Source organism: Streptomyces sp. NPDC018000 (assembly GCF_044328025.1).
Classification (GTDB): Bacteria; Actinomycetota; Actinomycetes; order Streptomycetales; family Streptomycetaceae; genus Streptomyces.
The window spans coordinates 456,067-511,787 of sequence record NZ_JBIRGM010000002.1 but is presented as its reverse complement, the minus strand read 5'-3'; the positions used below and the strand labels follow the sequence as shown (position 1 = coordinate 511,787).

The 55,721-nt window shown below is 69.2% G+C and carries 57 protein-coding genes and 2 pseudogenes (2 of these 59 only partly in view); 38 read left to right on the top strand and 21 right to left on the bottom strand.

Going from position 1 to position 55,721, the window contains the following annotated elements; all coding sequences use genetic code 11:
• On the bottom strand, positions 1-498 hold the start of the coding sequence (locus tag ACH4EW_RS06900; protein WP_398252455.1) for a helix-turn-helix domain-containing protein. 765 nt of this gene lie to the left of the window's left edge; the window shows 498 of its 1,263 coding nt (coding positions 1-498); it begins with the start codon at positions 496-498; its stop codon lies off the left edge, out of view.
• Positions 499-677: 179 nt separating this feature from the next.
• Here ACH4EW_RS06900 and ACH4EW_RS06895 point away from each other — a divergent pair, with 179 nt between their 5' ends.
• The 7 genes from ACH4EW_RS06895 (at position 678) to ACH4EW_RS06865 (ending at position 6,942) form a co-directional block, all read left to right on the top strand.
• The gene (locus ACH4EW_RS06895; RefSeq protein WP_398252452.1) at positions 678-1,118 is read left to right on the top strand and encodes an ATP-binding protein; all 441 of its coding nucleotides are present in this window, start codon (positions 678-680) and stop codon (positions 1,116-1,118) included.
• Positions 1,119-1,120: 2 nt separating this feature from the next.
• Positions 1,121-2,446 (top strand): UDP-N-acetylglucosamine 1-carboxyvinyltransferase, encoded by a 1,326-nt coding sequence (locus ACH4EW_RS06890; protein ID WP_398252449.1) that lies wholly within the window; start codon positions 1,121-1,123, stop codon positions 2,444-2,446.
• Positions 2,443-3,648: a metallophosphoesterase gene (locus ACH4EW_RS06885; protein WP_398252446.1), complete on the top strand. Its 1,206-nt coding sequence runs from the start codon at positions 2,443-2,445 to the stop codon at positions 3,646-3,648. The genes ACH4EW_RS06890 and ACH4EW_RS06885 overlap by 4 nt, the downstream gene beginning before the upstream one ends.
• Positions 3,645-4,184, top strand: coding sequence for a dCTP deaminase (gene dcd, locus ACH4EW_RS06880; RefSeq protein WP_398252443.1), 540 nt, complete (start codon positions 3,645-3,647; stop codon positions 4,182-4,184). The genes ACH4EW_RS06885 and dcd overlap by 4 nt, the downstream gene beginning before the upstream one ends.
• Positions 4,181-4,717 carry a dCTP deaminase domain-containing protein gene (locus ACH4EW_RS06875; RefSeq protein WP_398252440.1) on the top strand — a complete coding sequence of 179 codons (537 nt, stop codon included), beginning with the start codon at positions 4,181-4,183 and terminating at the stop codon, positions 4,715-4,717. The genes dcd and ACH4EW_RS06875 overlap by 4 nt, the downstream gene beginning before the upstream one ends.
• Positions 4,714-5,814, top strand: a complete 1,101-nt coding sequence (locus tag ACH4EW_RS06870; protein ID WP_398252437.1) for a glycosyltransferase family 4 protein — start codon at positions 4,714-4,716, stop codon at positions 5,812-5,814. Before ACH4EW_RS06875 ends, ACH4EW_RS06870 begins: the two co-directional genes overlap by 4 nt.
• Before the next feature lie 78 nt (positions 5,815-5,892).
• Positions 5,893-6,942, top strand: coding sequence for a serine hydrolase domain-containing protein (locus tag ACH4EW_RS06865; RefSeq protein ID WP_398252434.1), 1,050 nt, complete (start codon positions 5,893-5,895; stop codon positions 6,940-6,942).
• Positions 6,943-7,067: 125 nt separating this feature from the next.
• Here ACH4EW_RS06865 and ACH4EW_RS06860 read toward each other — a convergent pair whose 3' ends face one another.
• From ACH4EW_RS06860 to ACH4EW_RS06850, 3 genes are all read right to left on the bottom strand, one after another.
• Positions 7,068-8,075, bottom strand: a complete 1,008-nt coding sequence (locus tag ACH4EW_RS06860) for a hypothetical protein (protein ID WP_398252431.1) — start codon at positions 8,073-8,075, stop codon at positions 7,068-7,070.
• A 1-nt stretch (position 8,076) separates the two neighbouring features.
• Positions 8,077-12,576, bottom strand: a complete 4,500-nt coding sequence (locus tag ACH4EW_RS06855; protein WP_398252428.1) for an AAA domain-containing protein — start codon at positions 12,574-12,576, stop codon at positions 8,077-8,079.
• A 320-nt stretch (positions 12,577-12,896) separates the two neighbouring features.
• Positions 12,897-13,466: a hypothetical protein gene (locus tag ACH4EW_RS06850; protein ID WP_398252425.1), complete on the bottom strand. Its 570-nt coding sequence runs from the start codon at positions 13,464-13,466 to the stop codon at positions 12,897-12,899.
• A 276-nt stretch (positions 13,467-13,742) separates the two neighbouring features.
• On the opposite strand from ACH4EW_RS06850, the gene ACH4EW_RS06845 reads away from it, so the two are divergent.
• Positions 13,743-14,147, top strand: coding sequence for a hypothetical protein (locus ACH4EW_RS06845; RefSeq protein ID WP_398252422.1), 405 nt, complete (start codon positions 13,743-13,745; stop codon positions 14,145-14,147).
• A 317-nt stretch (positions 14,148-14,464) separates the two neighbouring features.
• Here the strand turns inward: ACH4EW_RS06845 and ACH4EW_RS06840 are convergent, their stop codons facing one another.
• The gene (locus ACH4EW_RS06840) at positions 14,465-14,641 is read right to left on the bottom strand and encodes a hypothetical protein (RefSeq protein ID WP_398252420.1); all 177 of its coding nucleotides are present in this window, start codon (positions 14,639-14,641) and stop codon (positions 14,465-14,467) included.
• Between ACH4EW_RS06840 and ACH4EW_RS06835 the strand changes: the two are divergent.
• Positions 14,613-14,957: pseudogene (locus ACH4EW_RS06835) on the top strand (transposase family protein); the annotation flags it as partial. The gene ACH4EW_RS06840 and the pseudogene ACH4EW_RS06835 overlap by 29 nt on opposite strands.
• Before the next feature lie 54 nt (positions 14,958-15,011).
• Here ACH4EW_RS06835 and ACH4EW_RS06830 read toward each other — a convergent pair.
• On the bottom strand, positions 15,012-16,073 hold the full coding sequence (locus ACH4EW_RS06830) for a MarR family transcriptional regulator (protein ID WP_398252418.1): 1,062 nt from the start codon (positions 16,071-16,073) through the stop codon (positions 15,012-15,014).
• 633 nt (positions 16,074-16,706) lie between these two features.
• Between ACH4EW_RS06830 and ACH4EW_RS06825 the strand changes: the two genes are divergently transcribed.
• A complete protein-coding gene (locus ACH4EW_RS06825; protein ID WP_398252416.1) occupies positions 16,707-17,585 on the top strand; it encodes a helix-turn-helix domain-containing protein in 879 nt (292 codons plus the stop codon).
• The gene (locus ACH4EW_RS06820; protein ID WP_398252414.1) at positions 17,582-17,770 is read left to right on the top strand and encodes a DUF397 domain-containing protein; all 189 of its coding nucleotides are present in this window, start codon (positions 17,582-17,584) and stop codon (positions 17,768-17,770) included. Before ACH4EW_RS06825 ends, ACH4EW_RS06820 begins: the two co-directional genes overlap by 4 nt.
• Here ACH4EW_RS06820 and ACH4EW_RS06815 read toward each other — a convergent pair.
• From ACH4EW_RS06815 to ACH4EW_RS06790, 6 genes are all read right to left on the bottom strand, one after another.
• On the bottom strand, positions 17,752-18,171 hold the full coding sequence (locus tag ACH4EW_RS06815) for a hypothetical protein (protein WP_398252412.1): 420 nt from the start codon (positions 18,169-18,171) through the stop codon (positions 17,752-17,754). The genes ACH4EW_RS06820 and ACH4EW_RS06815 overlap by 19 nt on opposite strands.
• A 324-nt stretch (positions 18,172-18,495) precedes the next feature.
• The gene (locus ACH4EW_RS06810; RefSeq protein ID WP_398252410.1) at positions 18,496-19,278 is read right to left on the bottom strand and encodes a polysaccharide deacetylase family protein; all 783 of its coding nucleotides are present in this window, start codon (positions 19,276-19,278) and stop codon (positions 18,496-18,498) included.
• A gap of 272 nt (positions 19,279-19,550) precedes the next feature.
• Positions 19,551-20,150 carry a hypothetical protein gene (locus tag ACH4EW_RS06805; protein ID WP_398252409.1) on the bottom strand — a complete coding sequence of 200 codons (600 nt, stop codon included), beginning with the start codon at positions 20,148-20,150 and terminating at the stop codon, positions 19,551-19,553.
• Positions 20,151-20,473: 323 nt separating this feature from the next.
• On the bottom strand, positions 20,474-21,604 hold the full coding sequence (locus ACH4EW_RS06800; protein ID WP_398252406.1) for a site-2 protease family protein: 1,131 nt from the start codon (positions 21,602-21,604) through the stop codon (positions 20,474-20,476).
• Between the two features lie 281 nt (positions 21,605-21,885).
• Positions 21,886-22,413 carry a SixA phosphatase family protein gene (locus tag ACH4EW_RS06795; protein WP_398252403.1) on the bottom strand — a complete coding sequence of 176 codons (528 nt, stop codon included), beginning with the start codon at positions 22,411-22,413 and terminating at the stop codon, positions 21,886-21,888.
• Positions 22,410-22,556 carry a hypothetical protein gene (locus ACH4EW_RS06790; protein ID WP_398252400.1) on the bottom strand — a complete coding sequence of 49 codons (147 nt, stop codon included), beginning with the start codon at positions 22,554-22,556 and terminating at the stop codon, positions 22,410-22,412. The genes ACH4EW_RS06795 and ACH4EW_RS06790 overlap by 4 nt, the downstream gene beginning before the upstream one ends.
• Before the next feature lie 105 nt (positions 22,557-22,661).
• Here ACH4EW_RS06790 and ACH4EW_RS06785 point away from each other — a divergent pair, with 105 nt between their 5' ends.
• From ACH4EW_RS06785 to ACH4EW_RS06775, 3 genes are all read left to right on the top strand, one after another.
• A complete protein-coding gene (locus tag ACH4EW_RS06785) occupies positions 22,662-22,835 on the top strand; it encodes a hypothetical protein (RefSeq protein ID WP_398252397.1) in 174 nt (57 codons plus the stop codon).
• Between the two features lie 133 nt (positions 22,836-22,968).
• The gene (locus ACH4EW_RS06780) at positions 22,969-23,265 is read left to right on the top strand and encodes a hypothetical protein (protein ID WP_398252394.1); all 297 of its coding nucleotides are present in this window, start codon (positions 22,969-22,971) and stop codon (positions 23,263-23,265) included.
• 175 nt (positions 23,266-23,440) lie between these two features.
• Positions 23,441-23,872 (top strand): SRPBCC family protein, encoded by a 432-nt coding sequence (locus ACH4EW_RS06775; protein WP_398252391.1) that lies wholly within the window; start codon positions 23,441-23,443, stop codon positions 23,870-23,872.
• Positions 23,873-23,922: 50 nt separating this feature from the next.
• Here ACH4EW_RS06775 and ACH4EW_RS06770 read toward each other — a convergent pair whose 3' ends face one another.
• Together ACH4EW_RS06770 and ACH4EW_RS06765 are read right to left on the bottom strand one after the other, a co-directional pair.
• Positions 23,923-25,077, bottom strand: coding sequence for a sensor histidine kinase (locus tag ACH4EW_RS06770; protein ID WP_398252388.1), 1,155 nt, complete (start codon positions 25,075-25,077; stop codon positions 23,923-23,925).
• A complete protein-coding gene (locus tag ACH4EW_RS06765; protein ID WP_398252385.1) occupies positions 25,074-25,730 on the bottom strand; it encodes a response regulator transcription factor in 657 nt (218 codons plus the stop codon). Before ACH4EW_RS06765 ends, ACH4EW_RS06770 begins: the two co-directional genes overlap by 4 nt.
• Before the next feature lie 191 nt (positions 25,731-25,921).
• Here ACH4EW_RS06765 and ACH4EW_RS06760 point away from each other — a divergent pair, with 191 nt between their 5' ends.
• From ACH4EW_RS06760 to ACH4EW_RS06735, 6 genes are all read left to right on the top strand, one after another.
• Positions 25,922-26,449, top strand: coding sequence for a hypothetical protein (locus tag ACH4EW_RS06760; protein WP_398252382.1), 528 nt, complete (start codon positions 25,922-25,924; stop codon positions 26,447-26,449).
• Positions 26,450-26,451: 2 nt separating this feature from the next.
• Entirely contained in the window at positions 26,452-27,633 is a 1,182-nt protein-coding gene (locus ACH4EW_RS06755) for a peptidoglycan-binding protein (RefSeq protein WP_398252379.1), read from the top strand.
• On the top strand, positions 27,630-28,358 hold the full coding sequence (locus tag ACH4EW_RS06750) for an ABC transporter ATP-binding protein (protein WP_398252376.1): 729 nt from the start codon (positions 27,630-27,632) through the stop codon (positions 28,356-28,358). The genes ACH4EW_RS06755 and ACH4EW_RS06750 overlap by 4 nt, the downstream gene beginning before the upstream one ends.
• Positions 28,355-29,572, top strand: coding sequence for an ABC transporter permease (locus tag ACH4EW_RS06745; protein WP_398252373.1), 1,218 nt, complete (start codon positions 28,355-28,357; stop codon positions 29,570-29,572). The genes ACH4EW_RS06750 and ACH4EW_RS06745 overlap by 4 nt, the downstream gene beginning before the upstream one ends.
• A 289-nt stretch (positions 29,573-29,861) precedes the next feature.
• The gene (locus tag ACH4EW_RS06740) at positions 29,862-30,089 is read left to right on the top strand and encodes a response regulator transcription factor (RefSeq protein WP_398252370.1); all 228 of its coding nucleotides are present in this window, start codon (positions 29,862-29,864) and stop codon (positions 30,087-30,089) included.
• Positions 30,090-30,293: 204 nt separating this feature from the next.
• Positions 30,294-30,524, top strand: coding sequence for a hypothetical protein (locus tag ACH4EW_RS06735; protein ID WP_398252368.1), 231 nt, complete (start codon positions 30,294-30,296; stop codon positions 30,522-30,524).
• Between the two features lie 22 nt (positions 30,525-30,546).
• Here the strand turns inward: ACH4EW_RS06735 and ACH4EW_RS06730 are convergent, their stop codons facing one another.
• Both ACH4EW_RS06730 and ACH4EW_RS06725 read right to left on the bottom strand, forming a co-directional pair.
• Positions 30,547-30,978 carry a hypothetical protein gene (locus tag ACH4EW_RS06730; protein WP_398252365.1) on the bottom strand — a complete coding sequence of 144 codons (432 nt, stop codon included), beginning with the start codon at positions 30,976-30,978 and terminating at the stop codon, positions 30,547-30,549.
• Between the two features lie 371 nt (positions 30,979-31,349).
• A complete protein-coding gene (locus ACH4EW_RS06725; protein ID WP_398252362.1) occupies positions 31,350-32,954 on the bottom strand; it encodes a GH25 family lysozyme in 1,605 nt (534 codons plus the stop codon).
• A gap of 267 nt (positions 32,955-33,221) precedes the next feature.
• Between ACH4EW_RS06725 and ACH4EW_RS06720 the strand changes: the two genes are divergently transcribed.
• Positions 33,222-34,460 carry a peptidoglycan-binding protein gene (locus ACH4EW_RS06720; RefSeq protein WP_398252360.1) on the top strand — a complete coding sequence of 413 codons (1,239 nt, stop codon included), beginning with the start codon at positions 33,222-33,224 and terminating at the stop codon, positions 34,458-34,460.
• 129 nt (positions 34,461-34,589) lie between these two features.
• Here ACH4EW_RS06720 and ACH4EW_RS06715 read toward each other — a convergent pair whose 3' ends face one another.
• The 4 genes from ACH4EW_RS06715 to ACH4EW_RS06700 all read right to left on the bottom strand — a co-directional run bounded on the left by ACH4EW_RS06715 (position 34,590) and on the right by ACH4EW_RS06700 (position 37,928).
• Entirely contained in the window at positions 34,590-35,618 is a 1,029-nt protein-coding gene (locus ACH4EW_RS06715) for a LuxR C-terminal-related transcriptional regulator (RefSeq protein WP_398252357.1), read from the bottom strand.
• Between the two features lie 177 nt (positions 35,619-35,795).
• On the bottom strand, positions 35,796-36,674 hold the full coding sequence (locus ACH4EW_RS06710; protein ID WP_398252354.1) for a JmjC domain-containing protein: 879 nt from the start codon (positions 36,672-36,674) through the stop codon (positions 35,796-35,798).
• A 35-nt stretch (positions 36,675-36,709) separates the two neighbouring features.
• Positions 36,710-37,579 carry a JmjC domain-containing protein gene (locus ACH4EW_RS06705; RefSeq protein ID WP_398252352.1) on the bottom strand — a complete coding sequence of 290 codons (870 nt, stop codon included), beginning with the start codon at positions 37,577-37,579 and terminating at the stop codon, positions 36,710-36,712.
• A 142-nt stretch (positions 37,580-37,721) separates the two neighbouring features.
• Complete coding sequence (locus ACH4EW_RS06700) at positions 37,722-37,928, bottom strand: hypothetical protein (RefSeq protein ID WP_398252350.1); 207 nt, start codon at positions 37,926-37,928, stop codon at positions 37,722-37,724.
• 671 nt (positions 37,929-38,599) lie between these two features.
• On the opposite strand from ACH4EW_RS06700, the gene ACH4EW_RS06695 reads away from it, so the two are divergent.
• The 12 genes from ACH4EW_RS06695 (at position 38,600) to ACH4EW_RS06640 (ending at position 51,793) form a co-directional block, all read left to right on the top strand.
• The gene (locus tag ACH4EW_RS06695) at positions 38,600-39,841 is read left to right on the top strand and encodes an ATP-binding protein (RefSeq protein WP_398252348.1); all 1,242 of its coding nucleotides are present in this window, start codon (positions 38,600-38,602) and stop codon (positions 39,839-39,841) included.
• Positions 39,838-40,242: a roadblock/LC7 domain-containing protein gene (locus ACH4EW_RS06690; protein WP_398252345.1), complete on the top strand. Its 405-nt coding sequence runs from the start codon at positions 39,838-39,840 to the stop codon at positions 40,240-40,242. Before ACH4EW_RS06695 ends, ACH4EW_RS06690 begins: the two co-directional genes overlap by 4 nt.
• Positions 40,239-40,613: a DUF742 domain-containing protein gene (locus ACH4EW_RS06685; protein WP_398252342.1), complete on the top strand. Its 375-nt coding sequence runs from the start codon at positions 40,239-40,241 to the stop codon at positions 40,611-40,613. Before ACH4EW_RS06690 ends, ACH4EW_RS06685 begins: the two co-directional genes overlap by 4 nt.
• Positions 40,588-41,178 (top strand): GTP-binding protein, encoded by a 591-nt coding sequence (locus ACH4EW_RS06680; protein ID WP_398252339.1) that lies wholly within the window; start codon positions 40,588-40,590, stop codon positions 41,176-41,178. Before ACH4EW_RS06685 ends, ACH4EW_RS06680 begins: the two co-directional genes overlap by 26 nt.
• A gap of 100 nt (positions 41,179-41,278) precedes the next feature.
• Complete coding sequence (locus tag ACH4EW_RS06675; RefSeq protein ID WP_398252336.1) at positions 41,279-42,667, top strand: cytochrome P450; 1,389 nt, start codon at positions 41,279-41,281, stop codon at positions 42,665-42,667.
• Between the two features lie 331 nt (positions 42,668-42,998).
• On the top strand, positions 42,999-44,129 hold the full coding sequence (locus ACH4EW_RS06670) for a cytochrome P450 (RefSeq protein WP_398252333.1): 1,131 nt from the start codon (positions 42,999-43,001) through the stop codon (positions 44,127-44,129).
• Positions 44,126-44,941, top strand: coding sequence for an enoyl-CoA hydratase/isomerase family protein (locus ACH4EW_RS06665; RefSeq protein WP_398252330.1), 816 nt, complete (start codon positions 44,126-44,128; stop codon positions 44,939-44,941). The genes ACH4EW_RS06670 and ACH4EW_RS06665 overlap by 4 nt, the downstream gene beginning before the upstream one ends.
• Positions 44,942-45,097: 156 nt before the next feature.
• Positions 45,098-45,742 carry an RNA polymerase sigma factor gene (locus ACH4EW_RS06660; RefSeq protein WP_398252328.1) on the top strand — a complete coding sequence of 215 codons (645 nt, stop codon included), beginning with the start codon at positions 45,098-45,100 and terminating at the stop codon, positions 45,740-45,742.
• Positions 45,739-46,809 carry a CU044_5270 family protein gene (locus ACH4EW_RS06655; protein ID WP_398252325.1) on the top strand — a complete coding sequence of 357 codons (1,071 nt, stop codon included), beginning with the start codon at positions 45,739-45,741 and terminating at the stop codon, positions 46,807-46,809. Before ACH4EW_RS06660 ends, ACH4EW_RS06655 begins: the two co-directional genes overlap by 4 nt.
• A gap of 256 nt (positions 46,810-47,065) precedes the next feature.
• Positions 47,066-49,837: a hypothetical protein gene (locus tag ACH4EW_RS06650; protein ID WP_398252322.1), complete on the top strand. Its 2,772-nt coding sequence runs from the start codon at positions 47,066-47,068 to the stop codon at positions 49,835-49,837.
• Between the two features lie 407 nt (positions 49,838-50,244).
• Positions 50,245-50,793, top strand: coding sequence for a CAP domain-containing protein (locus ACH4EW_RS06645; protein ID WP_398252319.1), 549 nt, complete (start codon positions 50,245-50,247; stop codon positions 50,791-50,793).
• 202 nt (positions 50,794-50,995) lie between these two features.
• The gene (locus ACH4EW_RS06640; RefSeq protein WP_398252317.1) at positions 50,996-51,793 is read left to right on the top strand and encodes a VOC family protein; all 798 of its coding nucleotides are present in this window, start codon (positions 50,996-50,998) and stop codon (positions 51,791-51,793) included.
• A gap of 33 nt (positions 51,794-51,826) precedes the next feature.
• On the opposite strand, the gene ACH4EW_RS06635 is transcribed toward ACH4EW_RS06640, so the two are convergent.
• Complete coding sequence (locus tag ACH4EW_RS06635; RefSeq protein WP_398252314.1) at positions 51,827-52,609, bottom strand: HAD-IIA family hydrolase; 783 nt, start codon at positions 52,607-52,609, stop codon at positions 51,827-51,829.
• Positions 52,610-52,725: 116 nt separating this feature from the next.
• Here ACH4EW_RS06635 and ACH4EW_RS06630 point away from each other — a divergent pair.
• The 5 genes and pseudogenes from ACH4EW_RS06630 to ACH4EW_RS06610 form a co-directional block, all read left to right on the top strand.
• Positions 52,726-53,352, top strand: a pseudogene (locus ACH4EW_RS06630) (phosphoribosyltransferase); the annotation flags it as partial.
• 127 nt (positions 53,353-53,479) lie between these two features.
• Positions 53,480-53,890 (top strand): fluoride efflux transporter CrcB, encoded by a 411-nt coding sequence (crcB, locus tag ACH4EW_RS06625; RefSeq protein ID WP_398252311.1) that lies wholly within the window; start codon positions 53,480-53,482, stop codon positions 53,888-53,890.
• A complete protein-coding gene (locus ACH4EW_RS06620; protein ID WP_398252308.1) occupies positions 53,887-54,243 on the top strand; it encodes a DUF190 domain-containing protein in 357 nt (118 codons plus the stop codon). The genes crcB (ACH4EW_RS06625) and ACH4EW_RS06620 overlap by 4 nt, the downstream gene beginning before the upstream one ends.
• Complete coding sequence (gene crcB, locus ACH4EW_RS06615; RefSeq protein ID WP_398252305.1) at positions 54,240-54,614, top strand: fluoride efflux transporter CrcB; 375 nt, start codon at positions 54,240-54,242, stop codon at positions 54,612-54,614. The genes ACH4EW_RS06620 and crcB (ACH4EW_RS06615) overlap by 4 nt, the downstream gene beginning before the upstream one ends.
• A gap of 462 nt (positions 54,615-55,076) precedes the next feature.
• Positions 55,077-55,721, top strand: the start of a protein-coding gene (locus ACH4EW_RS06610; RefSeq protein ID WP_398252302.1) for a LamG-like jellyroll fold domain-containing protein. 1,254 nt of this gene lie beyond the right edge of the window; only the first 645 of its 1,899 coding nucleotides appear in the window; the start codon lies at positions 55,077-55,079; its stop codon lies off the right edge, out of view.

Genomic DNA, 55,721 nt, shown 5'->3' with positions numbered 1-55,721 from the left:
ACGAAGGTCAGTGATCAGAACGGGAAGTATGCGCTCCAGACCGGTGTAGTCGCACGCGTAGAGGAGCCGACGGGCCGCGGAGATGCGCTCACCAAGCTTGGAAAGGCCATGGTCCTCGTCTCCTGCCGGAGGCAGCGGGCCAGGAAGGAGAGCGTGCACGAGCGCACCGTAGCCGTGGTGAGGGGAAGGGGGCGTAGCGAGAGTGGCCAGGCTGGTGGCGAGGAAAGTGCGGCGACGCATGTCATCTGTCTCGGTGTGGGGGTCACTGGTGTCGGGGATGTCGGCCAGGCCGACAGAGGGTAAGGGGATACCCAGCTCCCGCGCGATGGCACGCAGCACCTGGGAGTCCTCGGTGCCCTTTCCCTGTTCGAGGCGGCTCACCTTCGACTGGTGGTAGCCGAGCGCGGCAGCGACGTCCGCCTGGGACCGTTTCGCGAGCACACGCGCTCGGCGGATCACCTCGCCGAGCCGTCTCGCCTCGTCGTACGCATCGGCCATCTGTGCCACGGCTCCTCTCGCCGTCGCCCGATTCTGCCTGCTCAACCGAGCCTAATTCACTCGGTACTTGATGGTCATGCAGCTTCTGCATAAGTCATGCCGAGCGCGCACCCGAGCTGGCCCATGCACTGCCCCGGACGGTTCTTTGGTGAGACCGAACTCGATCGGGAGGCATTCCTGTGGAACCGCTTCGCTTCAGCTTTTCGGTAGCCGGCACGGCGTGCGCCGTCACGGACTCCAGACACCGGGTCGTCGCGGGAGTACTCGGCTGGCGGCTCGACGACGCCGACGAGGTGCTGGAAACCGTGGCGCTGGTGACCAGCGAGCTGTTGACCAACGCCGTACGCCATGCCGGGCACGGCCCCATTTCGGTGGCCGCGGAGCTGACCGGCGGCCGGGTGCGGATCGAGGTCTGCGACTCCAGTCCCGTGCTCCCGAAGGCCGGCCTGCCCGGCGCGTACGACGAACACGGCCGCGGCCTGCCCATCGTGGCCGCGCTGGCCGACCGGCACGACGCCGAGGCAACCGCGTCCGGAAAGCGGTGCTGGGCCGAGATCCCTGTCCCTGCGCCACCCGCACCTCCGGACGCGGCCGTGCACGCACTGCTTCCTAGGAGATGACCATGCCCCTCGCCCAGACCCCTGCCACCACCGCAGAAGTGATCGCAATCCGGCCCGGCCCGCCACTCACCGGGGCAGTGACCGTCGACGGCTCCAAGAACGCCGCTCTGCCGCTTCTCGCAGCGGCTGCGGCTCTGCGCCGACCGGTGCAGCTCAGTAATGTCCCTGCCAGCGCTGATGTACACGCCATGCTCACGCTGTTGCAGCAGGCCGGGCACCGCCTGGCACGTGCGGTCGGTGACCCGACCACGGTTCTGGTCCTGGGTGGCAGCGTCGGGCACATCGCCCCGGAATTGTTCGAGACCGCCAGCCGCATCCGCGCCTCGTACTACCTGGTGCCCGCGCTGCTGGCCACCCATGGACGCGCCGTCATGCCGTGGCCCGGTGGGTGCCAGATCGGGGATCGCGGGATGGAGCAGCACTTCAGGATCTACGAGGCGTTCGGCGACCGATACGCCGTGGACGACCGCGGTTACAGCGTCGTGGCCGGGAGCACCCGTACGGATTCCGTATCGGTGAAGCTGCCCTTCCGCTCGCGCGGTGCGACCGTCGCCGCGATCCTGCGAGCTGTTGTCGCAAACCGCCCGCTGCGGCTGGGCCACCCGAACCTGTCCCCCGAAGTCACCAGTGTCCTGGGCGCACTGAAGTCAGCGGGTTGGGGAACGCGGGCCACCGAACGCATGATCGTCCTCACGCCGCCGTCTGCGGCGGCCGTGGAGCACTCGGTCGCCTGGGCCGTGCCCGGCGACAAGATCGAAGCGGGAGCGCTCGCCTGCGCGCTGGCAGCCACGGGAGGCAATGGCCGCATCGAGGGCGTACGAGGCAGAGACATCGCACCCTTCGTAGCCGCACTGCGCTGGCTCGGCATCTCTGTGGCCGTGCACGAGGATGCCCTCACGGTTCACGCCCGGAACACGCAACCGACCGGCCACTCACTGCGCGCCATCGCGTCGCTCTCCCCCGGCGGCCTGGACGCCGACTTCGAACCCGCGCTGATGGCCCTGACCTTGGGGCTACCCGGCACGCATCTCTTCGCGGACACGATCAACTCCGGCCGCCACGGGAACCTGCTCCCCCAGCTCGCGGTACTGGGCGCGGACATCGAGCAGATCTCTCCCACGATGTGCCGTCTCACCGGCCCGCAGCGTCTGACCGGCGCGGGTGTGGAATCCACCGACATCCGTACCGGCTCGGCCCTCATCATCGCCGGGCTCACCGCGCGCGGTGTCACCACTCTCGGAGGGCTCCAGCAGCTCCGCCGGGGCCATGCCGACCTCCCCGCCAAGCTCCGTGTTCTCGGCGCCGACATCTGCGAGGTCACGCCGTGATCCGAAACCTCCAGCGCATCCTGGCCACGACCGATGTCCATTCCGCCTTCGACGACGCCCTGCCTCTGCTGGCCCACCTCCATGCGGCTCGCTCCGAGGCGCTCATCGTCGACAGCGGCGACTTCTTCGAAGGCAGCGGGTACTACCGGCTCGGCGGAGGACGGGTCGAGCGCGAGATCCTCACCACCCTGTACGACGTGATCGCCCCCGGGAACCACGGCTGGCCGCACTACTTCGAACCGAGCGTCCACCAACTCACTGTGTGCGCCAACGTGGTGGACGACGCCAATGGGGATGCCTTGTTCCGGCGCATCCACCTGGCCACGGTCGACGGCCGACGCGTCGCGGTGACCGGCGTCATGGGCATCCAAGCGTTCAACGCCGTCCCGTTCGCCGACCGGGTCGGCCACCGAGTTACCGACCCGGTCCGGGCACTCCAGGAGCTGATGCTCGCCCACCGCCATGAGGTGGACGCGTGGATCCTGCTCAGTCACTCCGGGTTCTCCGAAGACCTCAAGATCGCCGGCGCCTGCCCGTTCCTCGACGTGATCTTCGCCGGACACTGCCACAGCGACCAGTACGGTCCCGTCCGCGTAGGCGACACCCAGGTCCTCAAGGGCCTTGAGCTCGCCGTCGGCTACGCGCTCGCCGAGCCCGTGGACGGCGACTGGAACGGCCGGTCCCATCTCCTTCCACCGCCGGCGACCGGCTCTTTGCCCGGCCTGGCACCGATTCTCGGCGAGATCGAGAACCTCCGCCGCCAGCTGACTGTGCCCCTCGGCTCAATCACCCATGCCTACCGGCACCGGCTTCCCAGCCGTGGACAGTTGCTCGCCGAGGTCGCCGGACGACTGCATACCGGCCTGGGAGCGGAAGCGGTCCTACTCAACGAGACTGCCCTGCGACCTGTCCCCCTCCACGACACGCTCACCGTGGGCAGCTTGCTGGCCACCGAGCCGTTCGACAACCAACTCGTCCATGTCGTGCTGCCTGACGATCAACCGCTGGTCGCGGCCCTGCTCGGGCGCCTGTACGAACAGGTCGGCCCTCTGGTCACCGCACCGGACCCGCTGCCGTCCGGCATCCGCAGCGTACTGACCACCGCCTACCTCGCCGATGCGTACTTCGGTAGGCACCCCCGACAGGCCGTCGTCCCCCTTCGCCAAGCCGTCCAGCACGTCCTGACCGGAGGAGGGTCGTGATCCTGACCGGCCCCGAGATCACCACAGCCGCGGTCGACGGGCGCTTACGCATCACCCCGTTCGACCAGAACCAGGTCAACCCCAACAGCTACAACGTCCGGCTCGGCCCAACCCTCCTGACCTACACGACACCGGTCATCGACAGTCACCACCCGAACCCCACGGCGGAGGTGCGGATCGACGACGGCGGATACGTCCTCCAGCCCGGCGAGCTCTACCTCGGCCACACCCTCGAAGAAGTCGGTTCCGATTCCTTTGTGCCGCTGCTGTTCGGCCGTTCCTCGGTGGGCCGCCTGGGACTGTTCGTCGAGATCACCGCGCCGATCGGCGACATCGGATTCCACGGACAGTGGACGTTGATGCTGTCCGCGATCCGTCCCCTGCGCGTGTACCCGGGCATGAAAATCGGGCAGATCATGTTCTTCGTCGCGGTCGGCCCCGTCGACCTCTACGTCGGCAAGTACCAAGCGGCCACGGGCCCACAGCCCTCCGCGTACTGGCGGGACCTTCCACCGCTCAGATCGGCGGCGTCGTGATTCTCACCGGCCCGGCCATCGCCGCAGCAAGGGCCGCCGGCGCCCTCATCATCGATCCCTACGACCCGGGGCACCTCTCGCCCAACGCCTATGACTGGCGGCTCGGCGACACCCTGCGCATCTGCGACGGCGACCTCGACGCGGCATGCCGAACCTTCAGCCGCGAGGTCAGCATCCCGCCGGAGGGCTACGACCTCGCTCCTGACGTTCTGTACCTCGGCGTCACGCACGAGAGGACCGGATCGGAGACGTACGCGCAGTTCCTCAACGGAAGCCGGAGCATCGGCGCCCTCGGTATCTGGGTCCACGTCTCTGCCCCACTCGGCCACCAGGGCCACGCCATCCGGTGGACCCTGGAGATACGGGCGGCCCGCCCCGTCCGCATCTATCCGCTCATGGTCTTCGGGAAGGTCACCTTCCACCAGACCTTCGGCACCCCGGCGAGCTACCAGCAGCACGGACTCAAGTACCGGGCCAGCACGGGGATCGAGACCTCACGCCTCTACGAGGAGATACAAGGAGGCCGACCGTGAATCCCAGTGTCGCCACGGCCCTGGACCTGCCTGCTGGTAGTCCCGGCGGAAGCGTCGAACTCTTCCTGGACCTCTACACCGGTAACCGCCCCGGCATCCCGGCCCAGGCATTCATGCTCGCCCCCGAGGGCGCCACTCCGCGCCTCAGGGCTGGCCTGGAGCTGCTGTCCGTACGAGGGAAGTGCCTGGACGGCCCCGCCTTCGGCAGATACGTGGCCGAACTCCGTACGGCCCTCCGGCAGGCGATCGACCCGTCCAGGATCGACATCCTGCACCTGCAACACCTCGCATTCGGAGCGACCCCGGCCCTGATGCGAGCCCTGCCGGCCCACGCCAGGATCGCCCTGGTCCACGGCACCGACCTCCTCTTCGCCGAAGGCCACCGCGACCAGCTCCACGTCCTGCGCGAGACAGCGCGGGCATCCGACGCGATCGTGGTCCCCACCAACGCGATGGCGGACCGCCTCCTCAATCTGGCCCCGAAGACCAACGGGCGGAAGATCGTCCACATCCCCTGGGGAATCCCCGACCACCTCATCACCAGCCCGCCCGCACGAACGACGAGCACCGCAACGAGCCACCTGCGCCTGCTGTACGCCGGTCGGCTCACGCCCGAAAAGGGCGGCAAAGCCCTCATCAAGAGCCTCGCCCCAGCGCAGGGGATCGAGCTGAGCGTCGCCGCGCCGCAGAGCGAATATCAGGCGCTGGCACCCCTGTTCCGGCGAGCCGGTATCCGGGCCCGCTACCTCGGCTGGCTCCACCGACCACAGCTGTGGAAAACCTTCGCGGACCACGACCTCCTCGTCATGCCGTCCACCACCCTGGAGGCCATGGGCCTGGTTGCTCTGGAAGCCCAGGCGTGCGGGCTCCCCGTCCTCTACCAACCGGTGCCGGGGCTGAACGAGGCTCTCGGTGCCTCTGCGGCATCCATCGACTTCGCGCGGCCCGGCGCCGTTGCCCGAGACCTCCAGCGGATGCGAACCTCAACCGGCATGTTGCCCGCGCTGCGGGCGGCAGGACTCGTCAACGCCCGCCGGTACCCCCTCTCCACTACCCAAGCCGCCCTCCACGCGCTCGGACGTCAAGTCCTCGGATAGGCCGCCGCGTCGAACCATCGGCTGCTGCGGCGGCGTCAATACTCTGGGCAATGGAGACCCACGGCGAAAAGGGAGACCATGATCGACCGCATTCAAGCTCTGCTGGACGAAGGAGTCCGGGCCAAGGTCTACCCGGGCGCGGTCTGGGCCGTGGGGGACTCCACCGGCATCCGAGCCAGCGGCAGCACGGGCGTCCTCAACCCGGACGAACCGGAACATCGGATGCGGCTGGACACCGTCTTCGACGCCGCCAGCCTCACCAAGATCCTTGCCGTCTGGTCCTCAATCGGGGCGCTCTGGGAGGACGGCCGCCTCGACCTCGACGACCGGCTTGGCACCTACTGGCCCGAGGTCACCGACCACGAGCTCGGCCGGGTCACAGCAAGGCAGTTGCTGACCCACACGGCTGGCGTCCCCCTCCGGGCCCAGCTGAAGAACCAGTACGGCACGGACCACGGCGACATCCGCAGGGGTGTACTGCGCGAGCCGCTGCATCGCCCCCCGGGCGAAGCCGTCGAGTACACCGACCGCGCGGCCCTGATCCTCGGCTTCCTCGCCGAACACCTCTCGGGTGTGCCTCTTGACCAACTCGCCACCGCGCGAACCTGGCACCCCCTCGGCATGAACACCACGCGCTTCGGCCCCCTGCCCACCGAAATCGCCGCCCGCTGTGCCCCCACCGAGCTGGACCAGAACACCGACACCCACCTCAAGGGCGTCGCTCACGACTTCTCCACACGCCTCCTGGGCGGGTTCTGCGGCATCGCTGGCGCCTTCACCGTTCTCGATGACTTGGCCATCTTCCTGCGCTACATCCTGGATCCCACGGCGGCCGACTCCCCCGCTGGCTTCGGCCCCGACTGGTCCGCCCAGTCGCTCACCGTCCAGACCGGCGGCCTCGAACCCGCACGCGGGCTGTTCTGGCACCCAGCGCCAGGGTCGAGCAACGAGTACGACGTGTGGGTCCACTACGGGTTCACCGGCACTGGCATGTGGATCTCGCCGACGGTCAACCGCTGGGCCGTCCTCCTCACCAACAAGCTGTACTACACGCGCGACCGGCAGCCCCTGGCGGATGTCCGCAACGCGTTCCGCGAACTGCTCTTCTCCTCGGCAGAGAAAAATTAGATGCCAACTCCCCGCCAGCATCGTGTCTCAGTTGGCTGATGGCGGCATCCGCGAAGTGACAACTCACACACAGCCAAGTCAATGCCAGCAGGCCCCGCGCCTCTTACGGCAAGTGCACCCCCGATTCAAGTGCCCACCACCGGTCCGCCGCCCGGACGACGACGAGCGACAGAGGCCGGCGTCGGGCGTTGTGCGGAGGCATTGAGGTTGCCGCCGCGGCCTCGCTCTGCGGGCGCGCGCACAGAAAGCGGGGCAGGGGGCGCCGTCGCCGTCGCCGTCGCCGTCGCCGTCGCCGTCGCCGTCGCCGTCGCCGTCGCCGTCGCCGCGAGATCATTCAGCGTGGCGTTCACCACCGGCCAGCACATGTCGAGCGTGTCGCGGTTGGGGCTGTGCCCGGTCCGCTTCTCCGCCAGGGGATGGACGAGATTCCTGTAGTGCCGGACAAGCTCAGAGGCCAGCTTGGCATCGTGCTCGATCCATTTGTTCTTGAATGCGAAGTCCACGAAGTCATTCAGCCCCATGCTCCGCAACGGCTTCGGCATGCGTACGCCCGCGGAGCGGACCTGTGCCGCATGCGCGAGCACCCCCTCCAGAAGACTGCCCAGCATGATGATCGCCGACGTGTAGGCGCCGTGCTCGTAGCACGTGCGTGCCTCGTCCAGCCGAAGTTGCACGGCTGTAGCGAGATCCGGGTCGCTCACCACATCCTTCACGGAGACCTTCAGCTCGACGCGCGGCAACTGCAGTACCTCGTCCTCGAAACCGGCTTCGCAGCGGACGAGGGCCGGCTGGCTTCCGTCCTCGCCGATCCGGCGTCCGTCGAGCACGAGTACCTCGTTGAGCCGCTTCAGCGTGGCGCGGTACTCCTGCTGCTGGTTGTAGTACTCAAGGCGGTTCGCCAGGCGCAGGATTGCGCGCTCGGCATCGTCCGTGCCGTCCTCCTGCCGCTCCTTGAGGAGTTCCCGGGCCCACTTGTGCCTCGGTGTGCCGTCGTACTCCGGAACGTCGTCCCAGCCCGCCCGCTGGAAGAACTCAGCAATCTCGTACCCCTTCCGGTAGAGCAGCGACGTCTCGTCCCCGCAGATCAGGTGGGCGATCTCCGTCAGCGTGCTGTCGTCGAAAATCTCGTTCACATCAGACTCCTTCGAGAGAGACGGACGCATCCTCATCGAGCATGGCGTCGAGTTCATCGGTGGTGAGGTCGGCATCGTCCATCTCGACCGGGGCCCAAGTGCTCGCCGATTCGCCCTGGGGCCGTTCGGTGACCCCGGGCCGGATACCCAGAGCGTCAAGGCGCTTCCACAGCGGCGCTAGCGAATCCTCCGGAGATAGGGCGAACTCGCTACTCCGTACGCGCCAAAACTGCCAGCCCGCCCGTCGCAGTTCCCGCTCTCGCTCGTAGTCGTCACGGATCTGGTCAGGGGTGGAGTGATACGGGCTGCCGTCGCACTCCACGGCGAGGCGGCCTGTCTCTCCGACGACGACGAGGTCGATACGTTTGCCGCTGGCCTTCCACTGGGGAACTACGTGGTAGCCGCTTTCCTTGATCCTGCGAAAGACCCGCTGCTCGAACAGTGAGTCGAACGGCTCGCATCGATCATCGGGTGAAACGGTGGAAAGGCCGGGAGAGGTGCCTTGGAGTTCTGGCGGCGCCTGCATATAGGTGAGCAGAGAGTGGCGCAGGTCCTTGCTGCGCAGCTGATCCGGCGTGACGGAAGTGAACAACCACATCTGGTCGCGGGCCCGGCTGGCGGCCACGTTGAACCGCCTTCCGTCGCCCTGTCCCGTAAGGGCCCGGGTGTTGTCGGCATCGACGACCAGCGAAAGCAGGATGACGTCCCGTTCGTCTCCCTGGAACTGTTCGGCCGTGCCCACACGCATGTTGTGCCGCTCCTGGATCGCGGAGTCGATCCGTGTGTCGATGAGATTCTCCAACAGCCTTGTCTGCTGTCCGGAACGGAGCACGATGACTCCGAAACTCCGTTTCGCGTACGCCTCGTTCTCCGCTAGTTCCTGCAACTTGGCGACGATGCGTTCAGCCTCGGGCCTGTTGACCAGCGTCTCTCGCCGTCCTTCGCAGTGGCCTTCATGGACGTGGACGACTTCGAGGGGCCGCAGCCGGTCCGCTCCGTACTGCCGGAGGGGTACAAGTTCGTTGTCAGGATAGAACTGAGCGGAGGACCACTTGATGATCTCTGGCATGCACCGGAAATGTTCGGTGAGCCGGATCGTCTCGCTGAAGCGCGCGGACAGCAGGTCGTAGAGGTTGGACTTGGGGCTGAGCCCGTCCCGCTGCCAGTCGGTGAGATGGGGCAGGAGTGAGTCGAGGAGTTCGTTGAACCGCTCGTGCTTGCCCCCCGTGTAGAACGGAACACACTGCTTGTCGTCACCCACGACGATGATCCTCGGAGCGAGCCACAGCAGCATCAGGCCGTCCAAACCGACCTGGCTCGCCTCGTCCACAATGACGACATCGAAGGCGTCCGGCTCGGGATCAATCATTTCGGCCACTTGCTTTATCGGCATGACCCAAGCCGGGACCGCGTCACGCGCGTCGCGCATCGCGGAACGGGCGGCCTTAAGGTGCCGCTTGCCGAGTGCCGTCATTCCCTTGCCAGCGTTCGCCGTGGCCGACGCGTAGGCACTCAGTGCCTGCTTCTGGCCGGCCGTCATCCGGTCCAGGCAGTGGTACAGCGCTCTGTCGGCCGCTAGTTGAGTCACCGTGGTCCTCAACTGCGCCTCAACCGCTTCCAGCTCCCCTTCCAGCTTGGCTTCCCTGCCAGGTGTCAGCATCCTGTCCTGGAAGGTACGCGCACGCCGCCAAGCCCAGGCAGCGCCCAAGTTCACGAGGCAGCTCTCCCAAGCCACGTCGGTCGGGGACTCAGCAAAACGCCGAGCCAGTTCAGAGTGGTCCTCGGACAGTCGGTCCAAGAGTTTGCGAGCCTCCCGGCGATCGGCCTCACGATGGAACGCCTCGGTCAGTGATTCGATCGCGGACATGTACGCCTTTGGATCACGGACGGTAACGGCTCGGTGGACCTCCGCCAGCTCAGCCACTCCTTGGGCATCGGGCCGTGGCAACTGCTCGGCGATCGACCTGAGCCTCTCCTCCGCCTCACGGGCACGCAGCAGCCGTACCGCACCGTTCGCCGATGTACGGATGTCGTCCCACTCCTGTGCCGTCCGCACCGTGGCCTTGATCCGGGCCTTGAGCAGAACGTCGTGCAGCGTACGCACGGACTGGGTGAACGCATCCACCGCACTGAGCGTCGGCACACGGTCCAGCAGCTCCGACAGAGCAACCTCCGTGGAACCCTTGGCCACAGGTGCGCCGACACTCTCCCAGCGCTCGTTCAGCTGCCGGACGCACTGACGTGCCGCAAGGTGAGCAACTAGTGCGGAGATCTCGTCCTGCGTACTGGGTAGTCGCCCGTCCACTTGGCAATCCTGAAGAAGGACTTGGGCTTCCTTCTGCACCGCCTTCGGAAGCAGTTTGCGCAGCTTGCCTCCGCCTCGCAGAAACTGTTCGAGGTCTCTTCCAGCGGCGATGAGACGTGATTCCTCAGCAAGATCCACATCAGGTACATCGAGCACGGCGAAGGGGATGTGCTGAAGCACACTCTGCACTTCCTGGGCGCGGGCTGCTGACCGGCGCACTGCGTCCCACAGCTGCTGTCGCTGGCCGGCCATTCCGTCCCGCAGGGCACGAGTAGTCCATTCTCCCGGCAACCACGCGGTCGGCTCACCTGGTAGCCCCTCGCTCTGAAGTGCGTGTTCCGCCGCGTCCAGAAGCTCTACCAACGTCGCGATCAGATCGGGTCCCTGATTCGCGAGTTCGAGGGAAAGCTTGTCGGTCGATGCCTCGGCGCACGAGCGTACCGCCGCGTCCAGGGCGTTGACCGCCTCTTCGAATATCACGGGTGCGACAAAGTCCGCAGGGTCTGGGCAGCGGGCGCCATACTCGTCCAGCACTCCGGGCCCGTGCCGGGTCACCAGACCCAGCAGGCGCTGGGCCTCGTCTTCGCTCAGTGAAGGTTCTTGCGGTGCCGATGCGGGCAGGGTGGGCATCCAGTCGTACTTCGACGCACCGGCAGCGACGGTCTCCACGATCTCCGCGAGTCGCCCCTCGTAACCGGGTGCCACATCGAGGTGTTCGTACCACTCCGCCTCACGAAGGGAGCGGAGTTCGTCACGGAGCCGCGCGCGGGTGTCCGACAGCTTCGAGCGCAGCGCCTCATGGCCCTTGATCCTTACGTCGAGGCGCTCCGTCGACTGGGTGGCACTGAGCTGGGAGAGAGCGCGCACGGACTGTTCCAGGTCACCGCTGCCGTCCTCGCGCCGGCCGCCCTGGAGGACACATAGGCTGCGCAGCTCCGCGGGCAGTTGCTGCCGCAGAACCTTCAGCGCCTGGCTCTTCTCACTCGTCACGAGCACCCGCTTGCCGTCCGCCAGCAACGCGCACACGAGATTGGCGATGGTGTGCGTCTTTCCCGTGCCGGGCGGTCCCTGAACGACGACGCCGGTATCAGTCTGAAGACGCCTCAGCACCTCCCGCTGGGCTTCGTTCGACAGCAGCGGGAACAGCGGGTCGGGGCCAAGGGCCGGGGGCACATCGCGGCCACCCGCCGTACCCCACACCCTGCGGTCCTCCGCTTCCAGCTGGTACAACAACTGAGCCAGTCCCAGGGGAGCCGTAGCACCAGGCTGGGCGAGCCGGTTCGCAATGCCGTCGTAGAAGTTCACGAGGGCGCCCTGGCCCCGCTGACGGAGAATGATGGCCGGCGCGAACCCGAGCGTGGGCACCGGCAGCGCCGGGTCGGCGGGCGGGCGGCCCCAGCCACGGTGGAATGCCACTGCGCGATCGGTACCGAACGCCCTCTCCGACCAGTCGCCAAGCACGTCCTGAGAGTCACGGGACAGCGGATGGAATCCTTCCGCGTCGACACGGTCCCGCAACGGGCTCAGCAGCCGTGTGCTGTATCCCTCGTCCGCGCCGAGGAACTCGCTGTCCTCCAGACGCGCGGGGTCGCCGGGCGCGAGAGCGACGGTGATGGTCATATCGGTGGGATTCATGGCGAGTATCAGCGGCGCCGTCAGAATGTGCCGGGCTATCCGGGCCGACGGACGCGCGGCTCCGATATTCAGGAATCCGGCACCCAGTACAGCCTCGTATTCCTCGCCGTCCTGCTGAATCCTGGTCACCATTCGGTACAGCTGCTGATGAAGTTCCCGGTACGGCCGGTCGACGCGCTCCTTTTCCGACCACTTACGCCATGCGTCGAGCCATCGCGAGTAGGCACGTAGCACATCGTGTGCTTCCTCCCGGAGAATCTCGGAGACCTCGAATAGGTCTCCGTTCTCGTCCTCCTGCCAGCCCTGCCCCGGACCCGACTCGGCCAGCGGTGGCACTTCGGGCGTCGCGGTGGCTGCGGCCTCGGGATCGACCCAACCTGCCAGCACCTCGGGCAGGACGGGGGCTGGCCTCGGCGGCCGGTGTGGCACCTTGAGCAGCAGCCGGTCGCCGTCCGGGTGCCGCCTCAGCCTGTCGTCCGGCAGACCGGAGAGCCAGAGGACTTCCGGATACTTCTGGCAATCCCGCACTGGCTTGTACGACCCGCGAACAATTTCGCGCATGTATTCGATAAGTTGGCGTGCGCGGTGGACCGCCTCTGGATTGTTGGCGCGAAGTGCAGAGTGAAGAGACACCTGTCCCCCAGGTCATGGTTCGACGGAAAGCCTTCCAGGATGTGGGAGAGAAGCGGCGTCATCAACAGGGACTGACGAGTAACGACGTGAACAAGCCGCATTCCGCGAAAGTTGGCTGTAACCCAGCCAACCGTTAGCCTCGATTGTTCAGCGGTGACTACAGCTGGGCGAGGTGATTGACTCGCCCCAGTTTGTTCCGATGGTGCCAGTTAGGGTCGCCTCGTGTCGCTGCGGCTGACGCCAGGGTTTCACGATTCCCCGGGCAGTCCGAAGGGTGTCCACGCCTTCACCGCCTCAGCCAGCGCCCTCGAAGCCGCGCCCCTCCTACGGGCCGCCGAACAGGTCAACGAATCCCGCCCCGCCGCCCTGAAGCCCATCGAGCAAACCCCCGTACGCCCCGGCGCACGCGTCACCACCCGGGGCACCTCCTTCAAGGCCGGCACCGACGACGACCGCGAATCCCCCGCCCTGGCAATCGCCGCCCTCATGCACCAGCGCGGCGTCACCAGGCAGAGACCTGAGCCGACGCCACCGGGAACGGCCAGTTCTTGCGGGCACATCGGGCCATAGGCGCCGAGATACACCATCAGACGCCAGCGAATCCCAACGGTGGCCGTCGCGCGTTCCTTGCCCTTCTCGCTGCCCGCGCCCTTGATCCGGCAGGGGTTGCGGCGGATCAGCTCGTCGCGCGCCGCCGTCTCCGTGATTGTCTTGCCCCTGCGAACCGACTTCCCCGAACCTGCGTTCCCGACCGCTCTGCAGGCCCTAGCCGCGTACCGAAACGGAGCCCTCCTCCTTCTCCTGTCACCGATGGTCACCCACCTTTGTGCGCGATGCGTGAGCGAACGGGACAGCACCAGGCGCCACTAGTCTCAGCTGTCCAACTGGATCGGAAGTGTGCCTACATGCGCAGCAGCAGTGCGGCATGATCAGGGCCCATGGACCCCGCCGTGGTAGCTGCGCTTATCTCCACACCTGTCGCCCTGGTCACCGCCGGGACTGCTTACGCCGCAGGTCGCGTGTAGTCCCGGGGGGCACACGGTGGACCTGTCGACTCTGTCCGACGCACGGCGCAGCGCGAGGCGTACGCCAAGGTGTTGCACGAGGCGCAGGACTTCATGACCCGTATCGGCCCAATCGCCTCTGCGGCAGACCAATATCACTTCGTCCGCCAGCTGGACATGAACGTGCCCGCATCGGACGAGACTTCGGCAGAGCAGGCCCGGGACGCGCTAATCAGCCTCGGCGTATCGAACTTGTCCAAGGCCGTTGCTGTGGTGCTGCTGGAAGGACCGGAGCACATCGCAGGACTCGCCAATCGACTGTTGTCTCAGGCATCCGCACTGTACGCGGCGTGTGATCGGCACCTCAGCCCCTATCGCCCCATTTCCAGCGGACCCGACATGCTTCCCAATAGCGAGCAGCGACTCGCAACCGTGGTGGAAGAGTTCATCGTGGCCGCCCGCAACCACCTCAACCGAACTGGCTTCGACCACTGAAGCCGTTTGCGCCAGCAACTCCAACCCGAACCGCCGACGGTAACCTCGGGTTCCGGGCCTCCCGCAGCGCCCAACGGCTCCCCTGCCAGCCTCGTGCCCCATCCGCGCCCATCGAGACGGTAAACAGCGGTCACTGACGGCTCTCAGTACCCATCGCGGCACGTCCTATCTCGGGGCATAGCACCAGGTCAAATGCCATGCGTCTAGCTTGAGTAGCGGTGATTCCCAAGCTCAGAGCGCGAGTTCGATTCTCGTCACCCGCTCTTCTGAGAGGGCCCAGGTCAGCGAACTGGGCCCTCTTCGTTGTCTAGACCTCTCTAGGCGTTGCGCACCACCTGTGCACCACCTATCCCTTCCTGCTGCTGCTCGCGTGCCCTCTCCCGGGCCGCCTGCACCATCCGGTCGAGGCCGCTGGCGGGGCGCTGGGGCCTCGGCGACGGCCCTGTCGCGCATCTGGTGAGGCGGATGGAATCGCACGGGATTGTGGTGGTCATGCCACCTGCCAGTGATCCCTCCGCTGCGAGCGTGGGCGCCTTTTCCACCCAGGCCGCGCGGCCGCTCGTCGTTCTGACCGCCAACTGGGCCGACGACATCTACCGGCACCGGTTCACGGCTGCCCATGAGCTGGGCCACCTTGTGCTTCACGGCGATGCCACCGGTGACAGCCAGTACGAACGGGTCTTCACCGACCGGCTCCTGGTGACACTGGTCCATCTGCGGACTGGGCTCACCCATGAGGCGTTGGGCGTGCTCTGCGAGGTGGGGTCCTCCACGATCGGCCGGGCGATCCGGGAAGTCCGCCCACTGCTGGCGGACCGTGGGTTCGCACTCCGCGGCCTCCCGCCGAGCTCTGCGCGGGGCCGTTCAGGGGCTGCGCATCAGGTCGCGGAGGCCGGCGACGAGGGCTGCGACATCGCGTTCGCCCTGCTCCGGGGCCGCCGTGTCGGGCGATTCCGGCTTGTGGTGCACGGTACGGCAGGGGGTGCAGAGGCCGTCCGGGAGTGCCTCGGCCGGGCCGGGACGGCCGCATTCGGCGCACTCGACCAGGAGGCCGCGCACGGGAGCGCCGGGCAGACCCGATGCCGGGGCCGGTGCCGCGGGCAGTTGGGGCGGCATCTTGTCGGTGAGGCGGCGGCGCATCAAGCCGATGGGGGATCCGATTTGCTCGGGAAGCCCGGCGGTGAGCGCGGAGGTCAGGTAGTCGGTGCTGACGCCTCGCGCGAACCAGGTGGTGGCAAGTGGTTCCAGGGCGGTGCAGTCGGCGGCGGAGAGTGCCAGGCGGGGTTCGCGGCGCCCGAGTTCGGCCAGGGTGAGGTAGGCGGGGGAAGGAGCCGCAGCAGCCGAAGGGGCGGCTGCGACCGGCACGTATTCCGGTGCCGGGGGCACCGGCGCGTTCGGCCCGGGGAGCGCCATGGTGCCTGCTTCCAGCGGCCGGTTCGGGGGCGGCTCCGCGGTGCGCTGCCGGGGTACGAACGGTTCGGGCCCCGTCTCGGCGGAGGGTGTGGATGCCTGCTCCGATGCGGCTGCTTCGCCTGCGAGTTGGGCGGTCCACCACTCGTTGTCGTGGGCGGCGCGTGACCAGTAGGTGAGCGTCACCCACCGGCACTGGCCGTCTCCCTCCACCCGGCAGCGCACGCGGCGCAGGTGCCCGGCCACGGCGAGTGCGCGCAGGGCGGTACCGATGGCCATCTGGCCGTACAGGGGCAGGTCTTTGGCCAGCGACTTGATGTCCATGGCGGCGCCGTCGGGCAGGCGGTCGACATACCCGGCGACATACCGCTCACGCTCCGGCAGGAAGGCGAAGTCGCCCACGCCGGGTTGGCCTTGGCCGGGAATGGACTGCTTGCCATAGCCGGTGCGGGCCTTGCGGTACGGGCGTGATGCTGCGGGGGCGGGCGGCGCAGAGTTAGGCTGCTGGATAGCCACGAGATCGCCTTTCTAGGGTGTCGATCTTGGGTGAGACCCCGGCCGGTGGTGCTAACACCGCGTCGGGGTCGATTCGTTGAGGCGACCGTAAGCAGCCGCGACTCTCCGCTGCAACTCGCCCACAATTAGTCATACTTGCTGGCCGTGACGGGGTGGGGAGGGAGGGGAGGTTTCCTCAAAACCCCTACCTACCTCCCGGATGAACAACACCGCTCGAATCCCGATCCTCGGACCCCGGCCCTCGAATCCCGAAGCTCAAGCGTCGGCCCGCACACCTCTCCCGAACCCCCGAACGAGTGACAGGACGGTGCGCGGCGCTCGAACCCCGAGACTCGGGACCCGAGTTCCGGGGCCGGCGCCACGGGCCCCGCAGAGCCAGGCACCCCTGTCAAGGTGAGCCACCGCGCGTTTCCGTCTGAACAGAAGTGCAGCTGACGCCTCCTCGACGGGCGGAGGTCAGGGGCAGGCGGTCGGGCATCCCGCGTCTGGGGCGAACGCCAGGACACACCGCCCTGACCGCGCGTACGCTGCGCAATATCACGCACACGCCTGGTGACGATTGCACTGGGTGTGTCGGTGCGGCAAGGTCAGAAGCGGTACGGCGGGGTGGGTGCGCGCGAAAGGTGGCCGACGGTGGCCTACGAGAACACGGACGACGGCGCTGCGGGTACGGCGGCGGGAGGAACGGGCGCGGGAGTCGGCGCCGAGCCCGGGGTGTCGGACAGTCTGCGCACCTTCGGCGCGTTCGTCCAGGCCTTACGGGAGCACGCGGGCCTGAGCCGTGAGGAGTTCGGCGACCAGGTGCGCTTCTCGAAGCACACGGTCGCCTCGGTCGAACAAGGCCGCCGGATGCCGGACCGCGACTTCGTGGAGCGCGCGGAGGCCGCGCTCGGCAACACGGGGGCGCTGCGGCGGGCCGCGCCGCATCTGTCGCGGCAAGCGGGACTGGCGAGTTGGTTCCGACAGTGGGCTCGGCTGGAGGCGCACGCGGTCACCTTGTGGACCTACGAGTGCCGAGTGATTCCCGGCTTGCTCCAGACCGAGCGGTACGCGCGAGCCGTGACCGAAAGCGTGCCGCCTGTGAAGGACGAGGAGCAGGTGGCCAAGCAGGTTGCGGCTCGGCTGGAACGCCAGCAACTGTTCGAGCGCAAGCCACCGATCGCGTTCAGCTTCATCATCGAGCAGGCACTTCTCGAACGCGGCACGGGAGGACCTGAAGTGATGCGGGAGTTGCTCGACAGCCTCCTGGAACGGTCGCTGCGGTTCAACGTCGAGTTGCAGATCATGCCGCGATACCAGCCGGATCACGCGGGGTTCGACGGCCCGTTGATGCTTCTCGAAGCACAGGACAACAAGTGGTTCGGCTACGCGGAGGGGCAGCGTGGCGGCATGCTGATCTCGGACCCGAAGGAGGTCAGCATCACGCTCCAGCGGTATGCGAGACTGCGCTCACAGGCTCTCAACTCCGAGGATTCCAGGAGTCTGCTGAAGCAACTGCGAGGAGCGCTATGAGCAGCATCGACGAACGGGCTTGGTTCAAGAGCAGCTACAGCGGTTCCGACGGTGACGCCTGCATGGAGGTGGCGAAGGGCACACAGGCAATCCATGTCCGGGACTCCAAGGACCAGTTGAGCCCCGAACTCGCCCTCTCCCCCGCCGCCTGGGACGACTTCGTCTCCTATGCCACCCAGGGCTGACCCTCACGCCCCGCGCCGGACCCGTCCGACGCGGGGCGTCGCTGTTCACCGGGATAGGGGTGGGAGGTCGACGCGGTGGTGAAGAAGGTGTCGATCGTCGTGAGCGGGTCCTGGCTCTCGGCAAGCTTGATCAGTACGAGCAGGAGGTCGTGCCCGGTCAGCCGGGAGGCCGGGATGACCCCGAGGATGCGCAGGGCGAGGAAGGCGTGGATCTCCTCCAGGCCACTGCCGTTCTCCCCGCGAAGGCCGTCCAGGGCCCGCGTGATGGCCGCACCGCGGCCGGGGCCGGTGTTCCAGGAGTACCGAACGTCGATGTGCCGACTGCTCTGGTGCAGTTCCAGGTGCTCGATGCGCGGGTGGGACCGTGGCGGCAGGGCGAGGCGGAGGGTGCGGGCGTACACGTCGGGCTGGTAGCGGGGGACGAGTCAGCCGCCCAGGGCCATCAGGTACCAGAGCAGGTTGGCGGCCTCGCCCGCGACGGTGTTGCGGCCGGCGAACTCGAAGTCGAGCCAGCACAGCGGGTCGGCGATGTTGGGTTCCGTGGGGTCGCCTTGCGTCAGACCGGCGAGCCGGCGGCTGTCGGGAGCCAGGGGCGTGGCGGAGCACCGGCCTTCGCCACTGCCCCGCGGGCCCGGACGACGTGATTCGTCCGGGCCCGTTCCATGCCCTTTCCGCCGGTGCCGGGGGTGCGGGCGGGTCCTGGCGTCAGTGCGGGCGAGCCTCGCTCACCGCACGGGGAAGCCGAAGGAGTACCCCTGCTGCCTCAGCCAGGGCAGCACCTCGCGCAGAGCGGCCACGGTCCGGGAGCGATCCCCTCCCGCGTCGTGGAAGAGAACGGTCGGCCCGTTGGAGATCTCGCTCTTGACGGTGGCGACCATGGTGTCCACGCCGGGACGCTCGAAGTCTTTGGAGTCGACGTTCCAGCCCAGCGGCCGCATCCCCCGGGACGCGGCGAGCTGCCGGCTGTACGGGGTGAAAGCACCGCCCGGAGCCCGGTAGTACTGCGGCCGGACGCCTCCGGACGCCTTGGTGATCATGCGTTCGGCATCCAGGATCTGCTGGGACTGGTAGGCCTCGGACCGGGTGTCCATGGTGGTGTCGTGCGAGACAGTGTGGTTGCACAGCCGGTGCCCGCCCGCCACGACCGCTTTGACCAGGTCCGGGTACGCCTGGGCCTGCGTGCCCACCATGCAGAACGTAGCCTTCACACCGTTGTCCTTCAGCAGTTGCAACACCTGCGGCGTCCAGACCGGGTCCGGTCCGTCGTCGATGGTGATGTTGACGCCCCGGGCGCCGCGGTCCGAGGCGTGCGCGATGTCCGCCGCCACCTTGGCCACTGCCCGGTCCTGGGACCGGGCGTCCGGCGCTGAGACACGCGCTTGTGCCTGCCGCCCTCCGTCGGGGTCGGCCTGCGCGGTCCACAGCGAGGTGGCAGCGGCCATCGCCGTCACCCCGAGCGCCGCCGCGAAAAGCCGGCTGTGCCATCTCCTTTCCTTGTGCCTTGCCATGTCCGCCCGCCCCTTCGCTGTCTCCGCCGATGCCGTGCACCCATGAAGACATACGAACGCCCCTGCGAGAAGCCTCTGTTACCGATCACGGACGAATCCGGAGGGGGCCGGCGACAACCGCAGGAGTTCCGCGACGGACAAGGGGGCACCACGGACTCGAGAAGGTACCGATGCCGACGGCCTGCGGTCGGCCACAGCCCCAACAAGTGAAGAAGAGCCCGTCAGCAAGCTGACGGGCTCTCGTGAAGGATCGCGGCTAACCTGCCATCAGGTCAGATCGTCGGTGTGTCATCGACGATCTCCTTGTGCGGTTCGACAATGAACCTCCAGCCATCGCTGGGCTCCAGGAATCGCACTCGGGTCGGGTAGATGTCCAAGGCGCGGCGGTCACGGTTCTGGCCGCTCGTGTTCTTCCGCCCCCGGGCCGGCTCCTCGAACAGGTCGACCTTGACGTCCGGCACCGCGATGGCTTCCTCGCTCCAGCGCTGAACGATCCCCGCGCCGAAGGCGTCCCGGGCGGCGGAGTAGAGCGACTCCAGAGATTCCTTGCTCCCGCTGGGCACGAAGAGGGCAAGATTCAGGAGGACGCCGGCACTCTGAAGAACCTCGATTTCTTCCCCTGCCTTGTCGGCAACCCAGATCCCGCGCTCTTCGGCATTGTCCGGGAGAACGTGGATTTCCTCACCGAAGATTGTCTTCGCGACAAAGGACCCTCCCTCAAAATTCTTACCCGGCTTCGCAAGGAAAGCCGGGGCGTAGCAGTCGAGAGGAAGGCCATCCATCTCTGCCGAGACGAAGATTTCGTCCTGGAGACCCAACTCCGAAACCTCTTCGGCCGTAAGACGTCGAGCCGTAACCTTCTCGGTATTCACGCCATTCCCCTTTTTTCGTGGCGTCCTGTGAATTCATTGAAACTCTACCATGAAAACGATCACTCGGTTCCCGTTCAATTTCCTCTGGGAGGACGGCGGAAGAATCCTCCCACGTCACCGGCGAAAGGTGGCAATCGTAGAGAAATGTTGCGGGATTCAAGAGGTCACCCACCCGCTTCAACGGTTTTTTCGGCAACCAAGTCGGCCGCCAAGCGGAATGCGCGCAAACTTAACAGAATGGAAACAAGCAGGCAGGTGGCCCCTTGATGCTCGGCTTTGCATCGCGCTGTGCTTGCGCGCCGACGACGCTGCGGGACCTGGGCTCAGTCGGGCCCTTGGCCCCCCAGTGTGTGCCGCTGGACCAGCCGTGAAATGTCCTTCGCGGTGACGATCCCCACCAGATGGTTCCCGTCCACGACGAGAATGCGCCTGCCAGTACCCGGGCGGAGCTTGTCGAGAGCTTCACCCAGAAGATCATTCGGGGCGGCGACCGCGCACTGTGCCAGCGGGATCGCCACCTCGCGCACGCGCAGGGCCTCCCGGCGCGCTTCCGGTATCCGGGCAAGCATGCGCATCTGAACGATCCCGCTGGGACGGCCTTCGAAATCGAGCAACGGCACGGCGGAATGGCGGGAGTTCACTGCCACCTCGTCGATGAAGTGCCGGATGGTCAGCCAGTCGGCGCCGGTGGTCACCGGGCTGGACATGGCATCGGCGACCTTGATGCCCCGCAGTGCTGTGAGGATCACGGCGTGCTGCCGTTCGGCGCCGGCGACGACCGTGATGAAGAGACCGACGAAGACGAGCCAGAGCCCGCCCGACGCCCCGCGCAGGAAGGAGATCCAGCCGAAGGCCATCAGCAGCCCGCCCACGACCTGACCGCTTCGGGAGGCCGCCCGATCCGCACGTTCCCGGTCTCCGGTACGCCACCACAACAGCGCCTGCACCACTCTTCCGCCGTCGAGCGGGGCAGCGGGAAGCAGGTTGAATGCGCCCAGGAACAGGTTCGCCCAGCCGAGCCACACCAGAACGGCGGCGGGCACCGTCCAGCCGGACATCGCGTGCAGCCCGATTCCCGCTCCGAGCGCGGCGCTTCCGATGGCCAGGCTGGTGAGCGGCCCGCTGATCGCCACTGCGAAAGCCACCGCGGCCGTCGGCGGCCGCCCCATCCGGGTCATCCCGCCCAGCGCCCACAGCGTCACATCCTGTACCGCGATCTTCTTCCTGCGGGCAGTCGCAGCGTGTGCCGTCTCGTGGAGCAGAAGGCTGCCCATGAGCAGCACGGCCCCCACGGCACTGGCGAAGGTGTAGACCGCATTCGAGTGTCCTGGAGTCCATGCGGGGAGGGTCTGGCGGCCAAGGCCGTACGCGAACAGGACCACCAGCAGCGGCACGCTCCAGTGCATCCGCAGTGGTACCCCGACAACTTGTCCGACACGGATCGAGCCGTTCATCGTCGTCTCCCGCCGGGCTCGGCATCCGGTCCACCGGGCAGGACCTCGTGACCTGACTCCATGAACCGACCAGCACGGCACCCACCCACAATTGTCACTCTCGGAATCTCCCGCGGTCGGCCGGAGCCCAAGGACGCGTTTCCCTCCTCAGTTCCTCTCGAACGAAGCTGAGAGCGCCCTCCAGGCACTCCACGCACGGATGCCCGCGCCCCCGAATGCCACCCGGACGGTGGCGCGCGATTCCAACGGCGTACGCACCTCTGGGCCTCGGTGCCGTCCCGTCATGGCTTCGAGCCGCGGGGCACGACCATCTCGGTCAGCCGGGCAGCACCCGGTTCCAGGTCCGACCACGGGCCGGGCAGGCACAGCACGGCGATCGCGGACGTCGGGAACTTCGTACGCGTCCGCTCCAGGGCGTGGCCCTCCGCCTCACCGGCGAGCATCAGGACCAGGTCCTGCGCGCCGGGATTGTGCCCGATCAGCATCACCGTCCCTACCTGCGCCGGGATGTCCCGTACGACGCCGAGCAACTCTCCCGCGCTCGCCTGGTAGAGCCGTGCGTCGTAGGTCACCGGCGTGGTGGCTTCGAGCTCGTCCGAGACGAGGTCCCACGTCTGGCGGGTACGTCTGGCGGTGGAGCACACGACGAGGTCGGGTACGCAGTCGGCCTCGCGCAGCCAGCGGCCTGCCGCCGGGGCGTCACGACGGCCGCGCGGGGCGAGAGGCCGCTCGTGGTCGGCCACGTCGTCGGGCCAGGCGGATTTGGCGTGCCGCAGCACGACCAGGCGTCGGAAGCTGCCCGAGGTCATGGTGTCACCTGGTGCCGGTGACCGACCTCGCGCGCGATCCCGTTGCCGATTGCCGGCAGATGGACGTGGCTGCGCAGGAGGTGGCGGTGCGCGGAGGGAATCTCCACGAGGCGGCCGGTGCGGACGTCGGCGATACGCAACATGCTGCGGAGGCTAGTCGTGGAAACCTCCGGTACGGAGGAAGCCGGCAGATGAAACCTCGGGCGATGGAACCCCGGGTTCGGTCGGTGCGGCCTCATCGCGGCCGCTTGCGCCCGGGCCTTGTGGCGTTCGACGCCGGCCGGGGCGAGCCGACCGGTGCCGAAGAACCGGCCTCCGGCCGCATCGGAGGGCCGCGCGGCGCGGTCGGCACCAGCGCGGACAACGCCGCCGCGGAGAGCTTCGACGCGATTTCCCGGCACGGGCAGGTGACCGGTCCCTGACCTGTCGCGCAGGCCCGCTCAGCGGCCTGGGGCGACCGCGCGCCCCTGCAGCGGGGGCGGAAGCGGTGCAACAAACCTACGATGACTCAAGAAGGCACCATCAAGCCGCACCGGCGTTCCAGAGGAGGCCGCGATGGTGGAGCACTTTGTCTGGGTCACGACGCGCCGCATCAAGCCGGGCGCGTTGGAGGAGTTCGAGAGGGCCTGGCGCCCGGACCCGTACCCGCGGGCTCTGCGCCGCGCCTACGCGTACTGGTCCGAGGACGGGCAAGAGATCACCGGGGTGTCGTTCTGGGACACCAAGGAAGCGTGCGACTCCTGGCGGGCCTCCGCGGCTGAGACACAGCGGCGTGAGGCCATGGCCCCGTACATCGTCGAGGAGCGGGAAGGCTTCTACCGCGGCCGCGAACTCGGAATCGGGCCCACCTGAGGCTCTGCCGTCCTTGTGCCCGCGCCATGGAACGCCGAGGACGGACGGCACCGGCCCGCCGGCCCACGGACACCGGAACCGGCACCGGCGCCGGGCACCGGCCTCCATCGACCCTCTGGGGGACGACAATGGGGATATGGCCCCGTAAACCGTGAACGAACTTGCGAGGTGGCCGATGAGCACTCTCGAAGAACAGATCGACGTCGACATTCCGATCGCCACGGCCTGGGAACGCCTCCACCGTGTGGAGACCTATCCGCGGTTCGTCGAAGGAGTACGCGAGGCCCGTTCGGAGGACGGGCACCGGACGCACCTGAACGTCGACGTCGGCGGCCGGGTCCAGGAGTTCGACGCCGAGATCACCGACCGCGGCAAGGAACACACGATGGAGTGGCAGACCACGAGCGGTCCCGAACTGGCGGGGACCTTCTCACTGCTGCCCATCGACCGGGAGCACACCCGGGTCCAGGCCCGGATCGAGTACGACCCGGGCACCGTCAAGGAGGCGTTCGGCGGGCCGAAGGGATTCGCCCAGGCGACCGCGATCGAACGGCGTGTAAGGGACGACCTCGAGCACTTCAAGGAGTTGGTGGAACGGGAACGGTGAGGCGCCCCCACCGAGTACGACGGCGGGGCGGTCCACGGCCCTCGACACCTTCAGCTACGCCGGGGCAGTTCGACCCGGACGGTGAGGCCCCCGCCGGGGCGGGGGCGGGCGGTGACCTGGCCTTGGTGGGTCAGGGTGATCGCGCGGGCGACGGCCAGTCCCAGTCCGGAGCCGTCGCTGCGGCACTCCGGGCCGCGTTGGAACGCTTCGAACAGCGCGGGGATCTCGTTCGGGTCCAGGACCGGACCGGTGTTGGTGACTTCGATGAAGGCGAGGCGGCTCGTGGTGCCGGTGGCTACCGTCGCTGTGCCGTCGGGGTAGTTGTGGCGCACCGCGTTGGTCAGCAGGTTGAGAGCGATCTGCCGGAGGAGTGAAGCGTCGCCCGCGACCGGGCACGGCCGCAGGTCGGCGGTGATGCGGGTGCCCGAAGCCCGCGCCTCGTCGGCTACGTCGGCCAGCGCTTCCCCGGCGGCGTCCGCGAGGTCGACCGGATGCGGCGTCAGCTCTGCGTTCTCGCCCCGCGCCAGGGTCAGCAGCGCCGCGATCAGACGCTCGGTACGGGCATTGGCATCGAGGGCCCGCTCGATGGAGGGTCTCAGGTCGGCCGGGACCCTGCCCTGGGCGAGCGGAATCTCCAGGGCGGTGCGCTGAACGGTGAGCGGGGTGCGCAGTTCGTGCGAGGCGTGGGCGGTGAAGCGGCGCTGGGCGGTGAAGCTGTGATCCAGGCGGTCGACCATGGCGTCGAAGGTGTCGGCGAGCTCGCGGACCTCGTCGTCGGGGCCGGTCAGGGCGAGCCGTTCGTCCAGGGCGCTGCCGGCGCTGATCCGCCGGGCCGCCGCGGTGACCTGGCTGAGGCGGTGCAGTGAGCGGCGGCTCGCCCACCAGGCGAGCAGCGCGGCGAGTGCGGTGAAGACGGCGAGCAGAAGCAGGGACCGCAGCAGGAGGTCGCTGAGGACGGTGTGCTGGAAGTCGTCGAAGCCCTGGGAGGGGCTGACGGTCGCGGCGGGCACGGAGGTGTCCGGCGGAAGCTCGGTGGGACTCGTCAACGGCTCGGAGGACACCGGGACGACGAGGTCGCGGTTGGCCTCCATGAGGTCACGGGAGCTCAGCCAGTTCAGCAGGAGCAGCCCGCAGCCGAGTACCGCGAACAGTGAGGTGGTCACGAGGGTCAGCCGGCCGCGCAAGGGCAGCCTGTACGGGGTCACAGCCGGTACCCGTAGCCCGGGTCGTGGGTGATCAGCGGCGGCTCGCCGAGTTTGCGGCGCAGGGAGTGCACGGTCACCCGCACGGCGGTGGTGGCCGGGTCCAGCGCCGCGTCCCACAGGCTGTCCCGCAGCTGTTCGGTGCCGATCGGGGCGCCGTCCGCGGCCAGCAGCAGTTCCAGGACGCCGAGTTCCCTGGGGGTGAGTTTCAGTGGCCGGCCGTCGCGTTCGGCTGCCCGGCGCACGGTGTCGAGGCTGACGCCGCGCCTGCTGAGCACGGTGACGCCGCTGCCGGCGGGAGCACGGCGGCCCAGAGCACGCAGCCGGGCGATCAGTTCCAGGTACGAGAAGGGTTTGGCCATGTAGTCGTCGGCGCCCTGACCCAGTCCGTCGACCAGATCGGCAAGAGTGCCGGCGGCGGTGAGCATCAGGATCCTGGCCGGGTAGCCCGCCGTGTTCAGGGCCCGGCAGACGGCGTCCCCGCTCAGTTTCGGCAGGTCTCGGTCCAGGAGCAGGATGTCGTACTCGGCGGCGGCCGTCATTTCGAGTGCGCGGGCACCGTCGTGGGCGACGTCGCAGGCCATGCCCTCGGCACGCAGGCCCTCGGCGAGCATCGCGGCCAGCTCCGCCTCGTCCTCGACGATCAGTACTCGCATTCCGTTCCACTCCGCTCGACCGCGCCCTGTGTCCCCGCACCGACCTGTGTACGGTCCTACCGCCCTGACCCCGGCCAAGGATGCCCAGGCCGGTGTGAGCCAGCGGTTAGACACACGCTCACGGATGGCTAACCCGGCAGTCCGTACAACTGCTGGAGTCGATGCCGGCATCCAGCAGGGAGAAGCAAGAGATGCGTACCAGGATCGTACGGACGGTACTGACGGCGGCCGCCGTGACGGCGGCGCTGGTGGTGAGCGGCTGCTCCTCACCATCCTCGGCGCCCGATGTGGCGGGGGGCGACGGCGCGGGAAAGAGCAAGCCGCAGGACGACAACGCGGTGCGGCGGGCCTGGGTGGACTGCATGCACCAGCAGGGGCAGAACGGCGTCGAGCAGGACAAGGAAGGCAATATCACCGTCCCCGCCGCCAGCGCCGACGATCCAGCCGCAGCCGACGGCTATGACGCGGCGAGCAAAGCTTGCGATGCCAAGGTCCCCGGCATCCACCAGGCCACACGGAAGAACAACGAGAAGTTCGTCGAGCAAGCTCGTGCATTCGTCGCGTGCGCGCGGAAGAACGGATACGCGGACATTCCTGACCCCGACCCCAAGACCGGGCTCCTCAAATTCACCACGGCCTCGTTCAACGCCGCCCGGTGGGACGCCATCCAACCGGCCTGCGGCAAGCTGCCGATGCCCGGCTACTCGATCGGCGAGTGATCATGAGCCGCCCTGCCAAGACCGACGCCGCCAAGACCGACGCCGCCGGGACCACCACCGCCGAGACCGCCACCCCCGCAGACGGCTCGCCCGCACCCGTGCGGAGCAGACGCCGCAGGATCCTCGTACCGCTCGTCCTTGTCGCCGTGCTCGGCGGCTCGGGCGTGCTCGCTGCCGTGCGCCCCTGGGAGCGCCATGGCTCCCCCTCCGCGCAGCAGTCCGTCGACCACGCCACTGCCCCGGTACAGAAGGGCTCTCTGTCCAGCGGCATCCAGGTCGGCGGCGCCCTCGCCTACGACACCCCCACTCCCGTCGTCGCCGCCGGACGCGGGACCATCACCGCCCTGCCCGCCGTCGGCGCGGTCGTCAGGACCGGTGCGAAGCTCTACGAGGTGGACGGCCGGCCCGTCGTACTGCTCACCGGTGACCGGCCGATGTGGCGCGACCTCGGCCCCGGGGCCGCCGACGGCCTGGACGTCAAGCAGCTCAAGCGCAACCTGATCGAGCTCGGCCACGCCGACGGACTGGGTCTGACGGTAGATCAGAAATTCACCGCCGGCACGGCCACCGCCGTCAAGCGCTGGCAGAAGGCCCTCGGTGAGCAGCAAACCGGGAAGGTCGCGCTCGGCAGCGTCGTCGTGCTGCCGCAGCCGACCGTACGGGTCCAGCAGCTCGGCGCCCAGCTCGGCTCGGCCCTCGGGGCCACCGCGGTCATGACCGTGACCAGCACCAGACTGGTCGCCACCGTGCAGCCCGCCGACAACCAGCTCTCCCAGTTCAAGCCCAACGGCCGGGTCACGGTGAAGCTGACCGACGGCTCCACCGTCAACGGCCGCATCCGGTCGCTGGTCCGAGGCGGCTCCGGCAACGGCGGAGACAGCGGCTCGGAAGGCGAGGGCGGCCCGGACAAGACCACCGTGACCATCGCACTCGACAGCCAGCGGCAGGCCAAGCGGGCCGGGACCTCCTCCGCGACCGTCACCGTCGTCGGCAACACCGTCAGCGACGCGCTCATAGTCCCCGTCACCGCGCTGCTCGCCCTGGACGGCGGCGGCTACGGCGTCCAGGTCACCGACGGCTCCGCCACCCGGCTCGTCAAGGTCCAACTGGGGCTGGTCGCCGACGCCAAGGCGCAGATCACCGGGGACGTCCGGGCGGGCGACCAGGTGGTGATCCCGAAATGACGCTTCCCCGGCCGGCCGGCAAGGCCCCGGTGCTGGAACTCGTAGGCGTGACGAAGGAGTATCCGGGATCACCGCCGCTGCGCATCCTGCACGGCATCCACCTCACCATTGAGGCGGGTGAACTCCTCGCCGTGGTCGGCCCCTCCGGCTCCGGCAAATCCACCCTCCTCGCCCTGCTCGGCTCCCTCGACCGGCCCACGGCCGGACAGCTTCGCTTCGAAGGGCGCGACCTCGCCGCCGTCTCCGACGCCGAACTGGCCGCCCTGCGCGCCCACCGGATCGGCTTCGTCTTCCAGCAGTTCTTCCTGCTGTCCGGACTCACCACGGTCGAGAACGTCGCCACCGGTCTCCTCTACAGCGGTGCCCGTGCCGCACACCGCCGCGCCCGCGCCGTCGAAGCCCTGCACGAGGTGGGCCTCGGACACCGGCTGCACCACCACCCCGACCAGCTCTCCGGCGGCGAGAAACAGCGCGTCGCCATCGCCCGCGCTCTCGTCGCCCGCCCCGCCCTGCTGCTCGCCGACGAACCCACCGGCGCCCTGGACAGCGTCTCCGGCACCGCCGTCGTCGACCTGTTGCGGGCCCTGAACGCCAACGGCACCACGGTCGTCGTCATCACCCACGACCGCGAACTGGCCGCCTCCTTCCCCCGGCGCATCGGCATCCACGACGGCCGTATCGACTTCGACGAGCAGGGCCGGAACCCCGCAGGAGCCGTCCGATGACCCCTCCGACGACCCGTCGCAAGACACCCGGCCCGCGCCGTACCCGGCTGCGCCCCATGGACATGCTGCGCCTCGGCCTGATCGGGCCGCGCACCCGCCGGATGCGCTCCGCTCTGTCCGCGCTCGGCATCTCCCTGGGCATCGCCGCCGTCATCGCCGTGACCGGAATATCCGCCTCCAACCAGGCACATCTGCTGGAGCGCTTGGACCGGCTCGGATCCAACCTGCTCACCGTCGCCCCCGGCACCGGCGCCGACCAGAAGCCGGTGCCGCTACCGCCCACAGCCGAGAAGATGCTCGCCAACATCGCCCCCGTACAGCAGGTCACCGCCACCGGTGCCACCAAGGCGCAGGTCTACCGCAACGACCTCGTCCCCGCCCAGCAGACCGGCAGCCTCACCGTCCTGGCCGCCCGGCTCAACCTGCTCGACGTCCTGCACGCCACCCTGCGCAGCGGCCACTGGCTGGACAAGGCCGGCGAGAACCTCCCGGTCACCGTGCTCGGCGACCAGGCAGCCCTCCGGCTCGGCGTGACCGCGCCGGGCGAACGGGTCTGGCTGGGCGGCCAGTGGTTCGCCGTCACCGGAATCCTGGCCCCCAACGAACTCGCCCCCGAACTCGGCACCGCCGCCCTCGTCGGCTGGCCCAAGGCCACCGCCGACCTCGGCGCGGACGGCACCGCCGCCACGGTCTACCTCAGGGCCCACTCCGAACGCGTCCCCGACGTACAGGCCGTGGCCGGAGCCACCGCCGACCCCGCCAACCCGAGCACGGTCGCCGTCAGCCGCCCCTCGGACCTGTACACGGCACGCGCCGAGACCAAGAACTCCCTCACCGGACTGGTCCTCGCCCTCGCCGCGGTCGCCCTGCTCGTGGGCGGCGTCGGCATCGCCAACACCATGGTGGTGGGCGTGATGGAACGCCGCGGCGAAGTCGGACTCCGCCGCGCGCTCGGCGCCCGAAGCGGCCAGATCGCCGTCCAGTTCCTGATCGAGGCCGTACTGATGGGCTTCATCGGAGGAATCGGCGGACTGCTCGTGGGCGGCCTCACCGTCTACGGCTACGCCCTCACGCAGGGCTGGCCGGCCACCGTCCCGCTCTACACGGTCGTCGCCGGACCTTTGGTGTCGGTCCTGGTAGCCGCCATCGCCGGCATCTACCCTGCCCTGCGCGCGGCCGGAGTGTCCCCGACCGACGCCCTGCGCTCGGCCTGACGGCCCTGTGGCCGGTCAGGCCCGGCGCCGCGGTCACCCATGGCACGGCAGCGCGTGTTCCACACGCCCCCACACCCCAGCCTCGCCGGACGGCGCCACCCGCCCGGCGAGGCCCCGTGTCCGACGGAAACATCCCCCTTTGTCGCCACGTCGCCTTGCTGTCATGCAGGTTGGTGAGGTGTCCGGCCGGTCGCGGCCCGGTTCGCGGGTGGCCCAGTGTGGTGGATGTCCGGACGGGACGGGCCCGAGGGCCGCCCGCCGGTCACCCGTCGACGAGGAGGAGCCCGCCATGCCGGACGCCCTGAACACCGTTGTCTGCGAGCCCACACCGACCCCACGCGAGCGCCAGGTCCTGGCACTGCTCGCGGGCGGCGAGACGTACTGCGGGATCGGCCACCGGCTGGGCATCAGCCCCCACACCGTCGACACGCATCTGCGCCGGCTCCGTGACAAGACGGGCACGACCAACCGGACCCAGCTCGTGGTCCTGGCCATCCAGCGGGGCTACCTGTCCTGAGAGTGCGTGCGGGTTCTCGACATTCGCAGGCCTCTGGGCCCCTTGCGGCTATTTGAGCCCCCTTCACTTTGCGGTCACGCACCTTGGTGAGGGGCTCGCTCCCGTACATACGCGACGGGCCTGGGCCAGGATTGTCCCACCGGACGAACCGGAACGGGCCCGCCGAAAAGGGCGGGCCCCACACCAACGCCCCTGGGGGGAACCATGCCGAAGCGCCTTGCCCTGCTCCTCACCGCCACCGCCTCCCTGTTGGTCCTCCAGCCCGGCTCCCCCGCGTACGCCGCCGGCATCGAGTGCGGTGGCATCGAGCTCTTGTCGGTGCCGGTTTCCGCCGAAGGGACCACGAGCAGTCCGGCCACCGGATGGAACACCGGGGACGGGGACCTGGCGGGCCAGGGACTGGTGTCCCCGTGCGACACCTCGTGGGGTGGCTGAGTCCGCCGGACGTGGACGGTACTCAGAGCCTGTCGGGCGGCGTGAGATCGGTGACCACGTACCGTGCTCCCGGCGTCAGTTCCACCGTCCAGGACCAGCGTGCCGGGATATAGAGGACTTCGCCCGACCGCAGCCGGTGCTGGAAAGCTCCCGCGCCATCAGCCCCGTCGCGGCGCAGCCGCCACATCCCCGCGCCCTCGGTCTGATGGATCACCAGATGCGCGGCCGGGTTGCGCTCCCCGCCGCCTGTGCGACTGCCCAGGCCGCTGCTCGCGACCAGGCCGGTGCGCAGTCCGAGTTCGGCGGCCAGGCCGTCGAGCGCCTTCGGTCGCTCCGGGGTACCGAGGGCCGGATGTTCGTACTCGGGCCACATCACCCCGGGTGCCCGGTCCAGGTGCACGGAGAGGAACAGCAGCAACTCCCTCAGATAGAGGGCGCCTTCACTCTTTGCCAAGGGTGCCGAGGGTGCCGAAGGCGCCAGGAAGCGGCCGTCCATGTCCCTCCTCGCACTCGCCGCCGAAGCGCGGCAGAACACGGCCGAAGCACCGCCCAAACCGCGGTCACGCCACTCGGGAGCCGTCCCGGGCGGGTTGTGCTGACAGCATCCGGTACCGGGCGGCCCCGGGCCAGTCGCGTGAATTCGCTACCGGAGCCATGCCGGCCACCACGAGTCCCTCGGTCGCCTGAGAGCTTGTCGAGTGACCTACCGTTTGTGTCCGGACCCTTGGGCCGCGCCGGGGCGTGGCGCGGCCCAAGGGTCCGGGAAGAGGAGAGCCGGATGGTGCGTGGCGGCTGCCCCAGGGCCGCCGCTGACGAGCGCGGGGGTCAGATGAAGGTGATGTCCCAGTGGGTGCCGCCATTGCGGGGGATTTCGTAGACGTACTCGGCGGTGATGCCGTTGAGGGTGCCGTGCCAGCGGGCATCGTTGCCCCGCGGGGCGCCCTTGCGCTGGGTGGTCTTGATCCAGTTGGTCACGCAGCGGCCTTCGTCACGGGTGCGCAGGTCGAGCTTGTAGCCGTTGGCGTGGGAGTAGTTGCCCCTGGTGCTGTGGCCGGACTCGGTGCCGCCGGTGATGGTGATCGTGCAGCCGCTCTTCTTCTTCAGGGCGATGACGCCCTGGATGGTGCGGGCACGGACGCCTTCGAGAGAGGTCCGGCCGACCGGCGCCTTGATACCGGCCGCGCCGAGCTGCGCAAGGGCCTGGCGCTGGGTCAGCTTGCCGTTCGCCGGAGCGGGCTTGGCCGGGGCGGGCCAGGTGGCCTTCTTGGCCCCGTTGATCAGCTTGTTCCAGGTCTTCGGACCGATGACGCCATCAGCACTCAGGCCGTGGGAGCGCTGGAACGCGATGGCCGCGTTCCGCGTGGCCGGGCCGAACGCGCCGTCGACCGCGATGCGGTTGCCGTACCCGGCGAGCTGCGCCTGGGCGGCCTTGACCGCCGACCCGCTGGAACCGCTGCGCACGGTCCGGATCAGCTTGTTCCAGGTGTTCGGGCCGATGACGCCGTCGGCGGTCAGGCGGTGGGAGCGCTGGAACGCGGCGGCCGCGTTCCGGGTGGCCGGGCCGTAGATGCCGTCGGCGGTGGTGGAGTGGCCTGCGGCGGCCAGGAGGTGCTGGGCGGTGGTGACGTTCACGCCGCGCGAGCCGCTCTTGAGCACCGGCCAGAGGGCCGTGGACGGTGTGGCCGGTTTGGCGGTACCCGCGCCCGAGCCGGGGGCGAGGTGGGCGAGTCGGCGGAGTTGGGTGAGCGTGCCCTTGTAGACATTGACATCGACGTTGCCCCGCAGGCCGGGGACCGATCCGGTCTCGGTGTACTGCCAGATCGACCAGTACCGTCCGCCGACCGGAGCAGGCTCCGTGGCCCCGCTCTGGTAGCGGGGCTGCCACAGCGGACTGTTGGCCAGCGCGGAGACGTTGCCGCGCAGGCAGGTGTCGGCGAAGTCCTTCGAGGTATAGACGATGGGGTTCACCCCGAACGCCTGGCGGGTCTTGGCAAGGAAGTCGGAGACCTGGGCGTTGCTCACCCCGGCCGGGCACCGGCCACGGATCTTCTCCAGGTCGACCACCGGCGGAAGCTGACCGGGCCGCTTGCCGTCGTAGCCGGCGGCCCGGGCCGTGCGTATGAAGTGGGCGGCCTGGGCGGAGCCCGAGCCGGAGTCGTAGAAGTGGTACGGCGCGGCCATCAGCCCCGCCCGCGAGGAACCCGCGAAATCACCGGCGAACTTCGGGTCACGGTAGCCGGTGCCCTGAGTCGCCTTGTGGAACACGAACGAGTACCCGGCCCTCGCCGCCGCCGACCACTGGATCGGGTGCGCGTTGTGATGGCTGGTGTCGAAGCCCTTCGCGCTGTACGCGGCCGGGCTCGCCGCCTGCGCCCGCTCACTCCCCGAGGCACTGATCACACCGAACCCGACCGCTGCGACCACTGCCATGGCACCTGCCTGAAACACCGTCTTCTTACCTGTGCTGCGCACTTCTTCACCTGTCGTCAGGCCCGCCGGCACCTGTCCGGAGAGCGGTTAACGCGGCGCCTTCGCGGCGTCGACGAGATGAAGATTCGGGGTGCCGCCGTCCCACCGGTAGCCTGATCGCCGTTCCAGCCGTCCCACGCTGTCCCAGCCGTCCCACACGGCCTTTGACCTGCGAAAAGGAACGGCTCATGGAACGTGGTGATCTCATCGGTACTGGGGGGAAGACCCGTGCGACCCGAACAAGGCGACATACCACCCGCGCAGCCACTGCCAGAAGTAGCCGCACTGCTCCAAGCACTGCGTCAGGTGAAGGAGTCGAAGAACCTTTCGCTGGACGCCTTCACCCGCGACACCGGCTACTCACGCTCTTCGTGGAACCGGGTACTCAAGGGCACGGCGTTCCCGCCCCGGACAGCGGTGGAACGCCTCTGCTCCTACCGCAAGCTGGACAAGAACAAGCTGCTGGGCCTGTGGGACGAAGCCAACCGCGCCCGACTCGCCGCCGCCCCAGCACCACCGCAGGCCCCTCCGGCACCACCACACCCACCACAGGCCGTCCCGGCACCACCACTGGTCGCCCCGGCCCCGGCCGCCCCGGCCCCGGCCGCCCCGGCCCCACCACAGGCCCTCACGGACTCGGACCCCGTCCCCAGCACCGCAGCCCCGGCTCCCGCCACGCCGGTCCCGGATCCCACGCCGCCGACGGCTCCTGAACCCGTTCCCGGTGCCGCAGCCTCTGCCGCGGTTCCGGCCCCGCCGGGCCCTGCCGCTCCCTCACCGGCAAGTCCGCCTGCCGCCCCCCGGAGCCACCGGACCAGAACCCTCGTGCTGATCGCCGCCGGCCTCGCTGTGCTGCTCCTGGCCGGCCGCTGGTACTCGGTCCACGAGGCGCATGATTTCGTCGTCTCCCAGCCCTGGGCGGGCAGCGACAACCGGCCCAGCGACGACCAGCCAGTGGATGACGAAACCCCCAAGCCCGCGAAGAGCAGCACCGCGCCCGCCACAGACCCCACGGACAGGAAGAACAAGGACCAGGACCAGGACCAGGTCAAGGAGTCCCCGGGCGAGGAAAACAAGAACGAGCCGCCTCACCCCAGTAGCAAGGAGGACAAGAACGAGTCTCCTCACCCCAGTAGCTCCGCCAAGGGCCAGGCCGCCTCGCCCGCAGCCTCCCCCTCGCCCAGCCCCGCCGCAGCGCTTGGCGCCGCCGGCCGCGCCAACTGCCTCCACAAACCGAACCGCAGCCAGGTCATGGCCAAGGGCATGGTCGGCTCGAATGTGAAACAGATCCAGTGCCTGCTGAACTACAACTACGGCTACACGCTGGCCCTCGACAGCAAGTTCGGGGACAAGACCGACGCCGCCGTACGTGCCGTCCAGCGCTGTAGCGGCCTCACGGTTGACGGCCAGGTCGGGCCCCAGACCTGGAAGTACCTCGACACCCCTATGGCCGGCTGCGGGCACTGAGAACGCGGCGCTGAACCTCGTTTTGGCTTTGTTACGCGAGTTGCCGTTCTCGCGTACAAAGCCACACGCCGCGTCCGCCCGATCAGAGGTCACCCGGCGGGCTCTGAACCATCGGACGGTTCCCCCTCGTCACGCGGTGTCGGACAGGAGCCCCCGGGCGGCGGCACGAGCGCCGGCCTGGAAGCGGCTCGTGGCGTCCAGCTCTTCCATGATGTCGGCGATGTGCCGGCGGGCGGTACGCAGCGACATGCCGAGCCTGCGCGCGATGGCCTCGTCCTTCAGGCCGGCGGCGAGCAGCCGGACGATCGTCTCGTGGATCTCCCGGGACACCTCTTCCAGGCCCTGGCTGACGGCATCGGCGAACGGGGCGGCCCGGTCCCAGGCCTGCTCGAAGATCTCGCAGAGGTAGCCGACGGTGGACGGGTCCCGTATGACGACTGCGCCCCAACTGCCGTCCCTCACAGGGATGAAGGCGAGTTCGCGGTCGAAGACGATGAGTCGGCCGAACAGTTCGTGCGCGGTGCGGTACTGGCCGCCCAGCGCCGACGCGGCGGCCACATAGGCCTGGCTGGGTCCGTTGAAACGGGCCGTGTGGTGGTAGAGCGTCCGCAGCCGGATGCCGCGCTCCAGCATCGATTGGTCCCGCACCAGCGCCTCCCCCATCGCCTCGGGATCCCGCGCCCCGCCGCCGGGCTGGCTGGTGAGCACCTCCTCGTGGCAGCGGTTCGACGCCTGGTTGAGGGTGTTGCGGACGTCCTGCACGCTCTCCAGCAGCTCCAGCGACTCGCTGCGGGAGTGACGCCGGTGGTAGCACGCGACGAAGGGGCCGAGGTCCTGGCGCATCCCGGCGAGCCCGTCCTGCTGTTCGCGGATCTTCGCCTCCACGGGTGCGGCCAACTGCGCCAACGCGGTCTCGGGCGCGACCGCGAACAGCGCCCGGGAGCCTCCGGGAGCGTTCTGCGCGTGCAACAGCTGGGCCCGCCGAAGCCGTTCCAGACTCCGGGCGGCCTCCTCGGGGCCGATCCCGGTGGCCTCGGCGACGGCCCCCGGGTCACCCGTGCGGTTTTCGAGGACCCAGCCGTACACGGCGAGGTCGTTCTCCCTCAGGCCCCGGGCCGCCTCGAACGGCCCGGTGCGTGCCTGTTCCTGCCCTTCCACGTAGCCCTCCATCGCCGTCCGACGGGTGTTGTCGATCCGCGAAAACCGATGCCCCTGGCAAGGATAGGCAGAAGGGACGGGCAGAAAAGATCTTGTCGCGTCAGGGCTGCGCAAAGCCCCCGGGCCAGGGCTTCGGGGCTGCGGGCGGCGCGGCGGTCCGGGGTCCGGCCGGCGGCGTTACGCGGCTGTCGGCATCGTCGCGCGCATGGCGGCGCGGGCGTGGGCCACCAGCGTCTCGGGGGTGAGGTCCGCCAGGGTGCGGCGGGTGTGGTCGATCAAGGACGCGGCGGCGTCGGCGAGCGCGTCGTCGTCGAGCGGACGGCCGGGGAGGGCGGTTCCCTCCGCGAGGAGTGCCTGCAGCAAGGCGTAAAGATTCGCGGTGCCCGCCTCGCGTACGGTCAGTGAGAGGTGCACGGCCGGGGTCTCGCCCACGGCATCCGCGTGGTGAGCGAACCCCCTTGGTACGTAAAGGACTTCGCCGGGGCGCAGTACGGTCTCCAGCAGTACCTCGCCCGGATCGCCGTCCTCCTTGGCCGGTTCCCAGTTCCCGTCGGCCGGTCCGGCGTGGATGCGCCAGCGCTTCTCGCCGCTGATCTGGATCGCGAGGACGTCCGCGTCGTCCCGGTGGAGGGGCCGGCCCTGGGTGCCCGCGGGGGTGCGGAAGCAGAACGCCTCGACCTGGCGGCCCAGTTGCTCGGCAAGCCCCGTGGTGAGTGCCCGGACGCCCTGGTGCCACTGGTTCACGTACCGCAGCAGTACGGTGGCCCCCTCGTTGTCGACCAGATGGCGCACGAGTGCCGCGTCCGCGTAGTCCTCGACGATTTCGCCGAGCACCACCCTGGGTGTGCAGAACCGCTCGGTGGGTACGTCCCGGCCCTCGTGAACGAGCCCTATGTAGGGGACTCTGAGCAGCCCGGAGTCGAGCAGGCCGTCGAGTTCGACAGTGTCCAGAAGGTCCACCGGGGGGTCGTCGGGGCGCAGCACGGCCGGTGCGCGGCGCCAGTACGTGGCGAAGAACTCCTGCTCGTCGCGTACACATCGCTTCAGCCAGTCCATGGTTGGTCTCACCCTCCGTCGGGTACGCCGGCCGGTCAGGCCGTGGGGCGGCTGCTGTAGGCGTGCAGGCGGGCGCTGCGCACGAGGGATTCGGCGCTCGCGCTGTCGAGCCTGTCGCGGAAGTGGCTGATGAGGGCGGCGGCCGTCCCGGTCAGATCCGCGTCGTCGAGGGGACGGGAGGGCAGGGCGAGGCCCGAGGCGAGAAGGGACTCCAACTCCGCGCGCAGGTGTCCGGCGCCGGCCTCGCGCAGCGCGATCGTCAGATGCAGCGAGGGGCTGTCTTCGGTGGCCTGCGCCGTGTGGGCGTAGCCGTTCGGGACGTACAGGACCTCGCCGGGCCGTACGACGGTGTCGAGCAGGACGGGGCCCGGGTTGTCCTCCCGTACGGGCTGCCAGCCCGCGTCGGCGGGGCCGCCGAACACCTGCCAGTGCTTGGCACCGCTGAGCTGGAGCACGAGGATGTCGCCGTCGTCGCGGTGCACGGGGCCGAAGCGTCCGGGCTGCGAGTAGAAGCAGAACGCCTCGGCCAGCCGCCCGAGTTCCTTGGCGAGTCCGGCGGTGAGCTCACGGACCGGCGGGTACCAATGGTTGACGTAGCGCAGTTGCAGGGTGGCCCGCTCCTCCCGGATGAGCGTCCGTACGCGTTCCGGGTCGGGGCAGCCCTCCAGATACCGCCCGGCCACCACCCGGGGCGGGCAGAAGGCCGCTTCCGGCACGGCGCCCGCCATCGTGAACAGTCCGGCGTACGGCACTCTCAGGACGCCCGAGTCGATGAGATCGTCAAGATCGGCGGGGGTGAGGATTTCGGTGGGCGGATCGTCCGGACGCAGCACAACGGGCCCTTGGCGCCACTGCGTACGGAGGAACCGGTCCGCGTCGGAAACACAGCGTTCGAGCCAGTTCACGGCTCACTCTCCTTGCTCACACTCCGGCCGCGAGGCCCGCCGGGTGACCGGCGGGCCCCATCAGGGCCCTGTCGGGGGTCGGATCCGAAGTGGGACTACCGGGGTCGGACGACCACCGGGATCGGTCGGACGACTACCGGGATCACATGACGTCCGGGTAGCACTCCGCGCAGCCCGCCTCGACGGAGCGGCTGGGCGCGGAGTCCGTGGCGGCGAAGGCGCTCGGGGCGAACATCGAACCGCCGATGACCGCGGCCGCGGCGACACCGAGGGCGGCCTTGCGGGACAGGGGCAGACCGGTCTTGGGCTGGGCGTCGGCCGGCTGGGCGGTGTTCTGCGAGAGGTTCATGGGATCTCCTGTGTCATCGAGCGGGCCCTGTGAGGACCGGGTTCGGTGCCCGGGGCGCTTCCCCTTGGCTGGTCTCCATCCTGGTTTCCGCCCGCCTTCACCGACAGTGACGAGAGCACGCTCCCGCATGCACGTGACCCCGTGGACGAACGCGCCGCACCCCCGGGAACGGGCGCGCCGTGACCCCGGTGCGGGGACCTGTGACGGTCTACTGGCGCAACCTGCGCGGACGGCGTACGTGCGGCGCGACGCCGACGGCACGGCGGAGGTGCGCCGAGGATCCTTCACAACGACGCGTACGCCTCGAAATCGAACCGAACGGACATATATCAGCGCCGCTGCTGACCAAATCTCACATTTGTCCGCAGGAGTTCCCCGCTTTCACAGGATCGCGCGGGCGGTGACTCCAGCGCGGATGTGAACATTCCGCGTCAAAGGTGCAACTGGCGTGTTGGTCTTGACATTTACCCGACGGGCTGATGCTAAGATCATCTTACTTCCAGTGGGCTGACGGCATATGGGGGCATTCCGGGAGGGATGAATTCCTCGGCCCCACTTTCGGAGGGGCCTTCCCCGCGTGGCGCAATCCGTGGCTCAACGAGTCCCGGACATTACGGCACATGAGGGAGCGTCAAGCCGTTTTCATAGCCATGGCACTTGAAGTGAGTCTCATGACATTTGCACAGGGCCCTCTCTTCTGGGCACTGGTTGTCGTAGCACTGGTCGCAGCGGGTGCCGTCCTGCGGGCTCGCAAGACCAACATCGGTCTGCGCAAGCAGAACGCCGCACTCCGGGGGGAGAGTGACGCGCTGCAACGGCAGCGGGACGAGCTCCACATCGCCCACACCGGTCTCCTGCACCGTCAGGCCGCCGAGCTGGCCGAGGTCCGCAAGGACGCCGAGGAGGAGACCAAGGCCGTCCTCAAGGCGGCCGTGCGAACCCTTCAGGGACTTGCGGACGAGCAGCAGGTGGTCGTCGAGAACGCCCAGAAGAAGCACGGCGACGACCCCGGCATCCTCGCCGACCTGATGGCCATCGACCACGCCAACAGCCAGTTCGGGCGCCGGGCGCAGGGCATCGCGGTGCTCTGCGGCGGCTGGCTCGGGCGCAGGGAGACGGTCGCCTCCGTCTTCGACGTGGCCCGCAGCGCCCAGGGCCGTATCCGGCAGTTCGACCGGGTCCGGGTCAACGGACAGGTGAACTTCTCGGTCGTCAGCAAGGCCGTGGAACCGGTGGCGGTGGTCCTCGCCGAACTGCTGGCCAACGCCACCAACTACTCCGCCCCCGGCACTCCGGTGGAGCTCAACATCCAGGCCGTACCGAAGGGCGTCTGCCTCATCATCGACGACGCCGGCCTCGGCATGGGCCAGGAGGAGAAGGACCGCGCCGCGGCCCTCCTCGCACCTCAGGCCGCGATCAGCGTCTCCAGTCTGGGCATTCCCCCGCAGTTCGGATTCGCCGTCTCCGGAGTGCTGGCCGCACGCTACGGGTTCCAGGTCTCGGTGGACTCCGTATCCCCTTATGGAGGCGTACGCGCGGTGGTTCTCCTGCCCGACGAGCTGCTCACCGGCGATGCCCCCGCACCTCCGGCACCCTTTGCGGCCTCCATGGACACCGGTGGCCACGATGCGGAAGTGTCGGCGCTCCCCCGCCGTCAGGCGCCCGCGCCGCAACCGACCCCCCTGTTCCCTCCAGCCGCGCACTCGGCCCCCGCCCCGCAGCCGACTGGGTCCTTCACCACCGCCGGTGGTCTGCCCAAGCGTCGTCGCAAGAGCCCGGTGTCGGTGGTGCCGCCGACCGAGCCCGGGCCGGCGCGCAGCAACGAGGAGACCGCTTCCCGCCTGGGCGCGTTCCAGCGCGGAACACGGTCCGGGCGTGACACGACGACGATGGAAGGACCCGAGTTCCAGTGAAACCCGATCTGTCCTGGGTGCTCAACGATGTGCTCCAGGTACCCGGCGCACGGCACGCGATCCTCGTCTCCGCCGACGGTCTGCTGCTGGCCAACTCCAGCGAGATCGGCCGGGACGACGCGGAGACCGTGGCGGCGGCGATGAGTTCCATGCAGTCGCTGAGCCGGGCCGTCGCACCGTTCATCGGCGCCCAGACGCCCGGCCGCTGGCACCAGACGCTCCTTGAGTACGAGCACGGCTGGATCTTCCTGATCGCTGCCGGTACCGGCGCCTATCTCGCGGCGGCCGCGGCGGCCGACGTGGACATGGAGGCCATGTCCTTCCGTATGCAGCAGCAGGTCGCCGCGCTGGGGAAGGCGATGACCACACCTCCCCGCCATGACGCCGGAAGCAACGCATGACGGCGCCGGGCGAGGAGCAGGCGGTCAGCAGCGGGTTCGTCCGGTCCTACGTCATCACCGGCGGACGCGGCCTGCCCGATGCGGAGGGCCTCTCCCTCGTCACTCTGGTCACCATCGCACCCGACCGGCAGCTGCCCCCGAACCCGAGCCCCGAGGTCCGGGCGATCTGGGAGCTGTGCTCAGGCGGCTATCTGTCGGTGGCCGAGGTCGCGGGCCATCTGGAGCTGCCCGTCGGAGTGGCACGGCTGCTGCTGAACGATTTAGCGGAACAAGGTCACCTGATGCGCCGCAAGGCGCCACCGCCGGCTCAGCTAGTTGACAGGAAGATCCTCGAAGAGGTGTTGCATGGACTCCACGTCCGGTTCGGCTGAGAACATCTATGTGCCGGACGCGGTACAGCGTGCGGCGAAGATCCTCGTCGTCGGACACTTCGCCGTGGGCAAGACGACGCTCATCGGCACCCTCTCCGAGATCACTCCGCTGCGCACCGAGGAGAGGATGACGCAGGCCAGTGCCCACATCGACGATCTGCGGGGCGCGCCCGACAAGGTGACGACGACGGTCGCACTGGACTTCGGCCGTCTGACGCTCAGCGACGAACTGGTGCTGTACCTGTTCGGTACGCCGGGCCAGCAGCGCTTCGTCGAGCTGTGGGAGGACATGGCGCGGGGCTCGCTCGGCGCGCTGCTCCTCGTCGACCCGGCCCGTCTCGCCGACACCTTCCCGGTGATCGACCTCGTCGAGAGGTACGGGCTGGAGTACGCGGTCGCGGTCAACAGCTTCGACCCGTACTCCCGGCATGCCGAGGAGGAGTTGCGTGAGGCTCTCGACCTGCTGCCGGACACCCCGATCGTGTACTGCGACGCCCGTGACGAGAATTCGTCCGCGCAGGCCTTGATCACTCTGGTCCAGCACCTTCTCGCACGGGTGGCCTGACCCCTGTTCCCTCCGTCTTTTGCCGGTACGGGATTCCGATACCCGTTTCCGTCCGCCGTCCGGGCCCTGCGAGGCCCGCGATCACATCGAGGAATCACACATGGACTCTCAGCCGGGAGCCACCCCGTACAGCGCCCCCACCGGGTGCCCGATGCACGGTGAGCGGCAGAAGTCGCTCTACGGGCCGGAGTTCGCGTCCGATCCGCAGCGTGTGTACGACGAATTCCGGGCGCACGGGCTCGCCGCTCCGATCGAGCTGGCCCCCGGGGTGTCGGCCACCCTGGTCGTGCAGCACGAGGCCGCGCTCCGGGTCCTGCAGAACCCCTCCTTCTTCGCCCGTGACTCGCGCCGGTGGGCGGCGCTGCGGGAGGGCCGCGTACCGCTCGACAGTCCGGTGCTGCCCATGATGGCGTACCGGCCCAACTGCCTGTTCACGGACGGCACCGAGCATCTGCGTCTGCGCAAGGCGGTCACCGAGAGCCTTGCCCGCCTCAACACCACGCGGCTGAGCCGGGATGTCGAGCGCATCGCCGACTACCTCATCGACCAGTTCATCGAACGCGGCTCCGCCGACCTGCTGGGCGACTACGCCAAGCTTCTGCCGCTGCTGCTGTTCAACCAGCTCTTCGGCTGCCCCGGTGACATCGGCGACCGGCTGACCCGTGGCATGTCCGCGATCTTCGACGGCGAGGACGTACTGCGGGCCAACGCCGAGCTGACGGAGTGCCTGATGGAGCTCGTCGCCCTCAAGCGGCGGCAGCCCGGCGACGACATCACCTCCTGGCTCATCCAGCACCCGGCAGGCCTGCGGGACGAGGAGCTCAAGGACCAGCTCGTCATGCTGATGGGCGCGGGCATCGAGCCGGAACGCAATCTCATCGCCAACGCACTGCTTCTCCTGCTGTCCAGCGACACCGGGGCGCCGCAGCGGCGAGGTACGGGGATGCTGGTCGAGGACGCCCTCGACGACGTGCTGTGGAACAACCCGCCGATCGCCAACTACGCGACGCACTTCCCGGTCCAGGACGTCGACCTCGGTGGCGTGACGCTGAAGGCGGACACCCCCGTACTGATCAGCTTCGCCGCCGCGAACAGCGACCCCGCGCTCACCGATGCCCGCCAGACCCTGAGCAAGGGCGCCCATCTGGCCTGGGGTGCGGGCCCCCACGTCTGCCCGGCGAAGTCCCCCGCCCAGCTCATCGCCCTCACCGCGATCGAGAAGATCCTCAACACCGTGCCGGACCTCACCCTCGCCGTGCCGGCCTCGTCGGTCGAATGGCGGCCGGGTCCGTTCCACCGGGCGCTGGTGTCCCTGCCGGTCCGGTTCAGCCCGAGTGCCGCGCGCCATGCGGCGACGGCCGCACAGCCGCCCGCTTCGCCCCGGATCGCCGCCCCCGAGGAGGTTCCCGTCGCACGGTACGAGCACGTGGAGTCACCCAAGAGGACAAAGGGCTGGTGGAGTTCCTTCCTTGACGTCTTCCGGGTGTGACGGTCGGCCGGAATGTGGATTCTGACGAATTTATGCTTATAACGAGGCGTCATATCAACCTGGAATAAGGGCTGTTCTGCATATGACAAGAGGCCGACAGGCCATTTTCCTGTGACACGAGCAACAGAGATCGACGCATGGCGGATACATGCGGAGGGGTAGGTTCTGGCCGTAACCATGAGCCCAGAACAAGGAACTCTGCGTGAGCGCTATTTGTGGCACAGACAGACCCGCCACCGTCGACCGCCGTGCCCTCATTTCCCTCCTACGGCGTCTCAAATCTCCGGAGGGGCAGGCTGATCCCTACGCCCTCCTGGGCGAGCTGAGAGACATGGGTGATGTCGTACGTGCTCCCTGGGACGCGTACTTCGTCACCGGCTTCGACGTGTGCAGCGAGGTGCTGCGCGGCCGCAACTGGCTGGCGCCGGACTTCGCCTGGCAGGAACGCCAGGAGGACACCGAGCGCTGGGACGCGATCGCCACGCAGGAGATGACCAAGACGCTCTCGCGCCTCAACGCGCCCGCGCACACATGCCAGCGCCGCAGCCTCGGCAACCTCTCGGGCCGCTCGACCATCCAGCGGCTGACCCCGCAGGTCGAACAGGACGTCACCCGTCTTCTCGACGAGCTGGCCGAGAAACTGCGCCGGGGCGAGGCCGACTTCGTCAGTACGGTCAGCGAACAGCTCCCGATCAGCACCATCGGCTCCTGGCTGGGGATCCCGCCCGAGGACTACCCCCACATCCTGGAGATCACCCACAACCAGGTGCACGCCCAGGAGCTGCTGCCCACCAAGAGCGAGCTCGCCGTGTCCGCCGAAGCGACCATGCATCTACGCGCGTACTTCACCGAGATGGTGAAACAGCGCCGCGCGAACCCCGGCAACGATGTCCTGACCGGCTGGATACACACCTGGGACGCGATGGAACCCGACCGCGAGGCCGCGGACGAGATCCTCTACCGTCTCACCATGTTCGTCGCCATCGCCTCGCTGGAGACCACCGCGACGCTGCTGTCGAGCATGGTGGCGCTACTGCTGAGGGAGCCCGGCCGGTGGGCGTGGCTCGCGGAGCACCCCGGATACATCGACGCCGCCGTCGACGAAGCCCTTCGGTACGACCCGCCCATCCACATCAACACCCGGATCGCCGCCGACGACACGGTCCTGGCGGGCGTGCCGATCGCGAAGGACAGCATGGTCCACGTCATGTACGGGGCCGCCAACCACGACCCCCGGCGCAACGACGCCCCGGATGCCTTCGACATCGAGCGCACCGGCACCCACCTCACCTTCGGGGGCGGTGTGCACTACTGCATGGGCGCGGCCCTCGCCCGCCTCGAGGCACGTACGCTCCTGGCCCAGCTACTGAAACGTTTCCCCACCCTGCGCGCCGTCACGGGGCCCAGCTACGCGCCCCGTCTGGTCTTCAGGCGTGTGACCTCGATGAGCGTGGCGATATGAAGCTCTCGCTCCCCGACCAGCGGTCCCCGTACCAGCGGCCCGGCACGGTACGCACCGTGCGCGAGGGCCCTGTCCTGCGCGTGGAGCTGAACCGCCCCGACACCGGCAACGCGGTCACCGAGGCGATGCTGGACGATCTGCTGGCGATCCTGACCCTGCCGGACCCCGATGTCCGGGTGGTGGTGCTCAGCGGAGCCGGCGAGCACTTCTCGCTGGGCGGGGACCGCAACGAATTCGTCGACTGGCTCGACGAGGACCCCACCGGGCGGGGCATCCGCATCGCGGCCGAGAAGGGCCGCCGCGTCTGCGAGGCGATCACCACCAGCCAGGCCGTCACCATCGCCAGGGTCCAGGGCAAGGCGATCGGCGCGGGCATGGCACTGGCCCTCGCCTGCGATCTGCGCGTCGGCGCCGACACCGCCGGATTCCGGCTGCCGGAACTGGCACTCGGCCTGCCCACCGCCTGGGGCGGAATGCTGCCGCGCCTGCTCCATGAGGTCGGCGCCGCCCGGGTGCGAGAACTGATTCTGACCGGGCGCCCCTTCAAGGCGGCGGAGGCGTACGAGCTGTCGGTCCTCCAGCGCGTCGTGCCCGAGGACGAGCTCGACGCGGCGGTCGACGCGTGGGCCAAGCCCATCGTGCGCCGCCCCGAGGCGGCCCTGCGCGTCACGAAGGCCCTGCTCAACTCGTACGCCGCCCCGACGCGACTGGCCGATCCGTCCGTCCTGGACGCCGAGCTGATGGCCACCGTCGCGGCCGCGACCCGCCGGACCGGCGACGCCGGGAGAACCGGGGCGGGAGCTTCGCTGTGACCGCGTAGGTTCACGTTCACCGGGGGCGCCCGGTCACCGTTCCGTCCCCGATCGCCGGACGGGCTGTTCCTCGGCCCGTCCGGCGATCGCGTATGTGACGCGGGTCACAGGAACCCGTGGTGAGGTGCCGGACAGCTGAGGGAGGTGAACACACATATGCGTACCCGGGTACGGGCCGGGGAATCGAGCGCGTTCGCGGAGCTGTACGACAGCTACGCCCGTACGATCTACAACCACGCGTTCCGGCTGACCGCCGACTGGGCGACGGCCGAGGACGTGATGGCCGCGACGTTCATGGAGGCCTGGCGGCTGCGCCACAAGGTCGACCCCGAAGGCGGCTCGCTGCGGCTCTGGCTGCTCGGCATCGCCACCAACACCGCACGCAACCAGACCCGGAGCAACCGGCGCTACCGGGCGGCGGCCGGTGCCGCCGCCCGGGCCGAGACGGCGGTGCCCGACCACGCCGAGGAGGTCGCGGGCCGAATCGACGACCGGCGGCGCCTCGCCGCCGCACTCACCGCACTGGCGGCGCTGCGCAGACCGGAGCGCGAGGTACTCACCCTCTGCCTGTGGGAGGGCCTGGAGTACGCGGACGCCGCGGAGGCGCTCCGGATCCCCGTCGGCACGGTCCGCTCCCGTCTGTCCCGGGCCCGTGCGAAGCTGCGCAGGCTCACCGACGCCGAACTGAACTCGACGGCGACCGGACCGGTGATGAGAAGTCGGGAACTCGTGGCGGGTCTCGGACAGGTAAGAGGCGACCGCACAACAGCGGTCCGGCCCGCACAGGAAGGAATCCGATGAACGCGAACCCGTCCCGGCAGAGTCCGGCCGAGTGGGAGGAGAGCGCACAGCTGCTCCCGCCGCCGAATCGCGACCTGCCGTCGGGCCGTCACCAGTTCCACAAGGAGCGTCTGATGGCCCGGATCCAGCAGGAAGAACGTACCGCGACGGCGACCGCCGCCGAGCCGAAGGCGCGGCGCTTCACGATGCCGCGCCGTGCCTTCGCCGTACCCGCGATGGCATGCGCCCTGGCCGGGGCGGTCCTCGTGGGAGCCTCGGTGTTCACCTCGGCCGGCGAGGACAAAGGTGTGGCCGGCGGGCCGGCCCTGGCCAGGCCGGTCGGCGCGGCCACCACCAAGGGCGTGCCCCAGCTGCTCGACCAGATCTCGCTGGCGGCGGCCGAGGTGCCCAATCCGAAGGCGGGCCAGTACGTCTACATCGAGTCGAAGACGGCCAACAGCAACGAGAAGATCATCGGTGACAAGGCCGGCCTGGACACCGGCACACTGCATACGCGTCAGGTCTGGCAGTCCCTCGACGGCACCAAGGGATGGCTGATCGACCCGACCGTCAACCCCGAGGGCGAGACGCTGAGCACTCCCGACGCGCAGGGCAACGTACCGGTGGCCACATTGAACGGGCCGTCGTACAACTACCTGGCCAAGCTGACCACCGACCCCGACAAGCTGCTGAAGAAGATCTACAAGGAGACCGAGGGCAAGGGCGACAGCCCCGACCAGGAGGCATTCGAGGCCATCGGCGACCTGCTCGGCGAGAGCTACCCGCCGGCCGAGCTCTACTCCGCCCTGTTCAAGACCGCCGCGAAGATCCCCGGCGTGGTGATGGTGGAGGACGCGGTGGACGCGGCGGGCCGGCACGGGGTGGCGGTGGCCCGGCTGGACGAGACGAGCGGTAACCGCACGGAGTGGATCTTCGACAGGAAAACCCACGAATTCCTGGGCGAGCGCAGCGTTCACGTGGGGGAGGACGACGGCGTCATCAAGCGCGGCACGGTGCTGTCCACCAGCGCCATCATGAAGCGGGCCGTCGTCGACGACATCAAGCAGACACCGACCGAGGCCGGCTGAGGTCTCCGCTTTCCCTCTGGGCTTCCGGTGGCAGCTCCCCGCCACCGGAAGCCCGCATGTTGCACGCACCCGGCACCGGACCGGCCCCCGTGACTCCCGTCCGGCTCCTGTTTGGCTCCTGTTTGACTCCTGTCAGATTCCTGTCAGGTCCCCCGAGGTGGGCAACCGGTGATGGCACGTCACTGTCTCCCCGGTGCGGGGGTGCTCCTGGGATTCAGGGGCGCTGAAGCATGACCAACGATGAGGAGACACCATCGTGAGACAGGTCTCACGCGCGCTGACGGCTGCCTTGGCGGCCGTGGCGCTGGCGGCGGGTGTGCCAGGGCCGGCGCATGCGCAGCCGGCCGCCGAGTCCATACCCGGCGCGCCGCCGGGCACCTCCGGGGAGCGGCTGCCGGACGGGTGGCGTATCGAGGGCGGGGAGCTGGTCTGGAGCTCACCCGAGCCCGTGGGCATGGGCGGCGCCCTGGTCGAGTTCCGCTCGGGGGAGCGGACCCTCGGCGTCCCGAAGCCCTCCCCCGACCAACGCACCTTCCGGCTCCGCCTCGACGGGGCGAAGGTCGGCCCCGTGAGCGAACTCCAGGTGGTCGCCGGTTCGCGGCGGCTGGACGCCGCAGGGGCCGACCAGGCGCCCGGTCAGCGGCGCTCGACGGCCGCGGCGGCGCCCCAGGACCCGTTCCCCGCCAACCCGGTCGACCCCGGTGTCGCCGGTAAGTACCGCACCGTCAGCGGTGAGTACGCCCTGAAGTCGGTGAGGCTGCCGGGCTACGCCGAGCCCGTGGAGATGCGCGCCACGGTCGTCGGCCCGACGGACGCGCCGGGGAAGCGACCGCTGGCGCTCTTCCTCCACGGCCGCAGCGCCACCTGCTACGAGCCCGGCAGGAACAGCGCGGGCATGCAGTGGCCGTGCAAGCCGGGCGACAAGGCGGTCCCGAGCTACCGCGGCTTTCTGCACGACCAGAAGCGCCTGGCGTCCCAGGGCTATGTGACGGTCTCCATCTCCGCGAACGGTGTCAACGCGCAGGACGGCCGCGCGGCCGACCTCGGGGCGCAGGCCCGTTCGTCCCTCGTGCGCCAGCACCTCGCCCGCTGGGCCGAGTGGGGCGCGAACCCCGCGAAGGCCCCCAAGACCGTACGCGCGACGGAGCCCGCCGACCTCTCGAAGGTGCTCCTGGTCGGCCACTCCCGGGGCGGCGAGGGTGTCAACCGGGCGGCCCTCGACAGCGTCTCCCCACCGCCGCCCGCCGAGGACGGCTACCGGGGGCCGGTGGGCTGGCGGATCCGCGGCACCGTCCTGATCGGCCCCACCATCTTCGGCCAGAACCCCACGCCCGACGTGCCCTCCATGACCATCCTGCCGGGCTGTGACGGCGATGTGAGCGACCTCCAGGGCCAGATCTACCTCGACGGCACCCGGGGCATCGGCCGGGGTACGGCGCTGCACAGCGCGGTGTACATGGTCGGCGCCAACCACAACTTCTTCAACACGGAGTGGACGCCCGGCCAGGCCGAGGCCCCGGCCACCGACGACTTCTGGGACGACAAGAACAACCCGGACCCGGTCTGCTCGGCGGGGGCCAAGACCCGGCTGAGCGCCAAGCAGCAGCAGACGGCGGGCACCACCTACATCGCCGCCGCCGCGCGGCTCTTCCTCGCGGGCGACGACCGGGTCCGCCCGCTGCTCGACGGCTCCGACCGCCGCGCGCCCTCGGCCGGCCCCGCCCGGATCCTGACCCACGCCGTCGGCGGCAACCGCACCCCGGCGATCCGGCCCGACGACCCGCTCTCGGTGACGAACGGGCGCGTGTGCCTGCAGATCACGACAAGCACCACCCGGGCCTGCAGGCCGGACTCCGCCCCCGGTCAGTCGCCGCACTTCGCGTCCTGGGCGGACACCACCAGTGAGCCGGGCCGCAACGCGGTCACGGCCCGCTGGACCAAGCCGGGCACCCCGGTCCGGCTGACGCCGAAGAGCGCCTTCTCGCTGGCGGGCTCCGACGCGCTCACCCTGCGGGTGATGGTGCCGCCGAATACCCGGGGCACCCGGCTCGACGTCGCCCTCACCGACACCTCCGGCAAGCGGGTGAGGCTCGGGCAGGTCACCGTCGACGGCCTTCCCGGCTCCGGCTCGACGGCCGCGCACTGGGCGCGTGAGGTCCGCGTCCCGCTGAAGGCCGCCGTCAGCGCCGGTGTCGACCTGAAGCAGACGCAGTCGCTGGAGCTCACCCCACGCAGCAGCTCCGGCGAGCTCTGGCTGATGGACGCCTGGGGCTGGCGCCCCGGCACCCCGGCGGTACGCCCCGTCGCGCTCCCGCGTGTCGACATCGGCAGGCTGACGGTCAAGGAGGGCGACTCCGGCACCCGCACCTACCGCGTGCCCGTCCAGGTCACCGGCAAGGGCACCGGCGTGATCAAGCTCGCCGTCCGCGACCCGGAAACCTACACGTCCACCGTCCGCACCGTGACGGTGAAGGCCGGTGGCCCCGTGGACGTGTCGATCACGGTCAAGGGCAACTCCCGCTACAACTACGACCTCCGCCACGAGGTCGCGGCCAAGGCCGTGCGCGGCACAGCGGTCGGCGGCGCCTTCGGGGGCCTGCTCGTCGAGAACGACGACCCCAGGCCCACGGTCACCGTGACCCCGGTCGCCCACTCGGTCACCGAGGGCCAGAAGCTCACCTGGAAGGTGGAGCTCTCGGAGCCCGCCGACACCGACATCGAGACGCGGTTCGACCTCCTGCCGGTGCGCGAGGGCACGGAGCTGTCCACGAAGGACGTCGACGAGGAATGGCTCTCCTCGCTCGGCGTGGCCGCCGACCCGGAGCGGCCCCTGTCCACGGACAGTCCCTCCCTCTGGGCGTCCATCCCCAAGGGCGGGACGAGCGCCGAGGTGTCCGTGCCCACGGTCACCGACGCGCTGACCGAGTCGGAGGAGTCCCTGCGGATGCAGGTGTACATCCTCGAGCAGGACGACTGGTTGGAGGGCCCCCTCCTCACGGGGAAGGTCACGGACGCGCCCCAGGGCTGACGCCCGGGGTCCACGTCGCGCGCTGACGGTGCCTGAGCGCACCACCTGGACGATGGCACCGGCCCCCGCCACGGGAGGCCGGTGCCATCGGCGCACGCTGGTTGGTCGTCAGGAACGGCACAAAGCCTGCGGCACCGGGGAACTCCCCAGCGACGAAATTCTCGGCCTCACTCCTGCGAGCCTGCAACGCACCAAGCGAACGAAAGTCTTCACTTGTAGCGAAATGTCTGACACCCGTCACTGGCGACGGGATCGTTCCGACGCGGGCTCGATCGCCGCAGCGTGGACCAGGTACGGACGCCGGAGTCCGGGCTGCGTGCAGGCCGTCCACACGTCAGACGCTTCCCGCAGCACTCTCTTGAAGCCGCTCCCACGCGAACAACGAGTATCGAGCGAGGTCACATCACATGAGGAAGCACCACGCGAAGAGGTCCCGTCGGCTGATGGCCATTGCTGTCGTCGCCCTGGGAACCATGGGAGCCGTGGGAACGATGGGAGTCGCGGAAGCCGCGGAAGCCGCCGGTGCGCACTCCGCTGCCGTCTCGGCCGCCTTCAGCCCTCATGAGAAGGAAGCCGCCCGCCTGCTGAAACTCGTCAACCACGCCCGCAGCAAGGCTGGTTGCTCGCCGCTGAAGATGAACGCGAAGCTGGCGAAGGCCGCCCGGAAGCACAGCGCGGACATGGCATCCCACCGGAACATGTCCCACACCGGCTCCGACGGCTCGGACCCGGGCGACCGGATCACACACGCCGGGTACGACCGGAACGCGTACGGCGAGAACGTCGCCTACGGCTACACCACCCCCGAAAGCGTCATGGCGGGCTGGATGAGCAGCCCCGGCCACAAACGCAACATCCTCGACTGCTCGTTCAAGGAGATCGGCGTGGGCCTCGCGCAGCCCGGCAACTACTGGACCCAGGACTTCGGACAGCCCGACAGGCAATCGGCTCGGTAGACGGCCCCGCTCGGCAGGCGGCCCCGCTCGCCGGAGACCGCGGCGCGGGCCGTGTCACGGCCATGACCCCGGCCGGCAGGTGCACACGTGCGTACGGTGCAGGCCACCGGGGTCGGCGGCTCCGTTTCCAGCGCGCGGGCAGACGTCCGGCTGGCTAGCGTGAAAGACCGGACACGCCACCGAACACGAAGGAGTCGACGTCATGGCTGTACAACCGGAAGGCACGCCGTGCTGGGCCGACGCGATGTTCCCCGACATCGACGGAGCGAAGAGCTTCTACGGTGATGTACTGGGCTGGACGTTCGGCGAGTCCTCGTCCGAGTTCGGTGACTACACGCAGGCGTACGCCAACGGCAAGGCGGTCGCCGCCGTCGTGCCTCCGATGCCCGGCCAGGAGGGACAGTCCGCCTGGTGTCTGTATCTCGCCTCGCCGGACGCCGCGGCCACCGCCGCGAAGATCCGTGAGAACGGCGGCGAGACGCTGATGGACCCCATGGAGGTGGGCGAGTTCGGCACGATGCTGCTGGCCCGCGACCCCAGCGGTGTCACCTTCGGCGTCTGGCAGGCGGGCACCCACGAGGGCTTCGAGGCCCAAAGGGTGCCCGGTGCGTTCTGCTGGGCCGAGGTCTTCACCCGGCAGCCCGAGAAGTCGGACGCCTTCTTCTCCGCCGTCTTCCCGTACAGCATGGTGAAACTGGAGGACGAAGCCGTCGACTTCAGGATGTTCAACCTCGGGGACAGGACGGTCATGGGGCGGATGAAGATGGGCGACGAATTCCCGCCCGAGGTGCCGCCGTACCTGAATGTGTACTTCACCGTCGCGGACTGCGACGCGGCCGTGGCGAAGGCGACCGAGCGCGGCGCGATCCTGCGGTTCGGCCCGATGACCATGCCCTTCGGCCGCTTCGCGGCGCTGACGGACCCGCAGGGCGCGACGTTCTCCGTGATCGACGTGAACACGACGGAGGGCGAGGTGCCCAAGACGTCCCCGGTGTCCTGACCCGGCCGGGACCACGGGGCCGCGCCCCGGCCCTCACGCCCCCGGCCGCTCCAGCAGGGCGGGGAGATCGGCGAAGGAGTCGATCACATGGTCCGGGGTGCCGTCGGCCGCCCGGTGTGTCTCGGGGAGGTACTTGCCGGTCCTGACGAGTACGCCGGTGAGCCCGGCGCGCTGAGCGGCCAGGACGTCCGACTCGATGTCGTCGCCGACCATCAGGGCGTGGGACGCGGGGACGCCGAGGTGTGCCAGGGCCGTGGCGAAGAACGACGCGGCCGGTTTACCGGTGATCTCCGCCTCGACGCGGGCGGCTCGCTCCAGCCCCAGGAGGAAGGCACCGGTGTCGAGGTCGAGCCCCGCGCCCGTACGCCAGTACATGCTCCGGTGCATGGCGACGAGCCGGGCACCGCGCTGCACATGGCGGAAGGCGCGGTTGAGCGCCGCGTAGGTGAAGGCGTCCCCGGCCCCGCCGAGGACAACGACATCCGGGTCCTCGTCGACGAGTGTCACGCCCGCCAGATCGTCCCGGACGTCGCCGGTGTTGATCAGCAGGCAGCGGGCTCCGGGATGGTGTTCCCGCAGGTGGGCGGCGGTGACGGCGGGGGCGGTGAGAATGTCGTCGGCACAGACGGGGAAGCCCTCGCCCACCAGCTTCTCGGCGATCGAGGCGCGGGTGCGGGAGGTGGTGTTGGTGACCAGCGCCAGCGGGAGACCCGCATCGCGCAGCCGCTCCATGGCCGCCACGGTGCCGGGCAGCGGCTTCCAGGACACGGTGAGCACACCGTCGATGTCGATCAGGACCGCTCCGATTCGTTCCATGCAACCGACCCTGCCCGAGTTGCGAGCCCACCGCACATGGGGTTGTTTCGAAATAGGGAAGCAAGTGGGGTATGTCCCACCTGGTCCCTGCTCTCCCATGTTTGGGGTGAACCACCGTGCTGTTCGCCGATCGCACGGACGCGGGACAGCAGCTGGCCGAGGCGCTCCGGCACCTGGAGCGGGAGAACCCCGTCGTGCTGGGCCTGCCCCGCGGCGGAGTCCCGGTGGCCTTCCAGGTGGCGCAGATGCTCGGCGCCCAGCTCGACGTGATCGTGGTCCGCAAACTCGGCGTGCCGCACCACGAGGAAGTGGCGTTCGGCGCCATCGGCGAGGGCGGGGTGCGGGTCATCAACGAGGATGTCGTCAGCCACATCCTGGCCGGGAAGCAGGATCTCGCGGCGATCGAGCGGGTCGAGGCGGCGGAGCTCGTACGCCGGGCGCAGACGTACCGCGCGGGCAGGCCGCGAACACCGCTCGAAGGCCGGACCGTCATCGTCGTGGACGACGGCGTCGCGACCGGCGCCACGGCCGAGGCCGCCTGCCGGGTGGTACGGGCCCAGCAGCCGGCCCGTCTGCTGGCGGCCGTACCGGTCGCGCCACCGGACGCGGTCGACCGGCTGCGGCAGTGTGCGGACGAGGTGGTGTGCCTGTCCATGCCGCGCCTGTTCTTCGCGGTCGGCGAGTGGTACCGGGACTTCTCGCAGACTTCCGACGAGGAAGTCATCTCCCTGCTGACACAGGCCCAGTACAGCGGGCATGTGCCGCCCGGCAGCAACTGAGCACGGCCACCCCGCGCGGGCAGGCCGCGACACGCGCCGTCGGGGCGGCGGCGATAGCCTGGTGCGTGCAGCAGGCAGGAGAGATGTGCGCATGGGAGCCCGGAATCCCCAAGGTTCCGTCGTCGCGGTGGTCGCGCTCGGCGGTGCACTCGGAGCGTCCGCCCGCTACGGCGCCACGCTGCTCTGGCCCACCGCCCCGGGCGGCTTCCCCTGGACGATACTGATCGTGAATGTCGCCGGCTGCGCGGTGATCGGCGTGTTCATGGTGGTGATCAGCGAGGTGTGGGCGGCGCACCGGCTGGTACGGCCGTTCTTCGGTACGGGAGTACTGGGCGGGTTCACCACGTTCTCCACATACGCGGTGGACATCGAGCGCCTGGTCGACGGCGGCAGGGCCCGTACCGGCCTGGCGTACCTGGGACTGACACTGTGCGCGGCCCTCGCGGCGGTGTGGAGTGCGGCGTGGGCAACCCGCCGCGTGCTCGCGTGGAGGCAGTCATGACGACGCCGGACACGGAACGGGCGCTGCGCCTGACGGTCCTCGTCGGCGAGTCCGACGGGTGGCACCACAGGCCGGTGTATACGGAGATCGTGCACCGGGCGCACAAGGCGGGGCTGTCGGGCGCGAGTGTGTTCCGGGGGATCGAGGGGTTCGGCGCCTCGTCGATGATCCACACGCAGCGGCTGCTCTCGCTGAGCGAGGATCTGCCGGTGGCGGTCGTGATCGTGGACGCGGAGGAGCGGATCCGCGCGTTCCTGCCGCTCATCGAGGAGCTGGTCGCGGACGGCGGTCTGGTCGTCCTGGACGGCTGCGAGGTCGTCCGCTACGGCGACGACCGGGAGCGGAACCGGTGAACTGGCTGCTGGTGATCGTCGGTGCGGCGGTCGGGGCGCCCCTGCGGTATCTGGCGGACCGGGCGGTGCAGTCCCGGCACGACACCGTCTTCCCCTGGGGCACCTTCGTGGTCAACGTGACGGGATCGCTGATCCTGGGCCTGCTGACCGGCGCGGTCGCGGCAGGCGCCGCCTCATCTCAGCTGCAACTGCTGCTCGGTACGGGACTGTGCGGGGCGCTCACCACGTACTCGACCTTCAGTTACGAGACGTTGCGGCTGGCCGAGGACGGGGCGAAGTTCTACGCGGCGGCCAATGTGGTGGCGAGCGTGGTGGCGGGGCTGGGCGCGGCGTTCGCCGGTGTCTCGGTCGCCGAGGCACTGTGGTCGTAGGCGCTGGTCAAAGACGTACAGCCGCCCGCCGTAGTCGATGATGTACTGCGGCTCACCGGCCGGCAGAAACGGTCGGCGTCCCCTGCCACCGCAATGCGAGGCGATGGCAGGGGAACGCCGTTGAGGAGGAGCCGTCACCGGCGCCGGGCGATTCAACCCGTTCCACACCGACAGCGGTCCGTCAGCCGCGACCCTAGGCGCCCGGCCCCTCCCGCACCGCGCACCACGCCAACCGCCGGCCCGGCTCCACTCCAACGGCAGGCGCCCGTGACGCTCGTGCAGGCCCGGCTCGGCCGCCCGGGAGCTGCCCCGGAGATCGCGTCCGCCACCGTCCCGCGCGCCCGCCGCTGTGCAATTCATGGAGTCTTCGCCCGGCTGTCGCCCCTACGGGCCCGTTTCTCCCCCGCACCGCGGCTAGCTTGCGGACGATCACCTCGACGTTCGTCCTCCGCGGAGACATCCATGTGCAGCCCCCTCCATCAGCCCGACGGACCGCTTCTGCCCGGCGCGAGCCGTCGTACGTTTCTGCGGGCAACCGCGCTCACCGGTGCCGTCGCCGCAGCCACGGGGCTCGCGGCCGGCACGCCCGCCGCGGCGCTCGCCGAGGAGAGCACCGGTGCTGTCACGGCCGGTTGGCGGCCGGACCCCGAGAGCCCCAGGTTCACTCTCGTCGTCATGCCGGACACCCAGTACCTCTTCGACGGGGCGAGTATCGACAAGGCGCCGGTCGAGGCGTCGTTGCGTTACGTACTCGATCACGGGCGCGACGAGAACATCGTCTTTCTGTCCCATCTGGGCGACCTCACCGAGAGCGGCCAGGCGGGCGAATTCGCGGCGATCGGCGAGGCGTTCGGGATGCTCGACCGGCGGCGGGTCGGTTACAGCGTCGTCGCGGGCAACCACGACATCAAGTCGTCCACCGACGACCGGCGCGGCCGCACCCCGTACCTGGACACCTTCGGCCCGCAACGGATGCGTCGCCTTCCGACGTTCGGCGGGGCGACCCCGGACGGCTACAACACGTACCACCTGTTCCGCGCCGCCGGGCGCGAGTGGCTGGTGCTGGCGCTCGACTGGCGGCCGTCGGCGGCCGGACTCGCCTGGGCA

Excerpts from the sequence above, each read along its gene's own strand:
- ACH4EW_RS06890 (WP_398252449.1), top strand. The coding sequence starts at position 1,121 with ATGCCCCTCGCCCAGACCCCTGCCACCACCGCAGAAGTGATCGCAATC.
- ACH4EW_RS06865 (WP_398252434.1), top strand. The coding sequence starts at position 5,893 with ATGATCGACCGCATTCAAGCTCTGCTGGACGAAGGAGTCCGGGCCAAG.
- ACH4EW_RS06855 (WP_398252428.1), bottom strand. The coding sequence starts at position 12,576 with ATGCGCGAAATTGTTCGCGGGTCGTACAAGCCAGTGCGGGATTGCCAG.
- ACH4EW_RS06840 (WP_398252420.1), bottom strand. The coding sequence starts at position 14,641 with ATGACCACCACAATCCCGTGCGATTCCATCCGCCTCACCAGATGCGCG.
- ACH4EW_RS06820 (WP_398252414.1), top strand. The coding sequence starts at position 17,582 with ATGAGCAGCATCGACGAACGGGCTTGGTTCAAGAGCAGCTACAGCGGT.
- ACH4EW_RS06810 (WP_398252410.1), bottom strand. The coding sequence starts at position 19,278 with ATGGCAAGGCACAAGGAAAGGAGATGGCACAGCCGGCTTTTCGCGGCG.
- ACH4EW_RS06800 (WP_398252406.1), bottom strand. The coding sequence starts at position 21,604 with ATGAACGGCTCGATCCGTGTCGGACAAGTTGTCGGGGTACCACTGCGG.
- ACH4EW_RS06795 (WP_398252403.1), bottom strand. The coding sequence starts at position 22,413 with ATGACCTCGGGCAGCTTCCGACGCCTGGTCGTGCTGCGGCACGCCAAA.
- ACH4EW_RS06790 (WP_398252400.1), bottom strand. The coding sequence starts at position 22,556 with ATGTTGCGTATCGCCGACGTCCGCACCGGCCGCCTCGTGGAGATTCCC.
- ACH4EW_RS06780 (WP_398252394.1), top strand. The coding sequence starts at position 22,969 with ATGGTGGAGCACTTTGTCTGGGTCACGACGCGCCGCATCAAGCCGGGC.
- ACH4EW_RS06775 (WP_398252391.1), top strand. The coding sequence starts at position 23,441 with ATGAGCACTCTCGAAGAACAGATCGACGTCGACATTCCGATCGCCACG.
- ACH4EW_RS06765 (WP_398252385.1), bottom strand. The coding sequence starts at position 25,730 with ATGCGAGTACTGATCGTCGAGGACGAGGCGGAGCTGGCCGCGATGCTC.
- ACH4EW_RS06760 (WP_398252382.1), top strand. The coding sequence starts at position 25,922 with ATGCGTACCAGGATCGTACGGACGGTACTGACGGCGGCCGCCGTGACG.
- ACH4EW_RS06755 (WP_398252379.1), top strand. The coding sequence starts at position 26,452 with ATGAGCCGCCCTGCCAAGACCGACGCCGCCAAGACCGACGCCGCCGGG.
- ACH4EW_RS06750 (WP_398252376.1), top strand. The coding sequence starts at position 27,630 with ATGACGCTTCCCCGGCCGGCCGGCAAGGCCCCGGTGCTGGAACTCGTA.
- ACH4EW_RS06745 (WP_398252373.1), top strand. The coding sequence starts at position 28,355 with ATGACCCCTCCGACGACCCGTCGCAAGACACCCGGCCCGCGCCGTACC.
- ACH4EW_RS06740 (WP_398252370.1), top strand. The coding sequence starts at position 29,862 with ATGCCGGACGCCCTGAACACCGTTGTCTGCGAGCCCACACCGACCCCA.
- ACH4EW_RS06735 (WP_398252368.1), top strand. The coding sequence starts at position 30,294 with ATGCCGAAGCGCCTTGCCCTGCTCCTCACCGCCACCGCCTCCCTGTTG.
- ACH4EW_RS06725 (WP_398252362.1), bottom strand. The coding sequence starts at position 32,954 with ATGGCAGTGGTCGCAGCGGTCGGGTTCGGTGTGATCAGTGCCTCGGGG.
- ACH4EW_RS06710 (WP_398252354.1), bottom strand. The coding sequence starts at position 36,674 with ATGGACTGGCTGAAGCGATGTGTACGCGACGAGCAGGAGTTCTTCGCC.
- ACH4EW_RS06700 (WP_398252350.1), bottom strand. The coding sequence starts at position 37,928 with ATGAACCTCTCGCAGAACACCGCCCAGCCGGCCGACGCCCAGCCCAAG.
- ACH4EW_RS06695 (WP_398252348.1), top strand. The coding sequence starts at position 38,600 with ATGACATTTGCACAGGGCCCTCTCTTCTGGGCACTGGTTGTCGTAGCA.
- ACH4EW_RS06685 (WP_398252342.1), top strand. The coding sequence starts at position 40,239 with ATGACGGCGCCGGGCGAGGAGCAGGCGGTCAGCAGCGGGTTCGTCCGG.
- ACH4EW_RS06680 (WP_398252339.1), top strand. The coding sequence starts at position 40,588 with ATGGACTCCACGTCCGGTTCGGCTGAGAACATCTATGTGCCGGACGCG.
- ACH4EW_RS06675 (WP_398252336.1), top strand. The coding sequence starts at position 41,279 with ATGGACTCTCAGCCGGGAGCCACCCCGTACAGCGCCCCCACCGGGTGC.
- ACH4EW_RS06670 (WP_398252333.1), top strand. The coding sequence starts at position 42,999 with ATGGGTGATGTCGTACGTGCTCCCTGGGACGCGTACTTCGTCACCGGC.
- ACH4EW_RS06665 (WP_398252330.1), top strand. The coding sequence starts at position 44,126 with ATGAAGCTCTCGCTCCCCGACCAGCGGTCCCCGTACCAGCGGCCCGGC.
- ACH4EW_RS06660 (WP_398252328.1), top strand. The coding sequence starts at position 45,098 with ATGCGTACCCGGGTACGGGCCGGGGAATCGAGCGCGTTCGCGGAGCTG.
- ACH4EW_RS06655 (WP_398252325.1), top strand. The coding sequence starts at position 45,739 with ATGAACGCGAACCCGTCCCGGCAGAGTCCGGCCGAGTGGGAGGAGAGC.
- ACH4EW_RS06645 (WP_398252319.1), top strand. The coding sequence starts at position 50,245 with ATGAGGAAGCACCACGCGAAGAGGTCCCGTCGGCTGATGGCCATTGCT.
- ACH4EW_RS06640 (WP_398252317.1), top strand. The coding sequence starts at position 50,996 with ATGGCTGTACAACCGGAAGGCACGCCGTGCTGGGCCGACGCGATGTTC.
- ACH4EW_RS06635 (WP_398252314.1), bottom strand. The coding sequence starts at position 52,609 with ATGGAACGAATCGGAGCGGTCCTGATCGACATCGACGGTGTGCTCACC.
- crcB (WP_398252311.1), top strand. The coding sequence starts at position 53,480 with ATGGGAGCCCGGAATCCCCAAGGTTCCGTCGTCGCGGTGGTCGCGCTC.
- ACH4EW_RS06620 (WP_398252308.1), top strand. The coding sequence starts at position 53,887 with ATGACGACGCCGGACACGGAACGGGCGCTGCGCCTGACGGTCCTCGTC.